This is a genomic window from Pseudomonas typographi, from assembly GCF_014694385.1.
GTDB lineage: Bacteria > Pseudomonadota > Gammaproteobacteria > Pseudomonadales > Pseudomonadaceae > Aquipseudomonas > Aquipseudomonas typographi.
In genome coordinates, this window is record NZ_JAAOCA010000042.1 from 1 (window position 1) to 42917 (window position 42917).

General features: G+C 61.1%; 41 protein-coding genes, 1 tRNA gene and 4 pseudogenes. 9 read left to right on the plus strand and 37 right to left on the minus strand.

What is annotated here, in order from left to right; genetic code table 11:
* Window positions 1-100: IS3 family transposase (locus HAQ05_RS24220; RefSeq protein ID WP_169836660.1), on the plus strand; the 100-nt coding region annotated here is incomplete at its 5' end.
* Window positions 101-203: 103 nt separating this feature from the next.
* Window positions 204-782: a TetR/AcrR family transcriptional regulator gene (locus tag HAQ05_RS24225; protein ID WP_190425755.1), complete on the plus strand. Its 579-nt coding sequence runs from the start codon at window positions 204-206 to the stop codon at window positions 780-782.
* Window positions 783-1144: 362 nt separating this feature from the next.
* Here HAQ05_RS24225 and HAQ05_RS24230 read toward each other — a convergent pair.
* Window positions 1145-1606 (minus strand): annotated as a pseudogene (locus HAQ05_RS24230) (tyrosine-type recombinase/integrase); the annotation flags it as partial.
* 925 nt (window positions 1607-2531) lie between these two features.
* Here HAQ05_RS24230 and HAQ05_RS24235 point away from each other — a divergent pair.
* Window positions 2532-3728, plus strand: coding sequence for an IS256 family transposase (locus tag HAQ05_RS24235; RefSeq protein WP_190425757.1), 1197 nt, complete (start codon window positions 2532-2534; stop codon window positions 3726-3728).
* Between the two features lie 484 nt (window positions 3729-4212).
* On the opposite strand, the gene HAQ05_RS24240 is transcribed toward HAQ05_RS24235, so the two are convergent.
* From HAQ05_RS24240 to HAQ05_RS24260, 5 genes are all read right to left on the minus strand, one after another.
* Window positions 4213-4611, minus strand: coding sequence for a type II toxin-antitoxin system death-on-curing family toxin (locus tag HAQ05_RS24240; protein WP_190425759.1), 399 nt, complete (start codon window positions 4609-4611; stop codon window positions 4213-4215).
* Window positions 4611-4781 (minus strand): acetyltransferase, encoded by a 171-nt coding sequence (locus HAQ05_RS24245; RefSeq protein WP_190425761.1) that lies wholly within the window; start codon window positions 4779-4781, stop codon window positions 4611-4613. The genes HAQ05_RS24240 and HAQ05_RS24245 overlap by 1 nt, the downstream gene beginning before the upstream one ends.
* A 547-nt stretch (window positions 4782-5328) precedes the next feature.
* Entirely contained in the window at window positions 5329-6906 is a 1578-nt protein-coding gene (guaA, locus tag HAQ05_RS24250; protein ID WP_190425763.1) for a glutamine-hydrolyzing GMP synthase, read from the minus strand.
* A 75-nt stretch (window positions 6907-6981) separates the two neighbouring features.
* Window positions 6982-8451: an IMP dehydrogenase gene (guaB, locus tag HAQ05_RS24255; protein WP_190425766.1), complete on the minus strand. Its 1470-nt coding sequence runs from the start codon at window positions 8449-8451 to the stop codon at window positions 6982-6984.
* A gap of 77 nt (window positions 8452-8528) precedes the next feature.
* Window positions 8529-9080 carry a sugar ABC transporter ATPase gene (locus HAQ05_RS24260; RefSeq protein WP_190425768.1) on the minus strand — a complete coding sequence of 184 codons (552 nt, stop codon included), beginning with the start codon at window positions 9078-9080 and terminating at the stop codon, window positions 8529-8531.
* Window positions 9081-9230: 150 nt separating this feature from the next.
* On the opposite strand from HAQ05_RS24260, the gene xseA reads away from it, so the two are divergent.
* The 3 genes from xseA (at window position 9231) to leuA (ending at window position 13462) form a co-directional block, all read left to right on the plus strand.
* Window positions 9231-10610 carry an exodeoxyribonuclease VII large subunit gene (gene xseA, locus HAQ05_RS24265; protein WP_190425771.1) on the plus strand — a complete coding sequence of 460 codons (1380 nt, stop codon included), beginning with the start codon at window positions 9231-9233 and terminating at the stop codon, window positions 10608-10610.
* A gap of 2 nt (window positions 10611-10612) precedes the next feature.
* Complete coding sequence (locus HAQ05_RS24270) at window positions 10613-11446, plus strand: M23 family metallopeptidase (RefSeq protein WP_190425774.1); 834 nt, start codon at window positions 10613-10615, stop codon at window positions 11444-11446.
* Window positions 11447-11791: 345 nt separating this feature from the next.
* Window positions 11792-13462, plus strand: coding sequence for a 2-isopropylmalate synthase (gene leuA, locus HAQ05_RS24275; protein WP_190425777.1), 1671 nt, complete (start codon window positions 11792-11794; stop codon window positions 13460-13462).
* 10 nt (window positions 13463-13472) lie between these two features.
* On the opposite strand, the gene HAQ05_RS24280 is transcribed toward leuA, so the two are convergent.
* From HAQ05_RS24280 to trmJ, 21 genes are all read right to left on the minus strand, one after another.
* Window positions 13473-14270: an amidohydrolase gene (locus tag HAQ05_RS24280; RefSeq protein WP_190425779.1), complete on the minus strand. Its 798-nt coding sequence runs from the start codon at window positions 14268-14270 to the stop codon at window positions 13473-13475.
* Window positions 14258-15406, minus strand: coding sequence for a pyridoxal phosphate-dependent aminotransferase (locus HAQ05_RS24285; RefSeq protein WP_190425781.1), 1149 nt, complete (start codon window positions 15404-15406; stop codon window positions 14258-14260). Before HAQ05_RS24285 ends, HAQ05_RS24280 begins: the two co-directional genes overlap by 13 nt.
* A 97-nt stretch (window positions 15407-15503) precedes the next feature.
* Window positions 15504-16964, minus strand: a complete 1461-nt coding sequence (der, locus tag HAQ05_RS24290) for a ribosome biogenesis GTPase Der (protein WP_190425783.1) — start codon at window positions 16962-16964, stop codon at window positions 15504-15506.
* A 116-nt stretch (window positions 16965-17080) separates the two neighbouring features.
* Entirely contained in the window at window positions 17081-18232 is a 1152-nt protein-coding gene (bamB, locus tag HAQ05_RS24295; RefSeq protein WP_202988111.1) for an outer membrane protein assembly factor BamB, read from the minus strand.
* On the minus strand, window positions 18225-18866 hold the full coding sequence (locus HAQ05_RS24300) for a tetratricopeptide repeat protein (protein WP_190425786.1): 642 nt from the start codon (window positions 18864-18866) through the stop codon (window positions 18225-18227). The genes bamB and HAQ05_RS24300 overlap by 8 nt, the downstream gene beginning before the upstream one ends.
* Window positions 18867-18905: 39 nt before the next feature.
* Complete coding sequence (gene hisS / locus HAQ05_RS24305) at window positions 18906-20195, minus strand: histidine--tRNA ligase (protein WP_190425788.1); 1290 nt, start codon at window positions 20193-20195, stop codon at window positions 18906-18908.
* Between the two features lie 63 nt (window positions 20196-20258).
* Window positions 20259-21368 carry a flavodoxin-dependent (E)-4-hydroxy-3-methylbut-2-enyl-diphosphate synthase gene (ispG, locus tag HAQ05_RS24310; protein ID WP_190425790.1) on the minus strand — a complete coding sequence of 370 codons (1110 nt, stop codon included), beginning with the start codon at window positions 21366-21368 and terminating at the stop codon, window positions 20259-20261.
* Between the two features lies 1 nt (window position 21369).
* Window positions 21370-22350: a RodZ domain-containing protein gene (locus HAQ05_RS24315; RefSeq protein WP_190425794.1), complete on the minus strand. Its 981-nt coding sequence runs from the start codon at window positions 22348-22350 to the stop codon at window positions 21370-21372.
* Window positions 22350-23105, minus strand: a complete 756-nt coding sequence (pilW, locus tag HAQ05_RS24320; protein WP_190425797.1) for a type IV pilus biogenesis/stability protein PilW — start codon at window positions 23103-23105, stop codon at window positions 22350-22352. Before pilW ends, HAQ05_RS24315 begins: the two co-directional genes overlap by 1 nt.
* A 27-nt stretch (window positions 23106-23132) precedes the next feature.
* Entirely contained in the window at window positions 23133-24281 is a 1149-nt protein-coding gene (gene rlmN / locus HAQ05_RS24325) for a dual-specificity RNA methyltransferase RlmN (protein ID WP_190425800.1), read from the minus strand.
* 29 nt (window positions 24282-24310) lie between these two features.
* The gene (ndk, locus tag HAQ05_RS24330; RefSeq protein ID WP_190425803.1) at window positions 24311-24742 is read right to left on the minus strand and encodes a nucleoside-diphosphate kinase; all 432 of its coding nucleotides are present in this window, start codon (window positions 24740-24742) and stop codon (window positions 24311-24313) included.
* Between the two features lie 88 nt (window positions 24743-24830).
* Window positions 24831-25031, minus strand: coding sequence for a Fe-S cluster assembly protein IscX (gene iscX / locus HAQ05_RS24335; protein WP_190425805.1), 201 nt, complete (start codon window positions 25029-25031; stop codon window positions 24831-24833).
* A gap of 12 nt (window positions 25032-25043) precedes the next feature.
* The gene (fdx, locus tag HAQ05_RS24340; protein WP_190425808.1) at window positions 25044-25382 is read right to left on the minus strand and encodes an ISC system 2Fe-2S type ferredoxin; all 339 of its coding nucleotides are present in this window, start codon (window positions 25380-25382) and stop codon (window positions 25044-25046) included.
* 3 nt (window positions 25383-25385) lie between these two features.
* Window positions 25386-27248: a Fe-S protein assembly chaperone HscA gene (hscA, locus tag HAQ05_RS24345; RefSeq protein ID WP_190425810.1), complete on the minus strand. Its 1863-nt coding sequence runs from the start codon at window positions 27246-27248 to the stop codon at window positions 25386-25388.
* A gap of 40 nt (window positions 27249-27288) precedes the next feature.
* Complete coding sequence (gene hscB, locus HAQ05_RS24350; RefSeq protein WP_190425814.1) at window positions 27289-27810, minus strand: co-chaperone HscB; 522 nt, start codon at window positions 27808-27810, stop codon at window positions 27289-27291.
* 9 nt (window positions 27811-27819) lie between these two features.
* On the minus strand, window positions 27820-28143 hold the full coding sequence (gene iscA / locus HAQ05_RS24355) for an iron-sulfur cluster assembly protein IscA (protein ID WP_190425817.1): 324 nt from the start codon (window positions 28141-28143) through the stop codon (window positions 27820-27822).
* Between the two features lie 19 nt (window positions 28144-28162).
* Window positions 28163-28549 carry a Fe-S cluster assembly scaffold IscU gene (gene iscU / locus HAQ05_RS24360; RefSeq protein WP_190425820.1) on the minus strand — a complete coding sequence of 129 codons (387 nt, stop codon included), beginning with the start codon at window positions 28547-28549 and terminating at the stop codon, window positions 28163-28165.
* Between the two features lie 92 nt (window positions 28550-28641).
* Window positions 28642-29856, minus strand: coding sequence for an IscS subfamily cysteine desulfurase (locus HAQ05_RS24365; protein WP_190425823.1), 1215 nt, complete (start codon window positions 29854-29856; stop codon window positions 28642-28644).
* A gap of 43 nt (window positions 29857-29899) precedes the next feature.
* The gene (gene iscR, locus HAQ05_RS24370) at window positions 29900-30391 is read right to left on the minus strand and encodes a Fe-S cluster assembly transcriptional regulator IscR (RefSeq protein WP_190425826.1); all 492 of its coding nucleotides are present in this window, start codon (window positions 30389-30391) and stop codon (window positions 29900-29902) included.
* 154 nt (window positions 30392-30545) lie between these two features.
* Complete coding sequence (cysE, locus tag HAQ05_RS24375) at window positions 30546-31337, minus strand: serine O-acetyltransferase (RefSeq protein WP_190425829.1); 792 nt, start codon at window positions 31335-31337, stop codon at window positions 30546-30548.
* Window positions 31338-32096 (minus strand): tRNA (cytosine(32)/uridine(32)-2'-O)-methyltransferase TrmJ, encoded by a 759-nt coding sequence (gene trmJ, locus HAQ05_RS24380; protein ID WP_190425832.1) that lies wholly within the window; start codon window positions 32094-32096, stop codon window positions 31338-31340.
* Between the two features lie 143 nt (window positions 32097-32239).
* On the opposite strand from trmJ, the gene suhB reads away from it, so the two are divergent.
* The gene (gene suhB, locus HAQ05_RS24385; RefSeq protein WP_190425835.1) at window positions 32240-33055 is read left to right on the plus strand and encodes a type III secretion system regulator SuhB; all 816 of its coding nucleotides are present in this window, start codon (window positions 32240-32242) and stop codon (window positions 33053-33055) included.
* 61 nt (window positions 33056-33116) lie between these two features.
* Here the strand turns inward: suhB and HAQ05_RS24390 are convergent, their stop codons facing one another.
* The 6 genes from HAQ05_RS24390 to queA form a co-directional block, all read right to left on the minus strand.
* Window positions 33117-33674 (minus strand): glycine zipper 2TM domain-containing protein, encoded by a 558-nt coding sequence (locus tag HAQ05_RS24390; RefSeq protein ID WP_190425837.1) that lies wholly within the window; start codon window positions 33672-33674, stop codon window positions 33117-33119.
* A 124-nt stretch (window positions 33675-33798) separates the two neighbouring features.
* On the minus strand, window positions 33799-34713 hold the full coding sequence (gene secF / locus HAQ05_RS24395) for a protein translocase subunit SecF (RefSeq protein ID WP_190425839.1): 915 nt from the start codon (window positions 34711-34713) through the stop codon (window positions 33799-33801).
* A 9-nt stretch (window positions 34714-34722) separates the two neighbouring features.
* On the minus strand, window positions 34723-36591 hold the full coding sequence (secD, locus tag HAQ05_RS24400; RefSeq protein ID WP_190425841.1) for a protein translocase subunit SecD: 1869 nt from the start codon (window positions 36589-36591) through the stop codon (window positions 34723-34725).
* 64 nt (window positions 36592-36655) lie between these two features.
* Window positions 36656-36991, minus strand: coding sequence for a preprotein translocase subunit YajC (gene yajC, locus HAQ05_RS24405; RefSeq protein WP_190425854.1), 336 nt, complete (start codon window positions 36989-36991; stop codon window positions 36656-36658).
* Window positions 36992-37036: 45 nt separating this feature from the next.
* Window positions 37037-38152 carry a tRNA guanosine(34) transglycosylase Tgt gene (gene tgt, locus HAQ05_RS24410; RefSeq protein WP_190425856.1) on the minus strand — a complete coding sequence of 372 codons (1116 nt, stop codon included), beginning with the start codon at window positions 38150-38152 and terminating at the stop codon, window positions 37037-37039.
* A gap of 14 nt (window positions 38153-38166) precedes the next feature.
* Window positions 38167-39231, minus strand: coding sequence for a tRNA preQ1(34) S-adenosylmethionine ribosyltransferase-isomerase QueA (gene queA, locus HAQ05_RS24415; protein WP_190425843.1), 1065 nt, complete (start codon window positions 39229-39231; stop codon window positions 38167-38169).
* 107 nt (window positions 39232-39338) lie between these two features.
* Here queA and HAQ05_RS24420 point away from each other — a divergent pair.
* Window positions 39339-39423 (plus strand) — tRNA-Leu (locus HAQ05_RS24420).
* Between the two features lie 263 nt (window positions 39424-39686).
* Here the strand turns inward: HAQ05_RS24420 and HAQ05_RS24425 are convergent.
* Window positions 39687-40037, minus strand: a pseudogene (locus HAQ05_RS24425) (DNA adenine methylase); the annotation flags it as partial.
* Window positions 40038-40381: 344 nt separating this feature from the next.
* The gene (locus HAQ05_RS24430; RefSeq protein ID WP_190425847.1) at window positions 40382-41929 is read right to left on the minus strand and encodes a M10 family metallopeptidase C-terminal domain-containing protein; all 1548 of its coding nucleotides are present in this window, start codon (window positions 41927-41929) and stop codon (window positions 40382-40384) included.
* A 385-nt stretch (window positions 41930-42314) separates the two neighbouring features.
* Here HAQ05_RS24430 and HAQ05_RS28835 point away from each other — a divergent pair.
* Window positions 42315-42676 (plus strand): annotated as a pseudogene (locus HAQ05_RS28835) (hypothetical protein); the annotation flags it as partial.
* Here the strand turns inward: HAQ05_RS28835 and HAQ05_RS28840 are convergent.
* Window positions 42673-42810: pseudogene (locus HAQ05_RS28840) on the minus strand (glutathione S-transferase); the annotation flags it as partial. The pseudogenes HAQ05_RS28835 and HAQ05_RS28840 overlap by 4 nt on opposite strands.
* Window positions 42811-42824: 14 nt before the next feature.
* A partial coding sequence (locus HAQ05_RS24435; RefSeq protein WP_190425851.1) for a transposase domain-containing protein occupies window positions 42825-42917 on the minus strand: 93 nt, incomplete at its 5' end.

Consider the following 42917-nt stretch of genomic DNA (forward strand, 5'->3'; position numbering starts at 1 on the left):
GGATTCATACATTCGCTGGTACAACGAGAAAAGAATCAAGATTTCCCTCGGCGCTCTTAGTCCCATTGAGTATCGTGAGAGCCTGGGTCTCGCGGCATAACCAGTCCAAGTTTTTGTCCGCATCCCCCCGTACGGTTTTCTGTACCATATGGATCAGTGATCCAAATATATGGATCAGCGATCCACTTGTAAAGAGCCAACCCATGCGAGCCGACGCAAAAAAGAATTACAGCCACATCCTCACGGTCGCGCGTGAGGTCATCACGGAGCAGGGTGCCGATGCGTCGATGCGCGATATCGCCCGCCGGGCAGCCGTCGGCTTGGCCACGCTGCTTCGTCATTTCCCGACGCGAGAGGCCTTGTTTGAAGCGTTGCTATGCACGAACCTGGACGCACTGACGCAGAAGGCAGACGAACTCGAAACGTCGAATTCGCCTGGCGAAGCGCTCGTGTCCTGGTTCAGTGAATGGGTGGCCTTTGCCCAAAGCTATAGAGGCGTTGTCGCCCTGATGGCGGCCGCCCACACGAACCCGGACTCCGCTCTCTATGCTTCATGCGCAGCGGTGCACTCGGCGAGCGCGCGACTACTGCGCCGTGCTCAGGCCGAAGGTACGGCGCGTACCGATATGAATGGGGACGACCTGTTCGGCCTGATGGCGGCGCTCGGCTGGCTCGTCGATCTACCCCCATTCGCGCCACGGGCAAATCATCTCGTTCACGTTATTACGGACGCCATCCTGGCAAACCGGCCTAGCAGCGATGTCAAGAAGCCAACGCGCTGAATCAAGTCGGCAGCGGATAGCCATTGCCGAGGCGTTGAGCGAGCGTGCGTGCAATGTAGGGCGATCAAAGGGCCCATTTGAGAACCGCCGAGACCAGCAGCCCGTCCTGATTGTGTGACGCGCACGTGGCGCTCAGGCGATTGGGGCCATGTGGACGACTGATCCCGAACCCGGACAGAACTGCGTGTTATTCAATTCCCGGCATACGTTGCCGCCCGATCTCCCAAGACACACGACCGCCGCGGCCTGCGCCAATTGCGCCGGCGCAGCTTCGCCAGCAGATTGCGCGCGAGGACGACGCGCTGCCCGCGATGCTCGGCCAGTCTCTGTTTGGCCAGGAAGTCGGCGCACTGGCGCAGCGCGTCCTTGACCTTGTCGCACAAGGCCCGCAGGTCTTCGGTTTGGATTCCGGTCAGCAGACGATTGCGAAAAACAGGCAGGATGTCTCGGTCGAGGATGTGCTTGCGCATGGCATGGGTGCTATCGGCCAACCGTGCATTGGCCAGCCATGCTTCCATTGCCGCGCCAAAGGTCTTGATGGCAACCACCCGCCGCTTTTCGCGCTGTTTTTCAAGCGCGGGGGATATACCTACCTGAACGGATTTACGCGCCTCCAGGAGCAGTTGGCGCGCCATCGCCAGCGAGATACCGCCCGGGCCATAGCGCCCTAGGGTCAGCGTCTCGCGGCGGCCGTGGAGCCGGTAGTCGTAGCGGAAGGTGACGGTACCGCTGGGCGATACCGTCACGTACATCCCGTCTCGGTCAGAAGCCTTATAAAACTCGGACTTAGGCTTGAGATTTCGCAGAGCAGTGTCGGTAAGCATCAAGGATTTTCTCCGGTTTTTTGACGGCTTTTACCGTCAGGGACCTGGAGACCTGCTGATGCCCGGAAAGCCGCGTAAAACAAGCTTTCCCGAGAAGACTTTTACCGTCAAAGACGGTAAAAGTCTCAATAGTGAACGGGAGTGTCTTAATCCGGCCTCGATTCTTACCGCCAGCGCCACCGTCAACTTGTTTTGCTAGCCGGCGATAGCCATCGATAGATGCCGCGACGTATTTACCTGTTAAATCAACACGTTAGGGCGAGCTTTCGATAGCTGGCGATAGTCCTCGAAGGACGTCAAATCACTCCCACTCTATTATCAATAATTAAATAATCTCCATAAATATCAGTGAGTAACCGTCACAGATACCCCCTATGCCACGAAAAACGCCAAGCTAGTGAAGCCGAATTTCACAGATTCTGCTTTGACCACGTCACACAGCGAAGCCTGCTCAGCATCGAGCTAGAAACCCGGCACTCAAAATGGAACATAATCAGATTTTTTGAGCTGCGGCAGCTACCCTCATGAACCGATACGTGCCACCCAAGCCACGCTCCCCGTTGTCGGAGCTAACCCAGCTTCTTACGCCCGGCACGCTGGGGTTCTATACCCATTTTGAATGTACCGAGCTGTTCGCCAGTTGTCCCGATCAGGGCGGCACCATCAATATATTTACGCTGTTGGTCGCCGTGGAACAGCCTGATCTTGACCTAGCAGCTCCCTGCTTCCTGACACCAAAACCTATTCGAATCAAATCGCTGAATGGCTGGAGTTTTGGCCTCCGCCGTTACGCGGTGCGATCGTGTCCCAGGAAGTGGTGTAACTGAACCAACCAAAGGCGCCCTGCGGGCGAAAGAGGATGGTCATCGTGGTTCTTGGCTACTGTTGAGTTTGCGAAGACCAAACACTCACCAGAGAAACCACGATGACCAAGCCCACTATCGCATTGACTGAGTGGGTTGAGAAAGGGGCAGACGCTGATCTGCTCAAGCACATGATCCAGTTCGTCGCACAGCGGATGATGGACTTCGACGTTGAAAGCCTGTGCGGCGCCGGATTCGACGTCAAAAGTCCTGACCGCATAAACAGCCGCAACGGTTACCGCGACCGCCTTTGGCAAACCCGTGCCGGCGACGTTGATCTGAAGATCCCCAAACTGCGTCAAGGCAGCTACTTTCCTGGCTTCCTGGAACCGCGTAGAACTGCTGAGAAGGCGATGGCAGCAGTGATTCAGGAAGCCTACATACAGGGGGTTTCCACACGCTCGGTCGACGAGTTGGTCAAGGCCATGGGCATGACTGGCATCTCGAAAAGCCAGGTATCCAGACTCGCGGGCGAGATCGATGAGCGCGTCAATGCGTTCCTGGATCGACCACTTGAAGGCGACTGGCCGTACCTCTGGATCGACGCTACCTACGTTAAAGTGCGGGAGGCAGGCCGCATCGTTTCGGTCGCGGTCATAATCGCCGTGGCCGTGAGCACCCATGGCGGACGGGAAATTCTGGGCATGCGGGTTGGCCCTTCCGAAGCTGAGCCGTTCTGGACGGACTTCCTGCGCAGCCTGATGCGCCGTGGCTTGCGCGGGGTAAAGCTGGTTATCTCTGACGCTCACGAAGGCCTCAAGGCAGCTGTCGCCAAGGTCTTCCACGCGACTTGGCAGCGCTGCCGCGTGCATTTCATGCGCAATGCGATGGCCCAAGTCGGCAAGGGCCAGCGCAGCATGGTGGCGGCGTTACTGCGCACAGTCTTTGCTCAGGACAGTCGCGCTGAATGCCATCACCAATGGCGCCTGGTGGCCGACCAATTACGCGAGAAGTATCCGAAAATCGCGGCGCTAATGGACGGTTGCGAAGATGAAGTGCTGGCGCACATGGCCTTCCCGAAAGCCCATCGCCAGCAGCTGCACAGCACCAATCCGCTGGAACGGCTGAACGCCGAGATCAAGCGGCGCACTGATGTCGTGGGTATCTTTCCTAACGATCCGGCGATCACCAGGCTGGTCGGTGCGATGTTGCTGGAGCAGAACGACGAATGGTGCCTGCAAAGGCGCTACATGCAGTTGGAGGCCTTCGAGGCGGTCAGCGATAATCCGCAGGCCAAGCTGTCGGCCGTGATCAACTAAACGGCAAGCTCAGTGGCTAAGGCCATGATGAGTTACACCACTTCCTGGGACACGATCAATATCCTAAACGAAACACCCTAACAATGATGTTTAAACTTGAGCCTTATGCTTACATTAGACCGCTCATCAAAATCCCAATCTTAATAATTAATTTTTTCAATCGAGACAATATAGAAGCCCACTACCAAATGGACTTCTTACTGCGAAGAGGAAGTATTTACAATGAGCTGTCAACAGACGAAAAACGACCCATGAATATCACCACGCAAAAAAACAGTACTCACGAGGCGCAGCCAGCCTCCCTCATCGCAATGGCAGCCGGTAGCTGATGCTCCGGGACGGGCGGAAATTAATCTGAATAACCATCGGCTACAATTCCACCAGCAGTTCAACTACACATGACGAAATGGCCTCGAGAACTTCGCTATTACCTAATCATGACTGCGGCTAATCGAGCCGTCAAAATTGACAGGCCTTCCTAGTGCTAAACCTGATTTTGAGAAGCGATGAAACAGGAGTAAAGAACATCAGCGAAATCATGCTCATTGATATCGCCGACAACCAAATCCCTAACGGCATCCGCTAGCAAATCATTATCTAGAGTAATTTCATAATCATTGAGCGAAAGGTACTCCAAGCCGACCGCAAGCCCGGTACGCTTATTCGCATCAGGTAGTGCGTGGCCTTGCGCGATGCTGGCAGTGTACTTAGCAGCAATTTCAAATACATCGTCAAGGCCATTATAGGCGATCGCATTATCGATTCGTGCCAGCGCACCTTGCAAGGTCGGAATATTTACCGCCCCCTTCATGCCGGGCTCGGTAGTCAAGATATGAGTGTTTATCTCAATAACACGCTCAAATGGAAAGAAGATCAACTCCATTACATGTCAGCCAACTTCTGAAAGGTCTTCTTGTGAGTCCTGAGAACGAGCTTGGTTTCTGAATAAACGATCTGCTTACCCGAGTCGCCACCCAAGTCCAGCTTCTTGATGGCTTTAACTTTAGGCCTCTCTACTATGGATACGCCATAGCTGTTCAGCTTGTGGTTCATGACTTAGTACCCCAAACGGTCTGATCAATTTCTGCTCACACGGTAGCACACTGAGAGGCAAGAAACACCGAGCTGTCGATAGCGTCTTACGCCGCTTGCCGATTGGCATCAGTGCCACGCCAGCGCCCACCTCATCATCAGTCATTACTGAAAGAAAAGGCATCTGCAGCGGTAGTGCGTCGATACGTTCAATCACGCTGACCTGAGGCGAACGCCATAACTGCTCTCAAATCACATTCGTATCGGGCACGATCATTGATGGTCACTGACCGAAGGGGCGTCTGCTCGAACGAACTTTCAGAGGCAGTAAACTCCTCATCCGTCAGGCTTGCCTCGCGCCCCCCCACGGCTAGCAGCGAGCCCAGCTTGACGCCGCCCGGCGGTTTCACCGTAGCCTCCAAAAAGTCTAGCATCTCGTCCTCGAGCCTGCGACCGGGTTGAAAAGCCGGTACAGGGATCTGCCAGTTTCGGAAGGTGACAAATGAAAAAAGCCCGCTACTCAGCGGGCTTTTTCGTTAGTCAACACAGGCCCTTAGCAGGCGTAGGCTCACTCCCACTCAATCGTCGCCGGCGGCTTACTCGACACATCATAAGTCACCCGCGAAATCCCCTCGATCTCATTGATAATCCGCCCACTCACCGTCTCAAGCAGTTCATAGGGCAGGTGCGCCCAGCGGGCGGTCATGAAGTCGATGGTTTCCACCGCGCGCAGGGCCACCACCCAGGCGTAACGGCGGCCGTCGCCGACCACGCCCACTGATTTCACCGGCTGGAACACGACGAATGCCTGGCTGACCTTGTGGTACCAATCGGCTTTGCGCAGTTCTTCGATGAAGATATGGTCGGCACGGCGCAGCAGGTCGGCGTATTCCTTTTTCACTTCGCCGAGGATGCGTACGCCCAGGCCCGGGCCCGGGAAGGGGTGGCGGTAGACCATGTCGTAGGGCAGGCCCAGTTCCAGGCCGAGCCTGCGCACTTCGTCTTTGAACAGTTCGCGCAGCGGTTCGACCAACTGCAGGTTCATTTCTTCCGGCAGGCCGCCCACGTTGTGGTGTGACTTGATCACGTGGGCCTTGCCGCTTTTGGCGCCCGCCGATTCGATCACGTCGGGGTAGATGGTGCCTTGGGCAAGGAACTTGATGTTGGCGAGCTTGCTAGCCTCGGCATCGAACACATCGATGAACGTGCGGCCGATGATCTTGCGCTTTTTCTCCGGGTCCGCCTCGCCTTCAAGGTTCGCCAAAAACTGCGCCTCGGCGTTGGCGCGGATCACTTTAACGCCCATGTTCTCGGCGAACATGGCCATCACCTGCTCGCCTTCGTGCAGGCGCAGCAGGCCGTTGTCGACGAACACGCACGTTAGGCGATCACCAATGGCGCGGTGCAGCAATGCCGCGACCACCGAGGAATCGACGCCACCGGAGAGGCCCAACAGTACATGGGAACTGCCGACTTGGGCGCGCACCTGGGCGATGGCGTCTTCGACGATGTTCGACGCTGTCCACAGCGCTTCGCAGCCGCAGATGTCGAGCACGAAGCGCGAGAGGATGCGCCCGCCCTGCTTGGTGTGGGTGACCTCCGGGTGGAACTGCACGCCGTAATAGCCGCGATGGTCGTCGGCCATGCCGGCGATCGGGCAGCTTGGTGTGCTGGCCAATACGTGGAAGCCGGCCGGGATTTGCGTCACCTTGTCGCCATGGCTCATCCACACGTCCAGGCCGAATACGCCATCGTCGTCGATGTGGTCTTGGATGCCCTCGAGGATGCGGCTTTTGCCGACCACATCGACACGCGCATAACCGAACTCACGCAGGTCGGAGCCTTCGACGCGGCCGCCGAGCTGCTCGGCCATGGTTTGCATGCCATAGCAGATACCGAACACCGGCACCCCCAGCTCCCATACGGCGTGTGGCGCGCGTGGGCTGTTGGCTTCGTGCACCGACTCGGGGCCGCCGGCGAGGATGATGCCGCGCGGGGCGAATTCGCGAATGGCGGCATCGCTCATGTCGAACGGATGCAGCTCGCAATACACGCCGATCTCGCGCACACGGCGGGCGATCAACTGGGTGTACTGTGAACCGAAGTCGAGGATAAGGATTCGGTGGGCGTGGATGTCGAGGGCCATGGGCTCAGGTTCTCTTCGAATCAAAATGAAGCGGGGCTGTACTTAACAGCCCCGCAAACACACAACAATTACCTATCAACCTACGCGATAGTTTGGCGCTTCCTTGGTGATCTGCACGTCGTGAACGTGAGATTCGGCCATGCCGGCGCCGGTAATGCGGACGAACTCAGGCTTGGTACGCATTTCTTCGATGTTCGCACTGCCGGTGTAGCCCATCGACGAACGCAGCCCGCCCATCAACTGATGAATGATCGCCGCCAGGCCACCCTTGTACGCCACCCGGCCCTCGATGCCCTCGGGCACGAGTTTTTCGGCGCCTGCCGAAGAGTCTTGGAAGTAGCGGTCCGACGAGCCCTGGGCCTGGGACATGGCGCCCAGCGAACCCATGCCACGGTAAGCCTTGTACGAGCGGCCCTGGAACAGTTCGATTTCGCCCGGCGCCTCTTCGGTGCCGGCGAACATCGAGCCCATCATCACCGAGTAGGCCCCGGCCACGATGGCCTTGGACAAGTCACCGGAAAAACGGATACCGCCGTCGGCGATCAGCGGTACACCCGAGCCAGCAAGGGCCGCGGCGACGTTGGCGATGGCGCTGATCTGCGGCACGCCGACGCCGGCGACGATACGGGTGGTGCAGATCGAGCCTGGGCCGATACCGACCTTCACCGCATCGGCACCGGCTTCGACCAGGGCCTTGGCGGCGGCGCCAGTGGCGATGTTGCCACCGATCACTTGCACGTGCGGGTAGTTTTCCTTGACCCAGCGTACCCGGTCGATCACGCCCTTGGAGTGGCCGTGGGCGGTGTCGACCACCACCACATCGACACCCGCGGCCACTAACGCGGCCACGCGCTCACCGGTGTCCTGGCCGGTGCCGACCGCGGCACCGACCCGCAGGCGCGCTTGTTCGTCTTTGCTGGCCAGCGGGTAGGCCTTGGCCTTCTCGATGTCCTTCACGGTCATCATGCCCTTGAGCTGGAAGGCATCATCGACGATCAAGACCTTTTCCAGGCGGTGCTTGTGCAGCAGCTCGCGCACTTCGTCCTTGCCAGCGCCTTCGCGCACGGTGACCAGCCGCTCGCGCGGGGTCATCACTTCACGCACGGGGATGTCCAGGCGCGTTTCGAAGCGCACGTCGCGGGAGGTGACGATGCCCACCAGGTCGCCGTCATGCAGCACCGGCACGCCGGAAATATTATGCTGGCGGGTCAATTCGAACAGGTCGCGCACGGTGGCGTCGGCCTCGATGGTGATCGGGTCTTTCACCACGCCGGCTTCGAACTTCTTGACCTTGCGCACTTCAGCGGCCTGCTGGTCGATGGTCATGTTCTTGTGGATGATGCCGATGCCGCCTTCCTGGGCCATGGCGATGGCCAGGCGGGCTTCGGTCACGGTGTCCATCGCGGCGGACACCAAGGGGATATTGAGTTCGATGCCGCGGGTAAAACGGGTCTTGAGACTGACTTCGTTAGGCAGCACGTCGGAGTAACCGGGCACTAAAAGAATGTCGTCGAAGGTCAGGGCTTCTTGGCTGATACGCAGCATCGCGGGGGCTCCCGTGCGGGAAAAATGGAAGCGCGCCATTATACCGATATGGCGGGCGCCACTCAACGCAGGAATGACTATTCGAGCACCGCGCTGACCAAGCGTACCGGGAACCCGAGGCGCTCGGCGAACGCATCGAGAAAAGCCGGCTTGAACCGCGCCGGCGCCCAGCCATTGAAAATGAAACCTAAATTGGAAAAACCACAGGGCTGCAGAAACAGAAACCCATTGATATCGTCTTCGAACCCGCACAGCGGGCACATGAAGTTATCGGTGTCGCCGGGGTACCACTCATCCAGGCTTTCGAACAATGGCTCGCCCACTTCACGGCGGCACTGCGGGCAGCCGGCTTCTTCGATAAAGCCCTTGGCCGGGGTGTAGATACAACGCCGCGTAATGATTTGCAGGCCATTGACCGCCGCGCCGAAGGGCAGCGCCTGCGGGTGCTCGACCACCCGCCGCGCGCCCTCTGCGATGCAATAGGCCATGCGATCGCCAGCCAGGCCGCAGGTGGTGAGCTGGCTATCGACAACGTTTTTGTGGATCAACCAACGCAACATTCTACCGGCCGCCGCTTCGTGGGCGGGCAACGTCGAAATCTGCGGGACAATAATGCTCTGGTTTGCCATAGGGCCTGCTGGGCTTACGTAAAACCGCCGGATAGTGGCTTGAAACCGGCGTTCATTCAAGCCTTGCCGCGTGAACGGTAGGCGCGCATAAGCCGCCGCACAGGCCGGAAAAACACGCCCGCGGCGCAGGTTTTTCTTTATGATGCAGCCATGATGAATGATCCCTTTGCCAGGCTCGGCCTGGACCGCGAAGTACTCACCGTTGGCCAGTTGAACAACCGCGCGCGCCTGTTACTGGAGGACGTGTTCGGCAGCGTATGGGTCGAGGGCGAAATTTCAAACTTGGCGCGGCCTGCCTCTGGCCACGTGTATTTCACCCTCAAAGACGCTGGCGCCCAAGTGCGTTGCGCGCTGTTTCGGCAGAACGCGGCGCGGGTGCGCCAGGCGCTGCGCGAGGGCTTGGCGGTCAAGGTACGCGGCAAGGTGTCGCTGTTCGAAGGCCGTGGCGATTACCAGTTGATCCTCGACACCGTAGAGCCCGCTGGCGACGGCGCCTTGCGCCTGGCCTTCGAGGCGCTCAAGGAGAAGCTCGCCGGCGAGGGGTTGTTCAGCAGCGAGCACAAGTTGCCCCTGCCTAGCCACCCCAGGCGTATCGGCATCGTCAGCTCGCCGAGCGGTGCAGTGATCCGCGACATCATCAGCGTATTTCGCCGGCGCGCCCCGCAGGTGCAATTAACCCTGGTGCCCACCGCGGTGCAAGGCCGCGAAGCCATCGGCCAGATCGCCCGCGCCATCGCCCTGGCCGACCGCGCCGGCTTCGATGCGATCATCCTGGCCCGGGGCGGCGGCTCGCTGGAAGACCTCTGGTGTTTCAATGAAGAAGAGGTCGCCCGTGCCGTGGCGGCCTGCGCCACGCCGATCGTCAGCGCCGTGGGCCACGAAACCGACGTGTCGATCAGCGATTTCGTCGCCGACGTGCGCGCCCCTACCCCCTCGGCCGCCGCCGAATTACTGGCACCGGACAACAGCGACCTGAAACTACGCCTGGATAGCCTGCAGCAGCGCCTACTGCTGCGCCTGCGTAACCGCCTGGCCCACGACCAACTGCGCCTGGATGGGCTGGCCCGGCGCCTGCGCCACCCTGGTGAACGCTTGCGGCAACAGGCGCAGCGCCTGGACGACCTCGACATGCGCCTGCGCCGGGCGTTCGAGCGGGCACACGCGTTGCGCCGCCAACGTGTGGCGCAATACGACGCACGCCTGGCCGCCCAGCACCCCGGCCGCGCCGTGGCCCTGCTGCGCCAGCGCCTCGAAACACTGGCGCAGCGCCTGCCCAAAGTGATGAACGACCAGCTCAAGGCGCGCCGCCTGCAGTTGCAGGCGCAGGCGCAAACCTTGCACGTGGTCAGCCCGCTAGCCACCCTGGGGCGCGGCTACAGCATTCTGCTGGACGATCGCGGCCAGGCCGTTCGCCGCGCTGAGCAAGCCCCGCCCGGCCAGCGCCTGCACGCACGGCTGGGCGTAGGTGAGTTGACCGTAAGGGTGGAAGACAACCATCTCACCCCGGTAAACCTTTCGCTGCTGGATTAACCATGTACCGATGGCTTTGCGCAGCCCTACTCAGCCTGGCTACCTTGCCGGCACTGGCAGACAGCTACCTTACCCGGCTGCTGAACAAACCGGTGCCCGGCGGCGTGGCGGTACTCGACCTGGGTGGCAGCACAGCCGCCCCCCAAGCGTATTTCGCCGGCAAGGCGGTATTGGTGATCAAGGAACAGGCTACCTGGCGCGCCGTGGTCGGCTTGCCCCTGAGCCTCAAGCCAGGGCCGCAGGCGCTGCAGGTGCGCCAGGCGGGCGGCGAGCGCAGCGTCGCCTTCTCCGTGGGCAGCAAGCGCTACCCGGAACAACGCATCACCCTGCAGAACAAACGCCAAGTCAACCCAAACCCGCAAGACCTCACACGTATCGCCGCCGAACTGGCCGAGCAAACCCGCGCTTACCAAAGCTTCAGCGGCACCATACCGAGTAACCTGTTGCTGGATAAACCGGTGAACGGCCGGCTGTCTAGCCGCTTCGGCGTGCGCCGCTTCTTCAATGGGGAGGAACGCAACCCACACGCTGGGTTGGATTTCGCCGTGCCGGCAGGCACCCCGATCAAAACCCCGGCGGCCGGCAAAGTGATCCTGGTGGGTGACTATTTCTTCAACGGCAATACGGTGTTCGTCGACCATGGCCAGGGCTTTATCAGCATGTTCTGCCATATGTCGGCAATCGATGTTCGACTGGGCCAAGCGTTAACCCGTGGCGCCGTGGTTGGCCGGGTAGGTGCCACCGGCCGCGCCACAGGGCCGCATATGCATTGGAACGTAAGCCTTAATGACGCGCGGGTAGACCCTGCCATTTTCATTGGCGCGTTTCAGCCGTAGCAGTTGGTTACACTCCAAAAGGGCGACGCCTTGCGCGGCCTGCTTTGCCCCGGGCAATCAGGCCCAAAAACAGCGCCACTATCCAAGATATTCTGCTGCGCTACAGCCTAGTTTGAGATTTTCTACCAAATTTTCTGATGTGCTTGCGATGTTCCCCTGCAATGGTTAGGTTTAAGCCATGAACAACGCACGCACCCACATTTTGCTTCGCCAGCACCGCAGCCTGTGTTTGGTCAGCTACCGACTGCCAGGCTGAATCGCTGCGCCTCGCCCCTGTTTGCCTCCATTTCCCAGTATTCCAAGGCCCCGCCGGCCCAATGGCCGCCGCCAATAAGGATCAGCCTGATGAGCATGCTCAAAGACCCATCGAAAAAATATCGCGCCTTCCCCACCATCGACCTGCCTGACCGCACCTGGCCGTCCAAGGCCATTACCGCGGCACCGATCTGGTGCAGTTCAGACCTGCGCGACGGCAACCAGTCGCTGATCGAGCCGATGGATGCTGAGAAAAAGCTGCGCTTTTGGAAAACCCTGGTCGCGGTAGGCGTGAAAGAAATCGAAGCGGCCTTTCCCAGCGCGTCGCAAACCGACTTCGACTTCGTGCGCACGCTGATCGAAGGCGGCCATGTACCGGCTGACACCACCATCCAGGTGCTGACCCAGGCCCGTGAAGACCTCATTGCCCGTACCTTCGAATCGTTGCGTGGGGCGAAAAAAGCCATCGTGCACCTGTACAACGCCACCAGCCCGGCCTTTCGCCGCATCGTGTTCAACCAAGACAAGGCAGGCGTGAAAGCCATCGCCGTGAACGCCGCCCAGTTGTTCCTGAAATACGCCGCCCAACAGCCTGAAACCCAATGGACGTTCCAGTACTCGCCGGAAACCTTCAGCGCCACGGAACTGGAGTTCGCCAAAGAGGTGTGCGACGCGGTGATCGAGGTGTGGAACCCGACGCCGGCGAACAAGATCATTCTCAACCTGCCGGCCACGGTCGAAGTGGCCACGCCGAACGTATACGCCGACCAGATCGAGTGGTTTTGCCGCCACATCAACCGCCGCGACAGCGTGATCGTCAGCCTGCATACCCATAACGACCGTGGCACCGGTGTAGCTGCTACCGAGCTGGGCCTGATGGCGGGCGCTGACCGTGTCGAAGGCTGCTTGTTCGGTAACGGCGAGCGCACCGGCAACGTAGACCTGGTCACCTGTGCGCTGAACCTCTACACCCAAGGCGTCGACCCGCAGTTGGATTTTTCCGACATCGATGGTGTGCGCAAGGTGGTCGAAGAATGCAACCAACTGCCGGTGCACCCGCGCCATCCGTATGTGGGCGACTTGGTCCACACGGCGTTTTCCGGCTCGCACCAAGATGCCATTCGTAAGGGCTTCTCGCAGCAGAAGGGCGATGCACTGTGGGAAGTGCCCTACCTGCCGATCGACCCCGCCGACATCGGCCGCAGCTACGAGGCGGTGATCCGGGTGAACAGCCAATCAGGCAAAGGCGGCATCACCTACCTGCTGGAGCAGGAGTACGGCATCTCGCTGCCGCGCCGGATGCAGATCGAGTTCAGCCAAGTGGTGCAGCGTGAAACCGACCGCCTGGGCCTGGAAATGACCGCACAGCAAATCTACGCGCTGCTGCACCGGGAGTACCTGCAGGCCAACTTGCCCTATGCATTGGTCAGCCACCGCCTGGCGGAAGAAAACAGCAGCAGCGCGGTGAACGTTGAAGTCAACTGCGACGGCGAAACCCTGCACTGGAAAGGCCAGGGCAACGGTGCGCTGGAAGCCCTGGTGGCGAGCCTGCCGATCAGCGTCGAGATCATGGATTACAGCGAGCATGCCATCGGCGCCGGCACGACCGCCAAGGCCGCGGCCTACATTGAGTTGCGCGTGGCCGGCGAGCGCCCGCTGCATGGTGTGGGTATCGACGAAAACATCACCACCGCCAGCTTCAAGGCCCTGTTCAGCGCGTTGAACCGGGCGTTGAGCGAGAAGGAAGCGAAAGCGGCCTGACCGCCCGGCGTTAACGCGCGGCCAATTCGAAACTGTCGGCATCCAGGTGCGCCGGGAAGCGCGCCCGGTAAGCCGAGAGTTGCGCCGCGCCCAGGCACACTTGGAACACCCCGTCGGCATCGCCGGCGCACAGCAGCGTCTCGCCCTGGAAATCCAGCACTTGGCTGTCGCCAGCGTAGGCAAAGCCTTTGCCATCGGTGCCCACGCGGTTCACCGCCGCTACGTAGCACAGGTTTTCAACCGCGCGTGCTGGCAACAGGCGGTTCCAATGCAGGCGCCGGGCACCCGGCCAGTTGGCGGTATACAGCAGCAGGTCAGTGCCCTCGCCATCGCGGCTCCACACGGGGAAGCGCAGGTCGTAGCACACCAGTGGGCGCACCCGCCAGCCCTTGACCTCGAACACCATCCGCTGCTCGCCGGCCGTATAGTGCTCATGTTCACCGGCCATGCGGAACAGGTGGCGCTTGTCGTAGTGCAGCAGCTCGCCGGTGGGCGTGGCCCACAGCAGGCGGTTGCGGTAGGTCCCATCTTCAGCCTGGATGATCACACTGCCGGTGATCACCGCGTTACATTCGGCCGCCTTGCGCAGTAGCCACTGGCTGGTGGGCCCGTGGGGCGCCTCGCATAACGCGGCCGAGTTCATGGTGAACCCGGTGGTGAACATCTCCGGGAGGATGATCAGATCAGCCCCTTGGGCGTGTTCGAGCAAGCTGTCGAACTGGCTGAGGTTAGCGGTTCGGTCGTGCCACGCCAGCGTAGTTTGCACCAGCGCAACGGCCAGGTCGGGGAGTGAACTCATATCGCGCATAGTTTGGCTGCGGCTTCCCGCAAGGTCTCCTCACGTTTGGCGAAACATAGGCGAACCAAGCGCTGCTCGCGAACCGGCTCATTGTAGAACACCGATACCGGAATGCAGGCTACGCCGTGCTCCTTGGTCATCCAAAGCGACATGTCGACATCGTTCAAGTCGGGGCGGATCTGAGCATAGTCGACCAGCTGAAAATAAGTGCCTGGCGTGCGCGTGAAGCGAAAGCGCGAACCTTGCAGCAAGTCGCAGAACAGGTCCCGCTTGGCCTGGTAGAACCCAGGCAGTTCATCCAGGTGCTCGGGGTGCGCCGCCATGAAGTCTGCCAACGCCCACTGTATCGGGGTAACCCCGCAAAAGCTGACGAACTGGTGAACCTTGCGCAGTTCAGCGGTCAGCGCAGGCGGCGCGACCACGTAGCCGGTTTTCCAGCCGGTTACATGGTAGGTTTTACCGAACGAACTGACCACGAAGGCCCGCCGGTACAGGGCCTCGCAGGCGAGCACGCTGGCGTGGGCCACGCCGTCGTAAATCAAGTGCTCGTACACCTCGTCGCTGACCACGTAAATATCACGCTCACCGATCAGCGCCGCTAACTGGTCGAGGTCCGCGCCACTGAACACCGCCCCACTCGGGTTGTGCGGGCTGTTGAGCATGATCATGCGCGTGCGCGGGCCAATGGCATCGCTCAGCCGCTGCCAATCGATGGCGAAGGTGGCCGGGGCCAGCGGTACGTGCACGCAGCGCCCCCCGGCCAGTGCCACCGAAGGCTCGTAGCTATCGTAGGTGGGGTCGAAGACGATCACCTCGTCACCAGGGCGGATCACCGCCTGGATCGCGCAGAAGATGGCCTGGGTAGCGCCCGGCGTGATGGTGATCTCCCGCTCAGTGTCGACCGTTACCCCATAAAAGCGCGCCAGCTTATGCCCAACCTGTTCACGCAGGGCGGGCAGGCCGGTCATCGGTGGGTATTGGTTATGCCCGTTGGCCACATGGTAGGCAACCGCATCGCGCAAGGCCTGCGGGCCGTCAAAATCGGGAAACCCTTGGGACAGGTTGATGGCGCCCACCTGAGCGGCGAGCTGCGACATGGTGGTAAAGATGGTCGTGCCAACATTCGGCAACTTGCTGCTGATCATGGTTTTATCCCGCCTAGCTAAAACACCGAGTGCCAAAGACCCGGCAGGATAGCCTAGCGCAGGGGCCGCCGGCAAAGGCCGCCCTGCCCTACGGGTATCAGCGCTTGTCCTTGCGCTTCTTTTCGGCCTTTTTGTGGTGCGACATCAACCGGCGCTTCTTGTTGACCTGGCGGTCGGTCAAGGTGTTCTTCTTGCCCTCGTAGGGGTTTTCGCCGCCCTTGAACTCAATGCGAATCGGCGTGCCAACCAGCTTGAGCACACGCCGGTAGGTATTTTCGAGGTAACGCACGTACGAGTTGGGGACTTTTTCGGTCTGGTTGCCGTGGATCACGATCAGCGGCGGGTTGGCGCCACCCAGGTGGGCATAGCGCAGCTTGATCCGGCGGCCATTGACCATGGGCGGCTGGTGGTCGCTGACGGCGTCTTCGAGGATCTGCGTCAGGCGGCTGGTGGGCCAACGGGTGACCGCTGACCTGAACGCGGCCTGCACTGAACCATACAAATGGCCGACGCCGGTGCCGTGCAGCGCCGAAATGAAGTGAATGTCGGCAAAGTCTACAAAGAACAGCCGGCGTTGCAGCTCGGTCTTCACGTAGTCGCGTTCGCCCGGCTGCATGCCGTCCCATTTGTTCAGCGCGATCACGATGGCGCGCCCGGCCTCCAGGGCGAAGCCCAACAGGTTGAGGTCGTGGTCGACCACCCCTTCACGGGCGTCCATCACGAACACCACCACATTGGCGTCCTTGATGGCCTGTAACGTTTTGACCACCGAGAACTTCTCGACTTCTTCGTGGATTTTGCCGCGCTTACGTACCCCTGCGGTATCAATGAAGGTGTATTTTTCGCCGTCCCGCTCGAAGGGGATATAGATACTGTCGCGGGTGGTGCCGGGCTCATCGTAGGTGATAACCCGCTCTTCACCGAGCATGCGGTTGACCAGGGTCGACTTGCCCACGTTGGGCCGGCCGATGATGGCGATTTTGATACCGTCCTTTTCGCTCGGGCCAGGGATGCGTACCGCTTCTTCGCCCTCGGCGACGTCTTCGAAAGTGGGCGCTTCCGGGTCGCGGGGGAACTCACCCAGGCACGCTTCGAGCAGGTTATTGACGCCACGGCCGTGGGCGGCAGCCACTGGGATGGCATCACCCATGCCCAGCGGGGAGAACTCCGCACGGGCCACGTCCGGGTCGAAGTGGTCGATTTTGTTGGCCACCAGCAGCGAGTGCTTGTTCCGCTTGCGCAGGTGCTCGGCGATCATCTGGTCGGCGGCGGTAAAACCGGCACGGGCATCGACCATGAACAGCACCACGTCGGCTTCTTCGATGGCCAGCAGTGACTGCTCGGCCATTTTTTCATCCATGCCTTGCTCGTCACCGGAAATGCCACCGGTGTCGATCACGATATACGACCGCCCCTGCCAGAGCGCCTCACCGTATTGGCGGTCGCGGGTCAGGCCGGCAAGATCGCCCACGATGGCATCACGGCTTTTGGTCAGGCGGTTGAACAGGGTGGACTTCCCAACGTTGGGGCGGCCCACCAGGGCGATTACGGGAACCATGCGGCTCTCCAACGAAATTCATGAAAATGCAAAGGCCGCTGCAAGGCAGCGGCCGGGTGTTTCGCCCGGCTCACCGGGCTGCCCGGGGCAGGTATGCCCCAAGCATAGTCAACGCATCACTTGGCGGTCAGCGCCTCGAGCTTGCCGCTGTTGCCGTAGACATAAATCATGTCGCCGACCACCAGTGGGCGCGCCCGCAGGCCATCGCTGTCTACGCGGATGCGGCCGACGAAACGGCCATCGACCTGGCTGAGCAAGTGCAGGTAGCCTTCCATGTCGCCCACGGCGATGTAGCTGGAGAACACTTCCGGCGCGGTCAACTGGCGGCGGGCCAGTTGGTCGTTGCTCCACAGCCCGGTGGTCGAGCGCTCATCGACGCCTTCGACCGTACCGCTGGCCTCCGCCACGTAAAGGCTGCCGAAGCCTTGGGCAACGCCGGCATAGCTCGATGCTTCCCGCTCCCACACGGTACGGCCGCTTTGCAGGTCTATCCCAGCCATCTTGCCCTGGTAGCTGGCCACGTAGAGCACACCGCCGGACAGCAGCAGGCCGCCGTCGATGTCTACGACACGGTCCAGTTCCGAACGGCCCTGGGGGATTGCCACGCGGTTTTCCCAGACTGGGGTGCCGCTGTTGATGTCCAACGCGACTACTTTACCGCTGGACAGCCCGGCGATCGCCAATTGGTTGGTCGCCAGCGGCGCGCCGGTACCACGCAGGGTCAACACTGCCGGGGTGCTGTCATACACCCAGCGCTGGTCGCCGGTGTTGGCATCCAGGCCGACCAGGCGGTCATCCTGAGTTTGCACCACCACCACGTCACCGTTGGTCGCAGGCGGTGCCAGCACTTCGGCTTTCACGTTGGCCACCCACTTTTGCTCGCCCGTGGCCGAATCCAGCGCCACGACGTCCCCACGCAGGGTGCCGACGATCAGCAGGCCATAGCCCACGCCTACCGCGCCGGAGATCGGCCGCTCAAGGTCTTTTTTCCACTGAACGTCGCCGGTCATGCGGTCCATTGCCATGACGACGCCGGTCACGTCGGCGGCATAGAGCGTGTTGTTCTCCACCGCCGGTACCAACATGTTGTAAGTGTCGCCCTGGCCATCGCCCACGCTGCAGCTCCAGACCTTGGCGAGGCTGACCTCTTCCTTGAAATCCTGCAGTTCGGCCGGGGGCAGTTCCTTCTTGCTGTTGCTGCTGCAACCCACCACGGCCAGGGCCAGCGCCAACAGCGCCACATGTTTCCATCGCATCACGTCAGGCATCCCCTTTGGCCAGGTCGTCGAGCTTGGTCTGCAGGCCACCGACCGCAGCGTCATCGGGCAACGCGGCCTTGGCCTTCTGGTAAGCGGCGAACGCATCATCGGTGCGCCCCAGGCGCACCAACAGGTCGCCCTTGAGTTCTTCACGGCTGGCAACAAAAGCCTTGTCGGCTTCGCCGTCGAGCAGCTTGAGCGCTTGCTCGGCTTTATTCTGAACCGCCAGCACTTGGGCAAGGCGCTCGCGGGCGAGCTCCCCCAAGGTGGCGTTGGCGGGCTTATCGACTACCGCCTGCAGTTGCGTGGCCGCGTCGTCCAGCTTGCCCGCGCCAACTGCTACCTTGGCCACGAACAGCTTGCCGTATTGGTCGTAAGCGGTGCCGGCGAAGTTCTTGTCGAGCTCGCCGGCCAGGTAGTTGACCTTGGGCAGGTCGGGTTTGCCATCCGGGCTAAGCGCGGCCTCGACCAATTGCTGATACAGGTTGGAGGCGCCCTGGGCCTGGTTGGCCTGGTACCGCTGCCATGCCTGCCAGCCGAATACCACCACCAGCGCCAACAGGCCACCGGTGACCAAAGGCTTACCATTGCGCTGCCACCAGTCCTTCAATTGGACCAGCTCTTCATCATCGCTACCAGACACCCCGATACTCCTATGTTCGAATACTGCGCGTTGCGCGGGTCAAGCCGTGAGGTCGACGCTGGCGAGAAAACTCGCCAGGTCAGCCCAGGCGATATGCTCTTGCTCGCCCTGGCCGCGCAGGGGCTTGAACCCTACCACTTGCCGGGCCAGTTCGTCGTCCCCCAGGATCAACGCATACAACGCACCGCTCTTGTCGGCCTTTTTGAATTGGCTTTTGAAACTACCGCCACCGGCATTGACCTGCAGGCGCAGCGACGGCAACTGGTCACGCACCCGCTCGGCCAGCGCCAGGCCTGCCAGCTCGGCCTGTTCACCGAAGGCGCACAGGTACAGGTCAACTGACCGGGCGATGGAGGCTGGCACCTGCCCCAGGGTTTCCAGCAGCAGGATCAACCGCTCGATGCCCATGGCGAAGCCCACCCCGGCGGTGGGCTTGCCGCCCATTTGTTCCACCAGCCCATCGTAACGGCCCCCGGCACACACGGTGCCCTGGGCGCCGAGCTGGTCGGTGACCCATTCGAATACGGTTTTGCCGTAGTAATCCAGGCCACGCACCAGCTTGGGGTTGATCACATAGGGGATACCGGCGGCGTCCAGGCGCGCCTTGAGCCCCTCGAAGTGCACCTGTGACTCTTCGTCGAGGTAGTCGGCAAGCTTTGGCGCATCGGCCAACAGCGCCTGGGTTTGCTCCACCTTGCTGTCGAGGATGCGCAGCGGGTTGGTCTTGAGCCGGCGCTGGCTGTCCTCGTCGAGCTGCCCAAGGCGCTCACCCAAGAATGCAACCAGGGCATCGCGGTACCGGGCCCGGGCGGCGCTGGTGCCCAGGCTGTTGAGCTCGAGCTTGACCGCATCACGAATGCCCAACGCACCCCACAGGCGCCAAGTCAAGGCGATCAATTCGGCGTCGATATCGGGGCCCGCCAGGTTGAATACTTCCACGCCGATCTGGTGGAATTGGCGGTAGCGGCCCTTCTGCGGGCGCTCGTGGCGAAACATCGGGCCGATGTACCACAGCTTTTGCGCCTGGCCACCGCCGGTAATGCCATGTTCGAGCACCGCGCGTACACAGGCCGCGGTGCCTTCCGGGCGCAGGGTCAGCGAGTCTCCGTTGCGGTCTTCGAAGGTGTACATCTCTTTTTCGACGATGTCGGTCACTTCACCGATCGAGCGCTTGAACAGCTCGGTGAACTCCACGATCGGCATCCGGATCTGGCGGTAGCCATAGGCGTCCAGCAACCCCGCCACGGTGCCCTCGAAATAACGCCACAGCGGCGTTTGCTCGGGCAGGATATCGTTCATGCCACGAATGGCTTGCAAAGACTTGCTCACAAAAAATCCTTAAGCGTGTGTTCGGTCATGGGCTGCTTGCTACAGGCGGCCAGCCACGGGCGGTCAGCCACGCGCAATCAGCGCCGCATCGGCCTCGGCTTTTTCAGCCGCCTTGCGCCGGATAAGCTGTTCCAGCTCATCCACCAAATTATCGTTAGTCAGCTTTTGCGACGGCTTGCCGTCGATATAGACCAGGTTCGGCGTACCGCCAGTAAGCCCCACATGGGCCTCCTTGGCCTCGCCAGGGCCATTGACCACGCAGCCGATCACGGCCACGTCCATCGGCACCAGCAAATCTTCCAGGCGCCCTTCGAGTTCGTTCATGGTCTTGACCACGTCGAAGTTCTGCCGCGAGCAACTCGGGCAGGCAATGAAGTTGATCCCGCGCGAGCGCAGGCGCAGCGACTTGAGGATGTCGTAGCCCACCTTCACTTCTTCGACCGGGTCGGCCGCCAGCGAGATGCGGATAGTGTCGCCGATCCCCTCGGCCAGCAGCATCCCCAGGCCCACCGACGACTTGACGGTACCGGAGCGCAGGCCACCGGCTTCGGTGATGCCCAGGTGCAGCGGCTGGCTGATCTGCTTGGCCAGCAGCCGATACGCTTCAACGGCCATGAACACGTCGGACGCCTTTACGCTGACTTTGTAGTCTTGGAAATCGAGGCGGTCGAGATGGTCGGCATGGCGCAGCGCCGACTCAAGCAAGGCGGCCGGTGTGGGTTCGCCGTATTTTTTTTGCAGGTCTTTTTCCAGCGACCCGGCGTTCACCCCGATACGGATCGGGATACCGCGGTCGCGGGCGGCGGACACCACCGCCTGCACGCGGTCTTCGCGGCCGATGTTGCCGGGGTTGATGCGCAGGCAGTCGACCCCCAGTTCAGCCACGCGCAACGCAATGCGATAGTCGAAATGAATATCGGCCACCAGCGGCACCTTGACCTGCTGCTTGATTTTGCCAAACGCCTCGGCGGCGTCCATGTCGGGCACTGACACCCGCACAATGTCGGCACCGGCATCTTCCAGGCGGGCGATCTGCGCCACCGTGGCGGCCACGTCCAGGGTATCGGTATTGGTCATGCTCTGCACCGCGATGGGGGCGTCGCCCCCTACCGGTACGGAACCCACCCAGATCTTGCGGGATAGGCGGCGTTTGATCGGACTCTCACCGTGCATGTTATTGCCCCAATTTGACGCGTGCGGTTTCACCACTGGTGAAAGGCTTCAAGTCTACGGCCTGGCCGTTGTAGGTAAGCTCAGCGCCACGGGCGTAGCCCAGCCGCACTTGCAAGGGTGGCTTGCCATTCACGCCGAGGCTGTCGCCCTTGCGCTTGAGCCCAGAGAACATGACCTTGCCGTTACCATCGGTGACTTGCAGCCAGCAGTCGGCGCTGAACTGAATGTTTACCTGGCCTTCGCCGGGGCCCGGCGGCAGCGGCTGCGCCGAGGCCTGCGGTTGCGCCTGCGGCACCGGCGCCGGTACCTGGGCGGCAGCCGGTGGGGGCGCGGTACCCGGCCCACTGGCGGCGGCCGCAGGCGGCTGGGCCAACGCAGGCGGATTCGGGGCCGGCGTAGGGGTAGCCGGTGCCGGTTGCTCGACCTGCCCAGGCACCGGTGCCTGGGTTACGCTGCCCGGGTTGGCTGCTGGGTCTTCCGGTTCGTCGATGGGATGGATCTGCGTGGTGCCATCGGCGCTTTCGACCTCTACGTGCTCCATAGGCGCGTTGGCGGGCTCGCGGCGGGCGCCGTATTGATCTTGCCACCAAAAAAAGCCGCCGCCGATCACGCACAGCAACAGCACCAGGCTCACGATACGCAGCAGGTTCTGCGACAGCCGCATGGGCTCTTCGATACGCCCCAGGCCATGCACTTCGCTGCCCTCGGCATTGGTGCCGGTGTACTGATCGAACGCCTCGACCAGCGGGGCTTGGTCCATGCTCAGCAGCTTGGCATATGCACGGATATACCCGCGGGCGAAGGTATGCCCTGGCAGGCGGTCGAAGGCGCCGGCCTCAAGGTTGGCAAGCGATACCTGGGTCAGGTTGAGGCGTGTGGCGACCTCGGGAAGCGTCCAGCCTCTGCTTTCGCGAGCCAGACGCAGTGTTTCCCCCGGGTTCGTGCGAGCCGCTGCGACAACTTCTGGGTGGGCCACTTTCATCATTGCTCCGACAGGTATTGCTGGTATTCCGGCGTACCGGGATAAAGTCGTTTGAGTTGCAGGCCGTAACTGGCGGCCGTGTTCTTGTCATCAAATACCTTGGCCAGGCGCACACCCAACAGCAGGCTGCGGGCATTCTGCTCGCTCAGTTGGCTGAACCGCTGGAAGTAATCCCGAGCCGGCACGTACTGCTGCCGAGCGTAGGCGATTTCAGCCAGTTCCAACAGTGCCCGCGGCTGCTGGCGGTTCATGCCCACGGCTTTTTCCAGGTACCCTTGCGCTTCATCCCGGTGGCCAAGCTGCAAGGCGGCCATGCCGAGGTTTTCGAACACCCGGGAGCGCTCAGGATACAACGGGTCGTCGGCCGCCTTTTGAAACATTTCGTAAGCTTCTGGGTAGCGTTTTTGCTCGTACAGGAAACTGCCATAGTTGTTGCGAATGCGCGCATCCTCACCGGCCGACAGCGACTTGCGGAAATACTCCTCGGCAAGCTGTGGCTCGCGCTCGGCCTGGAACACCAGTGCCAGCGCGGCATTAGCGGCCTGGCTGCGCGGGTCGAGGTCCAGCGCGCTTTTGAGCGGCACCTTGGCGCGTTCGGTATCGCCCTGGCGAAGATACCCCAAACCCAACTGGATGTAGGCGTCGCGCGCTTCGTTGCGGCCTTTTTTCGTGTCCATCGGGTTGATTTTACCGGTGGTTACACAGCCGGAAACCAAGCCAATCAGCAACAGCAGGAGCGCGGCGCGCAACGTCATGGAGATCCTCTCTTCAGGGAGCCGGCATCATGGCCTGGAGGCCGCCAACTGTGCCACCTCGGCATCCGACGCCAGTTGGCGCACGGCAATGTAACGTTCGCTGCGGCGGGTTTTATCCATTACTTGCCCCACCAATTGGCCACAGGCCGCGTCGATGTCCTCGCCACGGGTGGTGCGCACGGTAACGTTGAAACCGGCATGGTGCAATGTGTCTTGGAAGCGCCGGATCGTATTGTTGCTGGGGCGCTCATAACCAGAATGCGGGAACGGGTTGAAAGGGATCAGGTTGACCTTGCAGGGTACCTGCTTGAGCAGCTCGACCATCTCGGCGGCATGCTCGGGCCGGTCGTTGACATCCTTGAGCAGCGTGTACTCGATGGTCAGCACGCGCTTCTCGCCCAGGGCGGCCATGTACCGCATGCAGGCGTCGAGCACCACCTTGAGCGGGTACTTCTTGTTGATCGGCACCAACTGGTTACGCAATGCGTCGTTGGGTGCGTGCAGCGACAACGCCAGCGACACGTCAAGGTGCTTGGCCAATTCGTCGATCATTGGCACCACGCCAGAGGTGGACAGCGTCACCCGGCGCTTGGAAATGCCGTAACCGAGGTCGTCCATCATCAGGTGCATGGCCGCAACCACGTTATCGAAGTTCAGCAAGGGCTCGCCCATGCCCATCATCACCACGTTGGTGATGGCGCGGTCGACGGTGGCCGGCACGCTGCCGAACGATTTGTTGGCAATCCAGACCTGCCCGATCACTTCGGCGGCGGTCAGGTTGCTGTTGAAGCCTTGCTTGCCGGTGGAGCAGAAACTGCAATCCAGGGCACAGCCCGCCTGGGACGAAACGCACAGCGTGCCGCGCTTGCCCTGGGGAATGTAAACCGTCTCGACGCAACTGCCGGAGGCGACGCGCACGACCCATTTACGGGTGCCGTCGGCGGAGATGTCTTCGCTGACGACCTCCGGGCCACGGATTTCGGCGGTGGCCTTGAGCTTTTCGCGCAGGGCCTTGCCAAAATTGGTCATGGCGTCGAAATCATCGACGCCAAAGTGGTGAATCCATTTCATCGCTTGGCCGGCGCGGAAGCGCTTTTCTCCGAGCGAGTCGAAGAATTTTTCCATTTCCGGCTGGGTGAGGCCCAGCAGGTTCGTTTTAGCGGTCACAACGGCCATGGTTTCACCACCTTCGCTCTGCTGCGCAATCAGCGGATGCGAGCGCACACTTCGGTTTCGGAAAAGAAGTACGCGATTTCACGCGCGGCCGAGGCCTCGGAGTCCGAACCGTGTACGGCGTTCTCGTCGATCGACTGGGCGAAGTCGGCGCGCAGGGTGCCCGGCTCGGCTTTCTTCGGGTCAGTGGCGCCCATCAGCTCGCGGTTTTTCAGGATGGCGTTCTCGCCTTCGAGCACTTGCAGCACGACCGGGCCGGAGGTCATGAACTTGACCAGGTCACCGAAGAATGGGCGCTCTTTGTGCTCGGCGTAGAAACCACCGGCCTCGCGCTCGGACAATTGCACCATTTTCGAGGCGACGACGCGCAGGCCAGCGCCTTCGAAGCGGGAGACGACCTGGCCAATGACGTTCTTGGCGACCGCGTCGGGCTTGATGATGGAAAAAGTGCGTTGAACAGCCATGTATAACTCCGAAGACAATGAGTGAAGCCAAAAATTAAACCCGCGAATTATACGCGGGTTCTTAGGTAATGCCTAACAGCGGTGCGTTTCAATCCGCTTCTTCGATCCACAGCGCCTGGATCGCTTCAAGAACCTTTTCCCCGCAGCGGTCCGGGTGGTCGTCGAAGCCCGGAAGGGCCATGGCCATGTTGCGCAATGCCACGAAATTCACATGGCGTGGGTCCACGTCAGGGTGGGCCTCGGCCAACTGGATGGCAATCTCCTGCACATCCACCCATTTAAGACTCATGATTGCATCCTGTCAGTGCCCTTCGGACACTTGGTTGATGGTGTACTTGGGAATTTCCACGGTCAGGTCATGCTCGCCAACCACCGCCTGGCATGATAGCCGCGACTCAGGTTCCAAGCCCCAGGCCTTGTCGAGCATATCGTCTTCGAGTTCGTCCGAAGGCTCCAGGGAATTGAAACCTTCGCGCACGATCACATGGCAAGTGGTGCAAGCGCATGACATCTCGCAGGCGTGCTCGATGTCAATGTCGTTGCGCTTGGCCGCGGCGATGATGGTTTCGCCCGGGCTGGCCTCGATCACCGCCCCTTGGGGGCAGTGCTCGGCGTGGGGCAGAAAAATAATCTGCGGCATGGTTCAGTCCTCGATATCGTCCAGGTTGCGCCCGGCGAGGGCGGCCTTGACAGTGGAATTCATGCGCCGAGCGGCGAACGCGTCGGTAAGCTGCGACAGGCGCTTGGTCTGTTGGTCGATGGCCGCGCCATCGTTGCCGCGCGCCAGCGCGTGCAGTTCGTTCACCTGCAGTTCGATGACCTCCCGTTCTTCGGGGTCGAGCAGGCGCTCGCCATCGGCTTGCAGTGCCGCGCGCACCGCCTCGACCAAGCGCTCGGCGTCGACTTGATATTCGCGCAGTTGGCGGGCGTCTTTATCCACATTGGCGAAGGCGAAGGAATCCTTGAGCATGCGGGCAATTTCGCCGTCGGTGAGACCATACGAGGGCTTGACCTCGATGCTGGCCTGCACCCCAGACGCCAGCTCACGGGCCGACACGCTCAGCAGCCCGTCGGCATCGACCTGGAAGGTGACTCGGATTTTCGCGGCGCCCGCCACCATCGGGGGGATGCCGCGCAGTTCGAAACGCGCCAAAGAGCGGCAATCGCTGACCAACTCGCGCTCACCCTGCAGCACGTGGATCATCATGGCCGCCTGGCCATCTTTATAGGTGGTGAAATCCTGGGCGCGGGCGACCGGGATCGTGGTATTGCGCGGGATGACCTTTTCCATCAGCCCGCCCATGGTTTCGAGCCCCAGCGACAGCGGGATCACGTCCAACAGCAGCAATTCGCCGCCTTCGCGGGCGTTACCGGCGAGCAGGTCGGCTTGCACCGCCGCGCCCACCGCCACCACCTGGTCGGGGTCGATGTCGATCAGCGGTTCGCGGCCGAACAATGCACCCACAGCCTGCCGCACGCGCGGTACGCGGGTAGACCCGCCCACCATCACCACGGCACTCACCTCATCGACCTCGATACCTGCGTCGCGCACGGCGCGGCGGCAGGCCTTGAGGCTGCGCGCAAGCATAGGTTCGATCAATGCATCGAAGGTGTCGCGAGACACCTCACCGGCCCAGTCGCCATAGGCGATTGGCACGCGGGGGGCGCTGCTGAGCGCCTCCTTCGCCGCACAGGCCACTTGCAAGAGCTGGCGCTGGGCCGAAGGCGAAAGGTCGCCAGGCAAACCTGCCTGCTCGATAATCCATTGCGCCAGGGCGTGGTCGAAGTCGTCCCCGCCCAACGCACTGTCGCCGCCCGTGGCAAGCACTTCGAACACACCGCCGGTCAGGCGCAAAATGGAAATATCGAAAGTGCCGCCGCCCAAGTCGTAGATTGCGATCAGGCCCTCGGCGCTTTGGTCCAAGCCATAGGCCACCGCCGCGGCAGTCGGCTCGTTGAGCAGGCGCAGCACATTGAGCCCGGCGAGCCGCGCAGCGTCCTTGGTCGCTTGGCGCTGGGCATCGTCGAAATAAGCCGGCACGGTAATCACCGCCCCTACCAGCTCGCCGCCAAGGGTGGCCTCAGCGCGCTGGCGCAGCACCTTTAAAATATCGGCCGACACCTCTACCGGGCTTTTCGGCCCTTGCACGGTGCTGATGAACGGCATGTGCGACTCGCCTTCGACGAAGCGATAGGGCAATTGCTCGCCCAGTTGCTTGACGTCGGCGATGCCGCGACCCATCAGGCGCTTGACCGAAACGATAGTGTTGAACGGGTCGCTGGCGGCGGCGGCCTTGGCGGCGGCACCCACCTCCACGAAACCTTCGTGGTAGCGCACGGCCGAGGGCAGGATCACGCTGCCCTGCTCATCGGGCAAGGTTTCGGACAGGCCGCTGCGCACGGCGGCAACCAGCGAATTGGTGGTGCCCAAGTCGATCCCCACCGCCAAGCGTCGCTGGTGCGGTTGAGGGCTCAGGCCAGGTTCGGCGATCTGCAGTAAAGCCATGCTTATCTGATATCAGGCGTGCGACCGAAGCGGCACAGGGTTAATCGTCGAGGCGCTCTTCGAGCTGGCGCACTTCCTGCCCCAGCTTGTCGAGGAACTGCATGCGGCGCATCAGGCGCTCGGCCTGTTCATGCTCGGCCGGGTTATCCCAGCAGCCGGCAAAGTCGTCTTCCAGGCTCGCCTGGGCGGCCTTCAGGCGCTTCTTGAACGGTACTATACCGTCGATGTCTGCGTTTTCTTGCAGTTCTTCGAGCTCTTCACGCCACTGCATCTGCTGCAGGAGGAACACCGGGTCTTGCACGGTGATTTCCTGCGGCACTTCATGGCCTGAAATGGCCAGCAAATAACGCGCGCGGCGCGGCGCACTTTTGAGGGTCTGGTAGGCCTCGTTCAACGCGGCGGATTGCTCCAGCGCCTGGCGTTGTTCACGCTCCGGCGCATCGGCGAAGCGATCGGGGTGAACGCCGCGCGCCAGCTCGCGGTAACGCACCGCCAACTGCTCAAGGTCCAGGCGAAAGGCCGGCTTGAGGTCGAACAGCGCATAGTGGCAAAGAGTACCCACGGGCTTACCTCAAATGTTGAAGCTTTCGCCGCAACCACACTCACCGCGCACGTTCGGGTTGTTGAACTTGAAGCCTTCATTCAACCCTTCGCGAACGAAATCGAGTTCAGTACCGTCGAGGTACACCAAGCTCTTGGGGTCGATGACCACCTTTACACCGTGGTTCTCGAACACTTGGTCGTCGCTACCGGCTTCGTCGATAAACTCAAGCACGTAGGCCAAGCCGGAACAACCGGTGGTGCGCACCCCAAGGCGGATGCCCTCACCTTTGCCGCGCCCTTGCAGGGAGCGACGAACGTGGTTGGCAGCAGCTTCGGTCATGGTGATAGCCATTGCAGCTCCTTCAATGCGGTCAGAGCAGGCCTTTTTTCTGCCTGTAATCGCGAACGGCGGCCTTGATGGCGTCTTCGGCGAGTACCGAGCAGTGGATTTTAACCGGCGGCAGGGCCAGCTCTTCGGCCAGTTGGGTGTTCTTGATGGTTTCGGCTTCGTCGATGGTTTTGCCTTTCATCCACTCGGTGGCGAGTGAACTGGAAGCGATGGCCGAGCCGCAGCCATAGGTTTTGAACTTGGCGTCTTCGATCACGCCCAGGTCGTTGACCTTGATCTGCAGTTGCATCACGTCGCCGCATGCCGGCGCACCGACCATGCCGGTGCCGACGGTGGGGTCGTTCTTGTCGAGCTTACCCACGTTACGCGGGTTCTCGTAGTGGTCGATGACCTTTTCGCTGTAAGCCATGGTGTTCTATCCTCTTAACTCATCAGTAGTCGCTCTGTGGGCCCTGTAGCAGGGCCCACCAGCTTCCTTGCCTGTATTGGCGACTTGAATAATCAGTGCGCTGCCCACTCGATCTTCGACAGGTCGACGCCGTCTTGGAACATGTCCCATAGCGGCGACAATTCGCGCAGCTTGGTCACGGCCTCGCAGACCTTGGCGGCGGCGTAGTCGATTTCTTCCTCGGTGGTGAAACGGCCAAAGGCGAAACGGATCGAGCTGTGCGCCAGTTCGTCGTTGCGGCCCAGGGCGCGCAATACGTACGACGGTTCCAGCGAAGCGGAGGTGCATGCCGAACCGGACGAAACCGCCAGGTCCTTCAGCGCCATGATCAGCGACTCGCCTTCGACATAGTTGAAGCTCAGGTTCAGGTTGTGCGGCACGCGCGAGGTAAGGCTGCCATTCACGTACAGCTCCTCGAGGCCCGACACCTTGGCGTAGAAACGCTCGGCCAATGCCTTGATACGGGCGTTGTCGCTGGCCATTTCTTCCTTGGCGATACGGAACGCCTCGCCCATGCCCACGATCTGGTGGGTCGGCAGGGTGCCGGAGCGCATGCCGCGCTCGTGACCACCGCCGTGCATGGCGGCCTCCAGGCGAACCCGTGGCTTACGGCTCACATACAGCGCGCCGATACCCTTGGGCCCGTAGATTTTGTGGGCAGAGAACGACATCAGGTCTACTTTCAGGTTCGCCAGGTCGATGCTCACCTTGCCGGCGGACTGCGCCGCATCGACATGGAACAGCACCCCGCGCGAACGGGTAAGCTCGCCGATGGCGGCGATGTCGTTGATGGTGCCGATTTCGTTGTTCACGTGCATGACCGACACCAGAATGGTGTCTTCGCGCAGCGCCGCCTCGACCATGGCCGGGGTCACCAGGCCGTCTTCGCCGGGCTCCAGGTAGGTCACTTCGAAACCTTCGCGCTCAAGCTGGCGCGCGGTGTCGAGCACGGCCTTGTGTTCTATTTTGCTGGTGATCAGGTGCTTGCCCTTGCCGGCGTAGAAGTGCGCCACACCCTTCAGGGCGAGGTTGTCGGACTCGGTGGCACCGCTGGTCCAAACGATTTCACGTGGGTCGGCGTTGACCAGGTCGGCGACCTGGCGGCGGGCATTCTCCACCGCTTCCTCGGCCTTCCAGCCAAATACGTGGGAGCGCGACGCAGGGTTCCCGAAGTTCCCATCGAGGGTCAGGCATTCGACCATTTTTTGGGCAACACGCGGGTCGACCGGCGTGGTGGCAGAGTAATCGAGGTAAATCGGCAACTTCATTGAAAATCTCCTATCAGGCTCTCGCGCGCCGCTCTATGGGCGGTCAGTCGACGACGGACGTTTCTATGGTGTCCAGAATCGGCGCACGCCCGTTACAGCGGCGCAGGTCCTGACGTTGGGCCACTTCCTGTACCTCGCGACGGGTGACCAGGTCGGCCAAACTGATACCACTCAAGAACTCATGAATCTGCTGGCTCAGGTCACACCACAGGTGGTGGGTGAGGCAGGTATCGCCGGAATGGCAATCTCCCATCCCCTGGCACCGGGTAGCGTCGACCGACTCGTTCACCGCGTCGATCACCTGCGCCACTTGGATACCTTGCATGTTTCGCGACAACTGATACCCGCCACCCGGGCCACGCACGCTCGACACCAAGTTGCGGCGCCGAAGCTTGGCGAACAACTGCTCCAGATAAGACAACGAAATACCCTGGCGCTCAGAGATGTCTGCCAGCGAGACGGGGCCAAGTTGCGCATGCAACGCCAGGTCGAGCATGGCGGTGACGGCGTATCGGCCTTTGGTGGTCAGTCGCATGGGTCGTTACCACGAGGTTGCTGGATGGGGATCACGATGCGGCAAGTATGCTATTCCCGAGTAAATGAGTCAACTATAAGACCCAGTGAATTACTCAGGAATGCCAGCGAAACGGCGAAAGATGATAGCACACAATTCTAGCGCCGCTTACGCTTCAGCCGTTGGCGGCCCGCTCCGCTTGCGCCTCGCCTTTGACACAGTCGAAATCCTCGTCACGAAGCTCGGGCAAGTCTTTGCCGCGATAATCGCTGCCCAGTTGGGTCAGCGCCGCACTCATGCCTTCGAGGCGGCCGTCGACGGCGTGCAGGTGGTCAAGCAACTGCCCCACCGCCCGCGCCATGGGGTCCGGCATTTCACCGGCCATGCCGTAGGCGTCGAAGCCAATTTTCTCGGCCATGGCCTTGCGCTTGGCATCCTGCTCGTCGCCGGGGGCCTCCTGGGTGATGATCTTCGCCGGAATACCCACGGCGGTCGCGCCAGCCGGCACCGCCTTGGTGACCACGGCGTTGGAACCGATCTTGGCGCCGGCGCCCACCACGAATGGGCCCAGCACCTTGGCCCCAGCGCCCACCACCACGCCGTTTTCCAGCGTAGGGTGGCGCTTGCCGGCGTTCCAACTGGTGCCTCCCAGGGTCACGCCCTGGTAAAGGGTAACGTCATCGCCCAGTTCAGCCGTTTCGCCAATAACGATGCCCATGCCATGGTCGATGAAAAACCGCCGGCCGATGCGCGCGCCGGGGTGGATCTCGATGCCCGTCAGCCAGCGGCTGAAGTTCGACACCGAACGGGCCAGCCACTTCCATTGGCGCCGCCACAAGGCATGCGCTATGCGATGCAACCAGATGGCGTGCAGCCCTGGGTAGCAGGTCAGCACCTCGAACGCATTACGCGCGGCCGGGTCCCGGTGAAACACGCTCCGGATGTCTTCTCGCATGCGCTCGAACATTTAGGGCTCCTTACGCTTATGCGGCTCGCCACGTACCGCCTTCTGGGTTTCGGTGAGGATACCGCGCAAAATGCTCATTTCGGTGTGGTCCACGTTACTGCGCCCGAACAACCGGCGCAGGCGGGCCATCAGGTGCCGGGGGTTGGCGGGGTCGAGAAAGCCGACCTCGACCAAGGTGGTCTCCAGGTGCCGGTAGAACCCTTCCATTTGGTCCATGGTCGCCAGCGCTGGCGCCGCGGGCTCAGGCCCCGCGGCGGGTGCGCCCTGAGTGGCCAGCCATGCGGTTCGCACCTCATAGGCCAGCACCTGTACCGCAGCGGCGAGGTTCAACGAGCTGAAGTCCGGGTTCGCCGGAATGTGCACGTGAAAATGGCAGCGCTGCAGCTCATCGTTGGTAAGCCCGGCATGCTCGCGGCCGAACACCAAGGCCACGGGCTGCCCGCCAGCGGCGGCCACGACGGTTTTATGCCCGCATTCACGCGGTTCGAGCATCGGCCAGGGCAAGCTGCGGTCACGGGCACTGGTGCCCAACACCAGCGCGCAACCGGCCAAGGCCTCTTCCAGGGTGGGCACCACCCGCGCGTTGGCCAGTACATCGTCCGCACCCGAGGCGCGCGCGCTGGCCTCCGGTGCCGGGAAGCTGTGCGGGGCTACCAGCACCAACTGCCCCAACCCCATGTTCTTCATGGCACGCGCAGCCCCGCCGATGTTGCCGGGGTGGCTGGTATTGACCAGTACGACACGAATATTCTGCAGCACGGTAAAGCGCCTTGGCTCGCGAAAAGGCATAAATAGTACCGAACCGACGAAAACAACGCCACGACGCCTGCCATGCTCTTTTTACCGGAACAGTTTCTGGTAGAATGCCCGGCTCTTTTTTAACCACCTAGGTGAACACATCCATGCAGCCTATGCTGAATATCGCGCTGCGCGCCGCCCGCAGCGCCAGTGAATTGATCTTCCGCTCCATCGAGCGGCTGGATAGCCTCAAGGTCGACGAAAAGGGCGCCAACGACTACGTGAGCGAAGTCGACCGCGCCGCCGAACACAACATTGTCACGGCCTTGCGCAAGGCCTACCCGAACCACGCCATTCTCGGTGAAGAAACCGGCCTGCATGCCGGCTCAGGCGATGGCCAGGAATACCTGTGGATCATCGACCCGCTCGACGGCACCACCAACTTCCTGCGTGGCGTGCCGCACTTCGCGGTGAGCATCGCCTGCAAATATCGCGGCCGGCTCGAACACGCCGTGGTGCTCGACCCCGTGCGCCAAGAAGAATTCACCGCCAGCCGTGGCCACGGCGCGCAGATCAACGGCCGGCGCATGCGCGTGAGCCAACGTACCAGCCTGGACGGCGCGCTGCTGGGCACCGGTTTCCCGTTCCGCGACAACCAAATGGACCACCTGGATAACTACCTGGGCATGTTTCGCAGCCTGATCGGCCAAACCGCCGGCATCCGCCGCGCCGGCGCCGCCAGCCTCGACCTCGCCTACGTCGCTGCTGGGCGCTTCGATGCTTTCTGGGAATCGGGCCTGTCAGAATGGGATATCGCCGCCGGCGCGCTGCTGATCCAAGAAGCCGGGGGTTTGGTGAGCGACTTCACCGGCAACCACGACTTCCTTGAAAAAGGCCATATCGTGGCCGGCAACACCAAGTGCTTCAAGGCGGTGTTGACCGCTATCCAGCCGCACCTGCCGGCGTCGATGAAGCGTTAAGCTAAGCGCCACCGAACACAAAAAAGCACCGTGCGGTGCTTTTTTTGTTTAACGGGGCAGGCTATTGCACGGGCTGGCCCGGCTGGCCTTGGGTCAACACCAGTTGGCCCTGGGGGTTGACCGGTATGCTTGAGCCCGGATCATGATCCATGCGCACCTGGCCCACCTGGCCCTTGAGCTGGTATTTCACGTTGTACCCCACCACCTTATCGCTGAGATCGTTAACCGTGTTGCAGCGGGTTTGCGTGGTGGTGTAGGTGTCGTTGGCCTGCATGCGCTCTTGCACCTTGTTGCCCGCGTAACCACCCCCGACGGCGCCGGCCACGGTAGCGAGCTTCTTACCGTTGCCGCCACCGACCTGGTTGCCCAGCAAGCCGCCTGCCACGGCGCCGAGCACACTGCCGACAATTTGATGTTGGTCTTGCACCGGCTTTTGCCGGGTGACCGTGACGTCATGGCATTCCTGGCGCGGCGTCTTGATCTGTTCCTTGATCGGCTCGGACGCCAGCACCACAGCGTTTTCAGGCCCTTTATTAACGAGGCTGTAGGTTGCGACAGCACCCCCGGCGGTCACACCGACAGCACCCAGCACTGCACCAATCAGCAACGATTTATTCACTTTTGTGTACTCCTGAACACGATAACGGGGCTACCCGCCTCACTCCCAGCCTTGGAGTGAAAAAAAAGGCGCAAGTTCAATACTTGCGCCTTTTCAGGGGGTTAACGGCCTGCCGAGCAAGGCCTCAGGGGCGTTCGTCCGCCGTATCTTTGGTAGCTGGCGGAATCAAATCATCGCTGGTGAGGTTCAGCCAGATCAGCACCACGTTGGCGATATAGATGGAGGAGTAAGTGCCCGCCATAACGCCTATGAACAACGCCAACGAGAAGCCGAACAGGTTGTCGCCACCGAATATCAACAGCGCGGCGATCGCCAACAGTGTCGACACCGAGGTGGCGATGGTCCGCAGCAGTGTTTGCGTGGTGGATACGTTGATGTTTTCGACCAACGAAGCCTTACGCATCACCCGGAAGTTTTCCCGCACCCGGTCGAACACCACGATGGTGTCGTTCAACGAGTAGCCGATGATGGCCAGTACCGCGGCGAGCACGGTCAAGTCGAAGGTAATCTGGAAGAACGACAGGATGCCCATGGTCACCACCACGTCGTGCACCAGCGAAACGATCGCGCCAACGGCAAACTTCCATTGGAAGCGGAACGCCAGGTATACCAGCACCCCGCCCAGCGCCAGGAGCATGCCCAAGCCGCCCTGATCGCGCAGCTCTTCGCCCACCTGCGGGCCTACGAACTCCACACGCTTGACGGTAGCGGGGTTATCGCTGCCGAACTTCTGCAAGGCGCCCGCCACTTCGTTACCCAGCTTCGGGTCATCGCCGGGCATGCGCACCAGCAGGTCGGTAGAGGCACCGAAGTTCTGCACCAGCGCCTCACGGTAGCCCGCCTTGGCCAGTTCACTGCGCACCTGGCCCAAGTCCGCGGGTTTCTCGTAGGTCAGCTCGATCAGCGTACCGCCGGTGAAGTCCAGGCCGAAGTTGATGCCCTTGTAGTACCAACTGAACAGTGCCAGCAGGGTGAGGAACACGGTCACGGCGAATGCGATGTTGCGCACGCCCATGAAGTTAATCGTCTTGAGTTTCATGGCAGCCCCTTAGATCCACAGCTTCTTGACGTCACGGCCGCCGTAGATCAGGTTGACGATCGCGCGGGTCACCATGATGGCCGTAAACATCGAGGTGAAGATACCGAGCGACATGGTCACGGCAAAGCCCTTGACCGGGCCGGTACCCATGGCGAACAGGATGCCCCCCACCAGCAGGCTGGTGAGGTTGGCGTCGATGATCGCGGTGTAGGCGCGGTTGAAGCCTTCGTGGATGGCGCGTTGCACCGCCATGCCGGCGGCAATCTCTTCGCGGATACGCGAGAAGATCAACACGTTGGCGTCTACCGCCATGCCCATGGTCAGCACGATGCCGGCGATACCGGGCAGGGTCAGGGTAGCGCCGAGGATCGACATCAGGGCCAACAGCACGACCATGTTCAAGCTCAGCGCAACGGTGGCGATCACGCCGAAGAAGCGATAGATGGCGATGATGAACAGCGACACGAAAAGCATGCCCCAGAGCGATGCATCGATACCTTTGGTGATGTTGTCGGCACCCAGGCTCGGGCCGATGGTGCGCTCTTCGGCAAAGTACATCGGCGCCGCCAGGCCACCGGCGCGCAGCAGCAATGCCAGTTCGGAGGATTCGCCCTGGCCGTCCAGGCCGGTGATGCGGAACTGGTTGCCCAACGGCGACTGGATGGTCGCCAGGCTGATGATTTTCTTGTCTTCGGTGAAGGTCGGAACGCTGACGTTCTGCTCCACACCGTCTACCACCTGGCGCACGGTCTTGGTCGAAGGCTTCTGCTCGATGAAAATCACCGCCATGCTACGCCCCACATTGCTGCGGGTGGCGCGGTTCATCAAGTCGCCGCCGTGGCCATCGAGCTTGATGTTCACTTGCGGGCGGCCATGTTCATCGTAGCCGGCCTGGGCGTCGGTGACCTGGTCGCCGGTGATGATCAAGCTACGCTCGACCGGTGCCGGTGGGCGGCTGCCATCGCGAAACTCGAAGGTTTCGGTGCTGGCGCGGGTGTCGTCCGGGCCTGCGCCCAGGCGAAACTCGAGGTTGGCGGTTTTACCCAAAATGCGCTTGGCTTCGGCGGTGTCTTGCACGCCGGGCAGCTCGACCACGATGCGGTTGGCGCCCTGGCGCTGCACCAGCGGCTCGGCCACACCCAATTCATTGACACGGTTGCGCACCGTGGTGAGGTTCTGCTTGATCGAGTACTCGCGGATTTCCGCCAGCTTGGCCTGGGTCAACCCGAGGCGCAATACCGCCAGCTCGTTACGGCTGGAGGTGGTGAGGTCGAAATCGGTGAAATTCTTGCGGATCAGCGCCTGCGCCTGATCGCGGGTGGCGTCGTCGGCGAAGCCCAGTTGGATCGCGTCGTCTTGCTGTGGCAGGCTGCGATAGCGCACGCGCTCTTTGCGCAGCAGCGCCTTGACCTCACCCTCGTACACCTGCAGGCGAGCGTCAACGGCTTTGTCCATGTCGACTTCGAGCAAGAAATGCACGCCACCGGACAGGTCCAAGCCCAGCTTCATCGGGTGCGCGCCCAGGGCGCGCAGCCATTGCGGGGTGGTGGGGGCCAGGTTCAGCGCGACCACATAATCATCGCCCAAGGTATTGCGCACCACGTCCTTGGCGGGCAGTTGGTCTTCCTGTTTGGCCAAGCGCAACAGGCCGCCCTTGCCGTTTTCGGCGATGGTCGCTGCCTTGACCTTGATACCGGCATCGCCCAGCGCCTTGCTAGCCTTGTCGATCTCGGCCTGGGTCACCTGCAGCGCACTGCTGGCACCCGTGACCTGGATGGCCGCGTCGTCGGGGTAAAGGTTGGGTGCGGAATAGATAAAACCGACCGCCAGCACCGCCACGATCAGAATGTACTTCCACAGAGGGTATTTGTTCAGCATCACGCCGCCCGTTCATAACGCGGGGCGCGTTGCGCGCCCCGACGGTAAGGTAAAAAACTGCCGATCAGATCGCTTTGAGCGTGCCCTTTGGCAGGGTCGCCGCGACAGCGCCCTTCTGGAACTTCAGCTCGACGTTGTCGGAGACTTCCAGCACGATGAAATCGTCGGTGACCTTGGTGATTTTGCCGGCGATACCCCCGGAGGTGACCACTTCATCGCCCTTTTGCAGGCCGCCGAGCAGGTTTTTCTGCTCTTTGGCACGCTTGGCTTGGGGGCGCCAGATCATGAAATAGAAAATGACCAGGAAACCGACCAGGAAAACCCACTCGAAACCGCCACCAAAGGGGCCAGCGGGTGCTGCGGCATCGGCCGCCTGCGCGGTGGGGATCAGAAAGCTCAGCAAGCTCATGTAGCGCTCCAGTTGCTAATTATGTAATGAGGGAAATCAGTTCAACGGCGGCACGGGCAACCCGCGCTTGGCATAGAAGGCATCGACAAAGGCGGCCAATTTACCCTGTTGGATTGCCTCGCGCAAACCAGCCATCAAGCGCTGGTAATGGCGCAAGTTATGGATGGTATTGAGCATGCTGCCGAGCATTTCGCCGCATTTGTCCAAATGGTGAAGGTAAGCGCGGGAAAAATGCTGGCAGGTATAGCAGTCGCAGGCAGCGTCCAGCGGCGAATCATCGTGGCGATGGGTGGCGTTACGGATCTTCAGCACCCCGGTGTCGGTGAACAAGTGGCCATTGCGCGCGTTACGCGTGGGCATTACGCAGTCGAACATGTCGACCCCGCGGCGCACACCTTCCACAAGGTCTTCCGGCTTGCCAACCCCCATAAGGTAACGAGGTTTGTCTGCAGGCATCCGCCCGGGCAGGTAGTCGAGCACCCGGATCATCTCTTCCTTGGGCTCACCCACCGACAACCCGCCGATGGCCAGGCCGTCGAAGCCGACCTGCTGCAACCCCTCCAGTGAACGCATGCGCAAGTCTTCATGCATGCCGCCCTGCACAATACCGAACAGCGCCGCGGTGTTGTCGCCGTGGGCGTCTTTCGAGCGCTGTGCCCAGCGCAGCGACAGCTCCATCGACCGGCGCGCGGTTTCCACGTCGGCCGGGTAAGGCGTGCATTCGTCGAAGATCATCACGATGTCCGAGCCCAGGTCGCGTTGTACCTGCATCGACTCTTCCGGGCCCATGAACACCTTGGCGCCATCGACCGGCGAGGCGAAGGTGACGCCCTCTTCCTTGATTTTGCGCATCGCCCCCAGGCTGAATACCTGGAAACCGCCCGAATCGGTGAGGATCGGCCCCTGCCATTGCATAAAATCGTGCAGGTCGCCGTGGGCCTTGATCACCTCGGTGCCGGGGCGCAGCCACAGATGGAAGGTGTTGCCCAAAATGATTTGCGCGCCAATCGCCTCGATGTCCCGTGGCAACATGCCCTTGACCGTACCGTAGGTGCCCACCGGCATGAACGCGGGGGTTTCCACCACGCCACGGGGGAAGGTCAGCCGGCCTCGGCGGGCCTTGCCGTCGGTGGCCAGCAGCTCGAATTGCATACGGCAGGTGCGGCTCATGCAAGCTCCTCGGGCGCGCTGCCTGCGGGAGCTTCCGGCGCCGGGTTGCGGGTGATGAACATGGCATCACCGTAACTGAAAAAGCGGTAGCCCTGCTCCACCGCCGCGGCATAGGCGGCCATGGTCTGCGAGTAACCGGCAAACGCCGAGACCAGCATCAGCAGCGTGGACTCGGGTAAATGGAAATTGGTGACCAAGGCATCGACCACATGAAACGGCCGCCCTGGGTAAATGAAGATGTCAGTGTCGCCGCTGAACGGCTTGAGTTCGCCATCACGCGCGGCGCTTTCAAGGGAACGCACGCTGGTGGTGCCCACCGCTATCACGCGGCCACCACGGGCACGGCACGCCTGCACAGCGGCCACCACCTCGCCGCTCACCTCAAGCCATTCTTTATGCATGTGGTGGTCTTCGATGCGCTCGACCCGCACGGGCTGGAAGGTCCCGGCGCCCACATGCAAGGTCACGAACGCGGTGCCCACGCCCTTGGCGCGGATCGCTTCCAGCAGTGCCTCATCAAAATGCAAGCCCGCCGTGGGCGCGGCCACCGCGCCGGCATGCTCGGCGTACACGGTTTGGTAACGCTCGCGGTCGGCGCTGTCGTCGGGGCGGTCGATGTACGGCGGCAGCGGCATATGCCCCACCCGCTCCAGCAACGGCAGCACCGGCTCGGCAAAGCGCAGTTGGAACAACGCATCCTGGCGGGCGAGCATCTCGGCCTCGCCGCCGCCGTCTATCAATAACCGGGTGCCAGGCTTGGGCGCCTTACTGGCGCGTACATGGGCCAGCACCTCATGGCTACCCAGCACCCGCTCAACCAGCACCTCGACCTTGCCGCCAGACGCCTTTTGCCCGAACAGCCGCGCCGGGATCACCCGGGTGTTGTTGAACACCATCAAGTCACCGGGCTGCAGATACTCCAGCACATCGGCGAAGCGCCGATGTGCCAACGCCCCCGTCGGCCCATCGAGCACCAGCAAGCGGCTGGCCCGGCGTTCGGCCAAGGGATGGCGGGCGATCAGGGAATCAGGGAGGTCAAAGGAAAAATCGGCGACGCGCATGATGGGGTTCGGCTGTACAGGGCCAAAAATTCTAGCGGAAAATCAGCACATTGACCATGAAACGTGATTGACCGCCGACCGAGGGCTCTCTATACTTCGCCGCCATTGCCCCGGTGGCGGAATCGGTAGACGCGGCGGATTCAAAATCCGTTTTCGAAAGGAGTGGGAGTTCGAGTCTCCCCCGGGGCACCAAAAAACGAAAAAAAGGCCTTGTTTTACAAGGCCTTTTTTTCGCCTGGCGTAATTGTGGCGTAACGCCTGACAACGTGGCTCGCAATAGGCGCAAGCGCTGAGGCGCCAAGGGTCAGCTAGCTAGCTGGCTGCGCGACAGCGTGCGCGCATATGCAGGGACCGATGAGCGTGCGTGGCGATGCTCATGTGGATGCGAGCAGGAAAGAGGGTGTAGCTGCCCCCTTGGAAGAGTCGATTTCATGTTGACCCATCCCGCAGGCGAGGTGGTCGCGGTCATACCTCCGTATGCAATCCTTCCAATCAAGATTCTCAATCGTGACCCGCGCTAAGCGCATGTGCGCCTCGCTAAGCTGCTCTTCAATCCGTAAAAGATTGAGCTTCGGTGGCGCGGTGGTGGATGTCCCGAACGTCCGGCCGGTGGCTTTTGCACCGAAGCACAGTTGCTGCAGGTAAAAAAACCGTGCTGCCCTTTGAATATCGGTGAGCGCGATGGGTACCTGCATCCTCGCCCAATCAAACATAGTCCGGCTGACAAGCGACCACTTAAACTGGCGCATGAACTCTTCTAAGTGATTTGCGACAACTCGATAGAGGTTGACTACCTCCCCGTCAAGCTATCGGAATGATACTAACTGTTAGCCGAATTTAAGTAGATGATTTAATTGGAATATTTTTTAATAACGCTTTTCACAGCATTCAGCCGCCTCACGTAGAAATGTCACCCTTTGAGCGCGTCCGCCATCGGCCGTATCTGATCCAGCGCGGACGTTACAGCCATCAGATTGAACGACTAAAGTGGATCTAAAGCATTACGACTGAGGCTACAACCAGCTGACTGCACGCCTAGTTGCCTGCCACTGTGAAAAAACAGGAACAGTGTGCGTTAGGCCCGCTCACTGTTCCTTTCTTGCAGATGTCCGGTTAATTAAAGGTGGGAAAATATGCTATTCAGCCGGTGTCAACCCACTTGGTCAACAGCAGGGTGCGCAAGGAGCGTCACGTCTGTCGCATCGGCAACCACCAGGTCGGCATTGGTGATCAATCGCGTGTAGTCGAATCCGGCTAGTGTGACCTGAAAGGCGTGACCGTCGGCACCTACCTCGTTACTACGCAAGTAGGTACGGTCATTCACTTCATCATAGGTCATGCGCAAGGTGCCGTTACTGCCGTCGCCCAAGCCGGTCACGCCGAGCGCGGCGACGTCGAGTTTGTCTTGGCCCCAGATGAAATCAGTGATGAGGTCGCTGCTGCCGGCATGGCTGTCAGCACTGCTTGTGAACACGAAGCGGTCATTGCCTGAGCCACCGGTGAGCTTGTCCGCGCCCAACCCACCGGTCAGCACATCATTGCCGACGTTACCGTCGAGGGTGTCGTTTCCGGCGCCGCCGGCCAGGGTATCGTCGCCCCAGTAGCCATATAGGCGGTTGGCTTTATCATCGCCGGCCAAATTCACCGGGATGATCGGCTGCGGTGTGGTCACCGCCGTCGCGTCACTGGGCGGGGCAAACAGCACGCTGCTGGAGTTGAGCTCATTGACATGGTTCCCACTGAGCAGAATTTCGAAGCGGTTGCCATTGGCATCGGGCTCTAAAGATTTAAGCGCGGTAGCATCGCCGGCCAGATTTAGAACTACCTTCAGCGTACCGTTGTAGCCATTACCCAGCCCGGTGAAACCCAATGCGGAGACGTCGATCATGTCATGGCCGTTGCCACTGAAGTCGGTGATAAGGTCGCGGCTACTGTAGCTGCCACTGGCATCGTTACGGTAGCTGTCGCTGATCCGTGTATACACGAAGTTATCGGCACCCGCACCGCCGCTCAAGGTGTCGCCCCCCACGCCGCCGAATAGGCGGTCATTACCCGCACCGGCTTCGATGGTGTCGCGGCCAGCGCCGCCCTTGACGGTTTCGCCGGCGTCGGTACCTGGAAGCAGATCGTTGTGCGAGGTGCCAGTGATCAGCGGTTGTAGGTTGGCATCGGTAATAAGGCCGCTGTTGGACAGGAACTGCACGGCAAAACGTTGACCGTTAGAATTCGGCTCGTAGCTTTCCAAAATGTATATGCCGCGCAAGGGCTCGCTACGTAGATGCAGGGTATCACCATAGCCATTGCCCAAATGGCTATAGCCCAAGGCCGACACGTCGAGGATATCGTGGGCGGGATCAAAATAGCTGATGGCGTCAGTGTACTCGCCTGAGCCTTTGATATAGCTATCACTGATTCGGTCGAAGCGAAATACATCGCTGCCTGAGCCGCCGACCAAGACATCACCTCCAGCACCGGGGACCAGCACATCGTTGCCACCCCCGCTGACTAAATAGTCGTTGCCTGCCCCGCCCATCAACAGTTCATTGGCCAACCCACCGTGTATAGAGTCGTTGTTTGGGGTGCCCTGCACGATGAGTTCAGTTGGGTTTCTGCTGACCTGGCTACCTGCGCTTGTGGCCAGCAAATTGCCCAGGGCCGTTTGGTTGGTGATGTCCTTGGTGTCTGAAACTTGGGCCATGTGTGCTCCATACCTGCGGTTGGTCCAGTGAGAATGGGGTGCGCTACCAGTGACGTCGCTTGGTTAGTGGCAGTGGGCCTTCTCCGACGAAGGGTTAAGTAAGCCGAAGAATTGATGCACATCATTGCGCGGGAGCTTTTGGCTTACACCATTCGATATGAAAAGCCGCAATGGGGATGGTGTAAAAACCCAGTACTGTCAGTGGGTTGCAGGAATTGGCCCACTTTTGCACGCTTCTGTGCGAACCGGGTAGTTGCTCCCCTGGGCACCATTTGATGTACATAGACGCTCGAGGGCGGCTAAGCAATACCCCTAGAGCCCGCTAACCGCGGGCTTTTTGCTTTCCGGGGTTCAGGCCTCTCGCTTACGCACCAGGCCGGTTCGGGTGCATTGGTTCCTCGGCACACTGCGCCTGGAACAAGCCCTTGCCGCATGGGTCGCGTGCTGGCCAACGCACGCTTTTGGCAGGCACATCAGACAGACTCACTCCTTCCCGAACAGATTAAGGTACTCAACCGCCCACTCGACGGTGGAAAGAAAGGCTTCGAGGCTGGTACCAGCGCAGCACAGTACCAGGCCGTCGCCCAGGTATCCAAAGCGCCCGCCACCCGACATTTAAGCGACCTACTGGAGAAGGGTTGCCTACGGCGCCCGCCCGGCGGCGGGCGTAGTACCCGTTATCAGATCAATCAACCCAGCAGGTGTATGCCGAACCTCTCGGCTGAATCCTCTTACTTTAGGCCCTAGGGCGTGCCGTTTCTTCCGTACAAGCGAAAACCGGGGCGGTCACTTAGCCGCTCATAGTAGTCGCTTATCGCCGGTAGGGATGGCCGATCAAAGGGTGTTTCGAACCATCGATTGACCGTAAGCGTACGGGGAATACGCCTTGCGCAGGTCAGCCCGGCATCCACTGATGTGGCAGGAGTTGCTCGATCTCACTAGCCTTCTGCGTCGGCAACCGCATCAGCACATCCTTGAGATACGCGTA

Excerpts from the sequence above, each read along its gene's own strand:
- HAQ05_RS24225 (WP_190425755.1), top strand. The coding sequence starts at position 204 with ATGCGAGCCGACGCAAAAAAGAATTACAGCCACATCCTCACGGTCGCG.
- HAQ05_RS24235 (WP_190425757.1), top strand. The coding sequence starts at position 2,532 with ATGACCAAGCCCACTATCGCATTGACTGAGTGGGTTGAGAAAGGGGCA.
- HAQ05_RS24240 (WP_190425759.1), bottom strand. The coding sequence starts at position 4,611 with ATGGAGTTGATCTTCTTTCCATTTGAGCGTGTTATTGAGATAAACACT.
- HAQ05_RS24245 (WP_190425761.1), bottom strand. The coding sequence starts at position 4,781 with ATGAACCACAAGCTGAACAGCTATGGCGTATCCATAGTAGAGAGGCCT.
- guaA (WP_190425763.1), bottom strand. The coding sequence starts at position 6,906 with ATGGCCCTCGACATCCACGCCCACCGAATCCTTATCCTCGACTTCGGT.
- guaB (WP_190425766.1), bottom strand. The coding sequence starts at position 8,451 with ATGCTGCGTATCAGCCAAGAAGCCCTGACCTTCGACGACATTCTTTTA.
- HAQ05_RS24260 (WP_190425768.1), bottom strand. The coding sequence starts at position 9,080 with ATGGCAAACCAGAGCATTATTGTCCCGCAGATTTCGACGTTGCCCGCC.
- xseA (WP_190425771.1), top strand. The coding sequence starts at position 9,231 with ATGATGAATGATCCCTTTGCCAGGCTCGGCCTGGACCGCGAAGTACTC.
- HAQ05_RS24270 (WP_190425774.1), top strand. The coding sequence starts at position 10,613 with ATGTACCGATGGCTTTGCGCAGCCCTACTCAGCCTGGCTACCTTGCCG.
- leuA (WP_190425777.1), top strand. The coding sequence starts at position 11,792 with ATGAGCATGCTCAAAGACCCATCGAAAAAATATCGCGCCTTCCCCACC.
- HAQ05_RS24280 (WP_190425779.1), bottom strand. The coding sequence starts at position 14,270 with ATGCGCGATATGAGTTCACTCCCCGACCTGGCCGTTGCGCTGGTGCAA.
- HAQ05_RS24285 (WP_190425781.1), bottom strand. The coding sequence starts at position 15,406 with ATGATCAGCAGCAAGTTGCCGAATGTTGGCACGACCATCTTTACCACC.
- der (WP_190425783.1), bottom strand. The coding sequence starts at position 16,964 with ATGGTTCCCGTAATCGCCCTGGTGGGCCGCCCCAACGTTGGGAAGTCC.
- bamB (WP_202988111.1), bottom strand. The coding sequence starts at position 18,232 with ATGCCTGACGTGATGCGATGGAAACATGTGGCGCTGTTGGCGCTGGCC.
- ispG (WP_190425790.1), bottom strand. The coding sequence starts at position 21,368 with ATGCACGGTGAGAGTCCGATCAAACGCCGCCTATCCCGCAAGATCTGG.
- HAQ05_RS24315 (WP_190425794.1), bottom strand. The coding sequence starts at position 22,350 with ATGAAAGTGGCCCACCCAGAAGTTGTCGCAGCGGCTCGCACGAACCCG.
- pilW (WP_190425797.1), bottom strand. The coding sequence starts at position 23,105 with ATGACGTTGCGCGCCGCGCTCCTGCTGTTGCTGATTGGCTTGGTTTCC.
- rlmN (WP_190425800.1), bottom strand. The coding sequence starts at position 24,281 with ATGGCCGTTGTGACCGCTAAAACGAACCTGCTGGGCCTCACCCAGCCG.
- ndk (WP_190425803.1), bottom strand. The coding sequence starts at position 24,742 with ATGGCTGTTCAACGCACTTTTTCCATCATCAAGCCCGACGCGGTCGCC.
- iscX (WP_190425805.1), bottom strand. The coding sequence starts at position 25,031 with ATGAGTCTTAAATGGGTGGATGTGCAGGAGATTGCCATCCAGTTGGCC.
- fdx (WP_190425808.1), bottom strand. The coding sequence starts at position 25,382 with ATGCCGCAGATTATTTTTCTGCCCCACGCCGAGCACTGCCCCCAAGGG.
- hscA (WP_190425810.1), bottom strand. The coding sequence starts at position 27,248 with ATGGCTTTACTGCAGATCGCCGAACCTGGCCTGAGCCCTCAACCGCAC.
- iscA (WP_190425817.1), bottom strand. The coding sequence starts at position 28,143 with ATGGCTATCACCATGACCGAAGCTGCTGCCAACCACGTTCGTCGCTCC.
- iscU (WP_190425820.1), bottom strand. The coding sequence starts at position 28,549 with ATGGCTTACAGCGAAAAGGTCATCGACCACTACGAGAACCCGCGTAAC.
- HAQ05_RS24365 (WP_190425823.1), bottom strand. The coding sequence starts at position 29,856 with ATGAAGTTGCCGATTTACCTCGATTACTCTGCCACCACGCCGGTCGAC.
- iscR (WP_190425826.1), bottom strand. The coding sequence starts at position 30,391 with ATGCGACTGACCACCAAAGGCCGATACGCCGTCACCGCCATGCTCGAC.
- cysE (WP_190425829.1), bottom strand. The coding sequence starts at position 31,337 with ATGTTCGAGCGCATGCGAGAAGACATCCGGAGCGTGTTTCACCGGGAC.
- suhB (WP_190425835.1), top strand. The coding sequence starts at position 32,240 with ATGCAGCCTATGCTGAATATCGCGCTGCGCGCCGCCCGCAGCGCCAGT.
- secF (WP_190425839.1), bottom strand. The coding sequence starts at position 34,713 with ATGAAACTCAAGACGATTAACTTCATGGGCGTGCGCAACATCGCATTC.
- secD (WP_190425841.1), bottom strand. The coding sequence starts at position 36,591 with ATGCTGAACAAATACCCTCTGTGGAAGTACATTCTGATCGTGGCGGTG.
- tgt (WP_190425856.1), bottom strand. The coding sequence starts at position 38,152 with ATGCAATTCGAGCTGCTGGCCACCGACGGCAAGGCCCGCCGAGGCCGG.
- queA (WP_190425843.1), bottom strand. The coding sequence starts at position 39,231 with ATGCGCGTCGCCGATTTTTCCTTTGACCTCCCTGATTCCCTGATCGCC.
- HAQ05_RS24430 (WP_190425847.1), bottom strand. The coding sequence starts at position 41,929 with ATGGCCCAAGTTTCAGACACCAAGGACATCACCAACCAAACGGCCCTG.